This is a genomic window from Microbacterium sp. WHRI 7836 (assembly GCF_040223885.2).
Taxonomy (GTDB): domain Bacteria; phylum Actinomycetota; class Actinomycetes; order Actinomycetales; family Microbacteriaceae; genus Microbacterium; species Microbacterium oxydans.
Genome location: NZ_CP168171.1, coordinates 2,369,975 through 2,427,253, shown reverse-complemented (window position 1 = coordinate 2,427,253; position 57,279 = coordinate 2,369,975). Strand labels below are relative to the sequence as shown.

General features: G+C 68.9%; 50 protein-coding genes, 1 tRNA gene and 1 pseudogene (1 of these 52 running past the window's edge). 29 read left to right on the top strand and 23 right to left on the bottom strand.

Annotated features, from left to right (window positions below; translation table 11 throughout):
• Positions 1–67 precede the first annotated feature (67 nt).
• Complete coding sequence (locus ABRP18_RS11590) at positions 68–280, bottom strand: hypothetical protein (RefSeq protein WP_046749577.1); 213 nt, start codon at positions 278–280, stop codon at positions 68–70.
• 88 nt (positions 281–368) lie between these two features.
• On the bottom strand, positions 369–1,175 hold the full coding sequence (locus tag ABRP18_RS11585) for a type II CAAX endopeptidase family protein (protein ID WP_349884681.1): 807 nt from the start codon (positions 1,173–1,175) through the stop codon (positions 369–371).
• A 102-nt stretch (positions 1,176–1,277) separates the two neighbouring features.
• Between ABRP18_RS11585 and typA the strand changes: the two genes are divergently transcribed.
• From typA to ABRP18_RS11565, 4 genes are all read left to right on the top strand, one after another.
• Complete coding sequence (typA, locus tag ABRP18_RS11580; RefSeq protein WP_046749575.1) at positions 1,278–3,191, top strand: translational GTPase TypA; 1,914 nt, start codon at positions 1,278–1,280, stop codon at positions 3,189–3,191.
• A 268-nt stretch (positions 3,192–3,459) separates the two neighbouring features.
• Positions 3,460–4,284 carry a hypothetical protein gene (locus ABRP18_RS11575; protein ID WP_046749838.1) on the top strand — a complete coding sequence of 275 codons (825 nt, stop codon included), beginning with the start codon at positions 3,460–3,462 and terminating at the stop codon, positions 4,282–4,284.
• A gap of 98 nt (positions 4,285–4,382) precedes the next feature.
• The gene (glsA, locus tag ABRP18_RS11570) at positions 4,383–5,429 is read left to right on the top strand and encodes a glutaminase A (protein ID WP_193761647.1); all 1,047 of its coding nucleotides are present in this window, start codon (positions 4,383–4,385) and stop codon (positions 5,427–5,429) included.
• Positions 5,426–7,057: an MFS transporter gene (locus tag ABRP18_RS11565; protein ID WP_349884680.1), complete on the top strand. Its 1,632-nt coding sequence runs from the start codon at positions 5,426–5,428 to the stop codon at positions 7,055–7,057. Before glsA ends, ABRP18_RS11565 begins: the two co-directional genes overlap by 4 nt.
• 3 nt (positions 7,058–7,060) lie before the next feature.
• On the opposite strand, the gene ABRP18_RS11560 is transcribed toward ABRP18_RS11565, so the two are convergent.
• On the bottom strand, positions 7,061–7,609 hold the full coding sequence (locus tag ABRP18_RS11560) for a helix-turn-helix domain-containing protein (protein ID WP_058633176.1): 549 nt from the start codon (positions 7,607–7,609) through the stop codon (positions 7,061–7,063).
• Between the two features lie 104 nt (positions 7,610–7,713).
• Between ABRP18_RS11560 and ABRP18_RS11555 the strand changes: the two genes are divergently transcribed.
• From ABRP18_RS11555 to ABRP18_RS11530, 6 genes are all read left to right on the top strand, one after another.
• The gene (locus ABRP18_RS11555; RefSeq protein WP_349884679.1) at positions 7,714–8,436 is read left to right on the top strand and encodes an AzlC family ABC transporter permease; all 723 of its coding nucleotides are present in this window, start codon (positions 7,714–7,716) and stop codon (positions 8,434–8,436) included.
• The gene (locus tag ABRP18_RS11550; RefSeq protein ID WP_061018845.1) at positions 8,433–8,747 is read left to right on the top strand and encodes an AzlD domain-containing protein; all 315 of its coding nucleotides are present in this window, start codon (positions 8,433–8,435) and stop codon (positions 8,745–8,747) included. The genes ABRP18_RS11555 and ABRP18_RS11550 overlap by 4 nt, the downstream gene beginning before the upstream one ends.
• A gap of 49 nt (positions 8,748–8,796) precedes the next feature.
• Positions 8,797–9,207: a hypothetical protein gene (locus tag ABRP18_RS11545; RefSeq protein ID WP_046749569.1), complete on the top strand. Its 411-nt coding sequence runs from the start codon at positions 8,797–8,799 to the stop codon at positions 9,205–9,207.
• 9 nt (positions 9,208–9,216) lie between these two features.
• Positions 9,217–9,537 (top strand): ferredoxin, encoded by a 321-nt coding sequence (gene fdxA / locus ABRP18_RS11540; protein WP_045263079.1) that lies wholly within the window; start codon positions 9,217–9,219, stop codon positions 9,535–9,537.
• 11 nt (positions 9,538–9,548) lie between these two features.
• On the top strand, positions 9,549–10,661 hold the full coding sequence (gene dapC / locus ABRP18_RS11535) for a succinyldiaminopimelate transaminase (protein WP_349884678.1): 1,113 nt from the start codon (positions 9,549–9,551) through the stop codon (positions 10,659–10,661).
• Between the two features lie 191 nt (positions 10,662–10,852).
• Positions 10,853–12,142 carry a citrate synthase gene (locus ABRP18_RS11530; protein WP_179515913.1) on the top strand — a complete coding sequence of 430 codons (1,290 nt, stop codon included), beginning with the start codon at positions 10,853–10,855 and terminating at the stop codon, positions 12,140–12,142.
• 69 nt (positions 12,143–12,211) lie between these two features.
• On the opposite strand, the gene ABRP18_RS11525 is transcribed toward ABRP18_RS11530, so the two are convergent.
• On the bottom strand, positions 12,212–13,588 hold the full coding sequence (locus ABRP18_RS11525; RefSeq protein WP_349884677.1) for a DEAD/DEAH box helicase: 1,377 nt from the start codon (positions 13,586–13,588) through the stop codon (positions 12,212–12,214).
• Between the two features lie 289 nt (positions 13,589–13,877).
• On the bottom strand, positions 13,878–14,825 hold the full coding sequence (gene dapD, locus ABRP18_RS11520; protein ID WP_058633172.1) for a 2,3,4,5-tetrahydropyridine-2,6-dicarboxylate N-succinyltransferase: 948 nt from the start codon (positions 14,823–14,825) through the stop codon (positions 13,878–13,880).
• 64 nt (positions 14,826–14,889) lie between these two features.
• Between dapD and dapE the strand changes: the two genes are divergently transcribed.
• The 3 genes from dapE (at position 14,890) to ABRP18_RS11505 (ending at position 17,430) form a co-directional block, all read left to right on the top strand.
• Positions 14,890–15,963, top strand: a complete 1,074-nt coding sequence (gene dapE / locus ABRP18_RS11515) for a succinyl-diaminopimelate desuccinylase (RefSeq protein WP_046749565.1) — start codon at positions 14,890–14,892, stop codon at positions 15,961–15,963.
• Positions 15,945–17,162: a hypothetical protein gene (locus tag ABRP18_RS11510; RefSeq protein ID WP_349884676.1), complete on the top strand. Its 1,218-nt coding sequence runs from the start codon at positions 15,945–15,947 to the stop codon at positions 17,160–17,162. The genes dapE and ABRP18_RS11510 overlap by 19 nt, the downstream gene beginning before the upstream one ends.
• A 94-nt stretch (positions 17,163–17,256) precedes the next feature.
• Positions 17,257–17,430, top strand: a complete 174-nt coding sequence (locus ABRP18_RS11505) for a DUF3117 domain-containing protein (protein WP_071328210.1) — start codon at positions 17,257–17,259, stop codon at positions 17,428–17,430.
• A gap of 117 nt (positions 17,431–17,547) precedes the next feature.
• Here the strand turns inward: ABRP18_RS11505 and ABRP18_RS11500 are convergent, their stop codons facing one another.
• Positions 17,548–18,186, bottom strand: a complete 639-nt coding sequence (locus ABRP18_RS11500) for an O-methyltransferase (RefSeq protein ID WP_058633170.1) — start codon at positions 18,184–18,186, stop codon at positions 17,548–17,550.
• A gap of 89 nt (positions 18,187–18,275) precedes the next feature.
• Here ABRP18_RS11500 and ABRP18_RS11495 point away from each other — a divergent pair, with 89 nt between their 5' ends.
• The gene (locus ABRP18_RS11495) at positions 18,276–18,665 is read left to right on the top strand and encodes a twin-arginine translocase TatA/TatE family subunit (RefSeq protein ID WP_061018124.1); all 390 of its coding nucleotides are present in this window, start codon (positions 18,276–18,278) and stop codon (positions 18,663–18,665) included.
• A gap of 34 nt (positions 18,666–18,699) precedes the next feature.
• Here ABRP18_RS11495 and ABRP18_RS11490 read toward each other — a convergent pair whose 3' ends face one another.
• The 4 genes from ABRP18_RS11490 to ABRP18_RS11475 are packed head-to-tail and all read right to left on the bottom strand — an operon-like array spanning position 18,700 to position 22,112.
• Entirely contained in the window at positions 18,700–19,194 is a 495-nt protein-coding gene (locus tag ABRP18_RS11490; protein WP_046749561.1) for a YcxB family protein, read from the bottom strand.
• Between the two features lie 19 nt (positions 19,195–19,213).
• Entirely contained in the window at positions 19,214–20,335 is a 1,122-nt protein-coding gene (locus ABRP18_RS11485; RefSeq protein ID WP_349884675.1) for an Mrp/NBP35 family ATP-binding protein, read from the bottom strand.
• On the bottom strand, positions 20,332–20,844 hold the full coding sequence (locus ABRP18_RS11480) for a DUF1003 domain-containing protein (protein ID WP_045263089.1): 513 nt from the start codon (positions 20,842–20,844) through the stop codon (positions 20,332–20,334). Before ABRP18_RS11480 ends, ABRP18_RS11485 begins: the two co-directional genes overlap by 4 nt.
• On the bottom strand, positions 20,844–22,112 hold the full coding sequence (locus ABRP18_RS11475) for a magnesium transporter MgtE N-terminal domain-containing protein (protein ID WP_046749559.1): 1,269 nt from the start codon (positions 22,110–22,112) through the stop codon (positions 20,844–20,846). Before ABRP18_RS11475 ends, ABRP18_RS11480 begins: the two co-directional genes overlap by 1 nt.
• Before the next feature lie 85 nt (positions 22,113–22,197).
• On the opposite strand from ABRP18_RS11475, the gene ABRP18_RS11470 reads away from it, so the two are divergent.
• On the top strand, positions 22,198–22,905 hold the full coding sequence (locus ABRP18_RS11470) for a general stress protein (RefSeq protein ID WP_193761652.1): 708 nt from the start codon (positions 22,198–22,200) through the stop codon (positions 22,903–22,905).
• Positions 22,906–22,930: 25 nt separating this feature from the next.
• The gene (locus tag ABRP18_RS11465) at positions 22,931–23,593 is read left to right on the top strand and encodes an alpha/beta family hydrolase (protein ID WP_349884674.1); all 663 of its coding nucleotides are present in this window, start codon (positions 22,931–22,933) and stop codon (positions 23,591–23,593) included.
• A 6-nt stretch (positions 23,594–23,599) separates the two neighbouring features.
• On the opposite strand, the gene ABRP18_RS11460 is transcribed toward ABRP18_RS11465, so the two are convergent.
• From ABRP18_RS11460 to ABRP18_RS11450, 3 genes are read right to left on the bottom strand one after another with little or no spacing between them, the layout of a single operon-like run.
• A complete protein-coding gene (locus ABRP18_RS11460; protein ID WP_179515916.1) occupies positions 23,600–24,508 on the bottom strand; it encodes a phosphotransferase in 909 nt (302 codons plus the stop codon).
• 9 nt (positions 24,509–24,517) lie between these two features.
• Positions 24,518–25,939, bottom strand: coding sequence for an aminopeptidase P family protein (locus ABRP18_RS11455; RefSeq protein WP_058631832.1), 1,422 nt, complete (start codon positions 25,937–25,939; stop codon positions 24,518–24,520).
• A 36-nt stretch (positions 25,940–25,975) separates the two neighbouring features.
• Positions 25,976–26,998, bottom strand: a complete 1,023-nt coding sequence (locus tag ABRP18_RS11450) for an endonuclease/exonuclease/phosphatase family protein (RefSeq protein ID WP_349884673.1) — start codon at positions 26,996–26,998, stop codon at positions 25,976–25,978.
• A gap of 119 nt (positions 26,999–27,117) precedes the next feature.
• On the opposite strand from ABRP18_RS11450, the gene ABRP18_RS11445 reads away from it, so the two are divergent.
• Positions 27,118–27,990: a PHP domain-containing protein gene (locus tag ABRP18_RS11445; protein WP_058631834.1), complete on the top strand. Its 873-nt coding sequence runs from the start codon at positions 27,118–27,120 to the stop codon at positions 27,988–27,990.
• Between the two features lie 63 nt (positions 27,991–28,053).
• Complete coding sequence (locus tag ABRP18_RS11440) at positions 28,054–28,968, top strand: DUF817 domain-containing protein (protein WP_349884672.1); 915 nt, start codon at positions 28,054–28,056, stop codon at positions 28,966–28,968.
• Between the two features lie 76 nt (positions 28,969–29,044).
• On the opposite strand, the gene ABRP18_RS11435 is transcribed toward ABRP18_RS11440, so the two are convergent.
• Positions 29,045–30,565, bottom strand: a complete 1,521-nt coding sequence (locus ABRP18_RS11435; RefSeq protein WP_058631852.1) for a DEAD/DEAH box helicase — start codon at positions 30,563–30,565, stop codon at positions 29,045–29,047.
• A gap of 196 nt (positions 30,566–30,761) precedes the next feature.
• On the opposite strand from ABRP18_RS11435, the gene ABRP18_RS11430 reads away from it, so the two are divergent.
• Positions 30,762–31,475, top strand: coding sequence for a ferritin-like fold-containing protein (locus tag ABRP18_RS11430; RefSeq protein ID WP_058631835.1), 714 nt, complete (start codon positions 30,762–30,764; stop codon positions 31,473–31,475).
• Positions 31,476–31,528: 53 nt separating this feature from the next.
• On the opposite strand, the gene ABRP18_RS11425 is transcribed toward ABRP18_RS11430, so the two are convergent.
• Positions 31,529–31,816 (bottom strand): hypothetical protein, encoded by a 288-nt coding sequence (locus ABRP18_RS11425; protein WP_046749550.1) that lies wholly within the window; start codon positions 31,814–31,816, stop codon positions 31,529–31,531.
• A gap of 7 nt (positions 31,817–31,823) precedes the next feature.
• A complete protein-coding gene (locus ABRP18_RS11420) occupies positions 31,824–32,048 on the bottom strand; it encodes a DUF3107 domain-containing protein (RefSeq protein WP_045263100.1) in 225 nt (74 codons plus the stop codon).
• A gap of 172 nt (positions 32,049–32,220) precedes the next feature.
• Here ABRP18_RS11420 and ABRP18_RS11415 point away from each other — a divergent pair, with 172 nt between their 5' ends.
• Entirely contained in the window at positions 32,221–35,448 is a 3,228-nt protein-coding gene (locus ABRP18_RS11415; RefSeq protein WP_349884671.1) for an ATP-dependent DNA helicase, read from the top strand.
• Positions 35,445–38,969: an ATP-dependent DNA helicase gene (locus ABRP18_RS11410; RefSeq protein WP_349884670.1), complete on the top strand. Its 3,525-nt coding sequence runs from the start codon at positions 35,445–35,447 to the stop codon at positions 38,967–38,969. Before ABRP18_RS11415 ends, ABRP18_RS11410 begins: the two co-directional genes overlap by 4 nt.
• Here the strand turns inward: ABRP18_RS11410 and ABRP18_RS11405 are convergent.
• Positions 38,915–40,291, bottom strand: a complete 1,377-nt coding sequence (locus tag ABRP18_RS11405; protein ID WP_349884669.1) for a hypothetical protein — start codon at positions 40,289–40,291, stop codon at positions 38,915–38,917. The genes ABRP18_RS11410 and ABRP18_RS11405 overlap by 55 nt on opposite strands.
• A gap of 64 nt (positions 40,292–40,355) precedes the next feature.
• On the opposite strand from ABRP18_RS11405, the gene nudC reads away from it, so the two are divergent.
• Both nudC and ABRP18_RS11395 read left to right on the top strand, forming a co-directional pair.
• Positions 40,356–41,237, top strand: coding sequence for an NAD(+) diphosphatase (gene nudC / locus ABRP18_RS11400; protein ID WP_349884668.1), 882 nt, complete (start codon positions 40,356–40,358; stop codon positions 41,235–41,237).
• A complete protein-coding gene (locus tag ABRP18_RS11395) occupies positions 41,234–42,955 on the top strand; it encodes an ATP-dependent helicase (RefSeq protein ID WP_113681867.1) in 1,722 nt (573 codons plus the stop codon). The genes nudC and ABRP18_RS11395 overlap by 4 nt, the downstream gene beginning before the upstream one ends.
• Before the next feature lie 834 nt (positions 42,956–43,789).
• Here ABRP18_RS11395 and ABRP18_RS11390 read toward each other — a convergent pair.
• Positions 43,790–45,199 (bottom strand): zinc-dependent metalloprotease, encoded by a 1,410-nt coding sequence (locus ABRP18_RS11390; RefSeq protein WP_349884667.1) that lies wholly within the window; start codon positions 45,197–45,199, stop codon positions 43,790–43,792.
• Positions 45,200–45,317: 118 nt separating this feature from the next.
• Between ABRP18_RS11390 and ABRP18_RS11385 the strand changes: the two genes are divergently transcribed.
• The 3 genes and pseudogenes from ABRP18_RS11385 to ABRP18_RS11375 all read left to right on the top strand — a co-directional run bounded on the left by ABRP18_RS11385 (position 45,318) and on the right by ABRP18_RS11375 (position 49,747).
• On the top strand, positions 45,318–46,409 hold the full coding sequence (locus ABRP18_RS11385) for a PDZ domain-containing protein (RefSeq protein ID WP_349884666.1): 1,092 nt from the start codon (positions 45,318–45,320) through the stop codon (positions 46,407–46,409).
• A gap of 86 nt (positions 46,410–46,495) precedes the next feature.
• Positions 46,496–49,402, top strand: a complete 2,907-nt coding sequence (locus ABRP18_RS11380) for a UPF0182 family protein (protein WP_046749543.1) — start codon at positions 46,496–46,498, stop codon at positions 49,400–49,402.
• Position 49,403: 1 nt separating this feature from the next.
• A pseudogene (locus tag ABRP18_RS11375) lies at positions 49,404–49,747 on the top strand (heat-shock protein HtpX).
• Between the two features lie 252 nt (positions 49,748–49,999).
• Here ABRP18_RS11375 and ABRP18_RS11370 read toward each other — a convergent pair.
• From ABRP18_RS11370 to ABRP18_RS11355, 4 genes are all read right to left on the bottom strand, one after another.
• Complete coding sequence (locus ABRP18_RS11370) at positions 50,000–50,194, bottom strand: cupin domain-containing protein (protein ID WP_349885354.1); 195 nt, start codon at positions 50,192–50,194, stop codon at positions 50,000–50,002.
• 314 nt (positions 50,195–50,508) lie between these two features.
• On the bottom strand, positions 50,509–51,603 hold the full coding sequence (locus ABRP18_RS11365) for an acyl-CoA desaturase (protein ID WP_349884665.1): 1,095 nt from the start codon (positions 51,601–51,603) through the stop codon (positions 50,509–50,511).
• Positions 51,604–51,628: 25 nt separating this feature from the next.
• Entirely contained in the window at positions 51,629–52,060 is a 432-nt protein-coding gene (locus tag ABRP18_RS11360; RefSeq protein WP_227750925.1) for a hypothetical protein, read from the bottom strand.
• A 727-nt stretch (positions 52,061–52,787) separates the two neighbouring features.
• Positions 52,788–52,861: transfer RNA gene (locus ABRP18_RS11355), tRNA-Met, on the bottom strand.
• 95 nt (positions 52,862–52,956) lie between these two features.
• On the opposite strand from ABRP18_RS11355, the gene ABRP18_RS11350 reads away from it, so the two are divergent.
• Positions 52,957–53,772: a carbon-nitrogen hydrolase family protein gene (locus tag ABRP18_RS11350; RefSeq protein ID WP_349884664.1), complete on the top strand. Its 816-nt coding sequence runs from the start codon at positions 52,957–52,959 to the stop codon at positions 53,770–53,772.
• Here the strand turns inward: ABRP18_RS11350 and ABRP18_RS11345 are convergent.
• Positions 53,769–54,974, bottom strand: coding sequence for an aminotransferase class I/II-fold pyridoxal phosphate-dependent enzyme (locus tag ABRP18_RS11345; protein ID WP_061015801.1), 1,206 nt, complete (start codon positions 54,972–54,974; stop codon positions 53,769–53,771). The genes ABRP18_RS11350 and ABRP18_RS11345 overlap by 4 nt on opposite strands.
• Before the next feature lie 98 nt (positions 54,975–55,072).
• Between ABRP18_RS11345 and ABRP18_RS11340 the strand changes: the two genes are divergently transcribed.
• Both ABRP18_RS11340 and ABRP18_RS11335 read left to right on the top strand, forming a co-directional pair.
• A complete protein-coding gene (locus tag ABRP18_RS11340; protein ID WP_058631854.1) occupies positions 55,073–56,689 on the top strand; it encodes a S1C family serine protease in 1,617 nt (538 codons plus the stop codon).
• A gap of 49 nt (positions 56,690–56,738) precedes the next feature.
• On the top strand, positions 56,739–57,279 hold the beginning of the coding sequence (locus tag ABRP18_RS11335; RefSeq protein ID WP_349884663.1) for a CDP-glycerol glycerophosphotransferase family protein. It continues 713 nt past the right edge of the window; the window shows 541 of its 1,254 coding nt (coding positions 1–541); the start codon lies at positions 56,739–56,741; the stop codon falls past the right edge of the window.

Sequence of the window (57,279 nt, the reverse complement as noted above, 5' to 3'; positions counted from 1 at the left end):
AGGTCCGACGGGTGTCAACGGATCGAGGCGACGGGCTGATGCCCGCCTCCTCGATCCTCGATGATGCTCAGTACGTCTGGAAGTACCAGCCTCCGGTGCCGGGGATGCAGGGGGCGGCCTTCCCCCCGCCCCTGACATAGTCGGTGCGATCGGCGTTACACTGCGCCGCCGACGAGTAGGGCCCGAAAACACTTGCCGATGCGGGCGCGACGCTGAGCAGCGTGATCCCTGCTGCGATGGCGATCGCGGCCCCCGCCTTGGTCATCCTGTTCATCTTCATGAGACTTCCCTCCGTTTTCCGTCGTTGGAAGCCTTCAGGCTAGAGCACTCCGTCAGCGAAGGGGGAGAGCCATCCCACCCGTCGTCACTCAGCCGGGGAGACCGAACAGCTCAGGCCAGATCGCCGCGGCCCATGGATACCCGACGAACGCGGCCGCGTCGATCAGGAAGTGCGCGACGAGGAAGGGCATCAGCCGCCCGCTGCGGTGATACAGCCAGCCGAAGAGCAGCCCCATCGCGAGGTTGCCGACGAACGCCGGGTATCCCTGGTACAGGTGGTAGCTCGCCCGCAGGACCGACGTGGAGATGATGATCGTCCACGGGCTCCAGCCGAGTTGCCGGAGCCGTGTGAAGAGGTATCCGAGCACCACGAACTCCTCCTGCAGGGAAGCGCGGGCCGCCGCGAGCAGGAGAACCGGGACGGTCCACCAATACGCGTCTATCCCGGCAGGATCGATGGCCACGGTCAGTCCGAGCGCCCGTCCGGCGAGGTAGAGACCGAGGCCGGGGATGCCGATCCCGAGAACGAGCAGGATGCCGCGGCCCGCATCTTTCGCGACCCCGGTCCCGTCCAATCCCAGTCCTGCCAGATGCGGGCGTCGTGACTGCCACAGCAGGAAGCACACCAGCACGACGGGGATGAGCGAGAACCCGATCGCGAGCACCTGGTAGATGAGGTCGAAGATCTCCCTGTCGCTCCGAGACGGGTTGAGCTTCGCCACCTGATCGGCTATCGGCACGTCGTCCGTGAGGCGGTAGGCCAGTTGGACGATCGCGTAGACCGCCGACTGGCCGAGACCCAGCGCCAGGACGATCGCGATCTCCCACCACAGTCGAGCACGGGAGGGGGCGGGGGAGAGGTCGGGGAGTTCCCACGGAGCCTGCGGTCGGGTCACGATCTCGATGCTACGACCTGCTTTTCAGGAACCGGCCCCGAGCTTGCGTTATCCTGGAACGTCGGCTTCCCGGCGAAACCCCACATCTTTTAGGACACCTGCATGGCGCACGCCCTCCGTTCTGACCTCCGCAACGTCGCAATCGTGGCGCACGTCGACCACGGCAAGACCACTCTCGTCGACGCCATGCTGCGTCAGACGGGTTCCTTCGGCGAACACGCTCACGTCGATGAGCGCGCCATGGACTCGAACGACCTGGAACGTGAGAAGGGCATCACGATCCTCGCCAAGAACACGGCGATCACCTACAAGGGCAAGCACGCCGGCGGCAAGGAGATCACGATCAACGTGATCGACACCCCCGGCCACGCCGACTTCGGTGGCGAGGTCGAGCGCGGCCTGTCGATGGTCGACGGCGTCGTGCTGCTCGTCGACGCCAGCGAGGGTCCGCTGCCGCAGACCCGCTTCGTGCTGCGCAAGGCTCTCGAGGCCAAGCTGCCCGTCATCCTCCTGGTCAACAAGACCGACCGTCCTGACGCGCGCATCGCCGAGGTCGAGGAAGAGGCGCACGACCTGCTGCTGGGTCTCGCGTCCGACCTGGTCGACGACGTGCCCGACCTCGACGTCGACGCTCTTCTCGACGTGCCGGTGGTCTACGCCTCCGGTCGTGCCGGCGCCGCCTCGCAGAACCGTCCCGCCGACGGCACGCTTCCGGACAACGACGACCTCGAGCCGCTCTTCGAAGCCATCCTCGAGCACGTGCCGGCGCCGGAGTACGACGACGAGCACCCGCTGCAGGCCTGGGTCACGAACCTCGACTCCAGCCCGTTCCTCGGCCGTCTCGCCCTGCTCCGCATCTTCAACGGCACCCTCAAGAAGGGGCAGACCGTCGCCTGGGTGCGCGCTGACGGCACGCACCAGAATGCGCGTGTCACCGAGCTCCTGAAGACGCGTGCACTCGAGCGCTACCCTGCCGAGTCCGCGGGCCCCGGTGACATCGTCGCCATCGCCGGCTTCGAGAACATCACGATCGGCGAGACCATCGCCGACCCCGAGGACGTCCGTCCGCTTCCGGCCATCACGGTCGACGACCCCGCCATCTCCATGACGATCGGCACCAACACCTCGCCGCTCATGGGCAAGGTCAAGGGGCACAAGCTCACGGCTCGCATGGTCAAGGACCGTCTCGACAAGGAGCTCATCGGCAACGTCTCGCTCAAGGTCGTCGACATCGGCCGTCCGGACGCGTGGGAGGTGCAGGGCCGTGGCGAGCTCGCTCTCGCCATCCTCGTCGAGAACATGCGTCGCGAGGGCTTCGAACTCACCGTCGGCAAGCCGCAGGTGGTCACGAAGAAGATCGACGGCAAGACCTACGAGCCGTTCGAGCACCTCACGATCGACACTCCGGAAGAGCACCTCGGTGCGATCACGCAGCTCCTCGCGAACCGCAAGGGTCGCATGGAGAACATGACCAACCACGGCACCGGCTGGGTGCGCATGGAGTTCATCGTCCCGTCGCGCGGCCTCATCGGCTTCCGCAGCGAGTTCCTGACCACGACCCGCGGCACCGGTATCGCGAATGCGATCTCGCACGGCTACGAGCCGTGGGCCGGCTCCATCACGACGCGTCAGAACGGCTCGATCGTCGCTGACCGTCAGGGTGTCGTCACCCCGTTCGCGATGATCGCTCTGCAGGAGCGCATGTCGTTCTTCGTGCAGCCCACGCAGGAGGTCTACGAGGGCATGGTCATCGGCGAGAACTCGCGCGCCGACGACATGGACGTGAACATCACCAAGGAGAAGAAGCTCACCAACATGCGTGCAGCGAGCTCCGACACCTTCGAGTCGATGACGCCTCCACGCCAGCTGACGCTGGAGGAGAGCCTCGAGTTCGCCCGCGACGACGAGTGCGTCGAGGTGACCCCCGAGGTCGTGCGCATCCGCAAGGTGAACCTCGACGCGAACACGCGTGCACGCGAGACCGCACGCCTGAAGCGCCAGGACGCGAGCGTCTGAGAACAGCCTCGGACACGCTCCGAGTGAGAGGGCCCCGTGCCGCCGAAAGGCGTGCGCGGGGCCCTCTTCTCATGTAAATCCCAGGTGAGGGATTGTTTTCGTTCAGGTTCATCGTTCAGAGTGGTTCACTTGCGCCTGGGACGAGCTCCCGATGAGTCTCCTTAAAGGGCGTACGACAACCCGAAAGTCGAACCCAATGCTTCAGAAGACCCGTGCGCTTCGGCGCGCCTCCGCGGCGGCATCAGCCCGTAACGCGGCCCACCGTCCCATGACCATCCTCGGCGTCGCATCGGCGACGCTGGTCGGCATCACGCTGAGCGTCGGTCTGGCCTCCACCCCCGCGGTGGGAGCCATGAGCCCTGCTGCGGCCGTCACCGCACCCGCACTGGCGGGCGCTCAGCCGCTGGCAGAGATCGCGGAGGATGCCTCCGCCACTCTGGCACAGGCGAAGGACGCGGTCACCGCAGCCGAGACCCTGAGCGCTGAGGTCGCCGCCGCCGGCCTCGATGTGGGAGCAGTGACTTCCGTCGACACCTCCGATCTCGAAAGCGACATCGAGAAGCTCGATGACACCGAGGTGACGCCGGTGCTGCTCGTAGGCGTCCTCGCCGACAAGGCGCAGGATGAGACCGCGAGCGTGGTCGCCGACACCGCGGAGCTGCGCGGGGCGCTGACCGCCGCCCAGCAGAAGCAGGCCGAGGAGGAGGCAGCGCGGGTCGCAGCGGAGCAGGCGGCGGCCCAGGCCGCCGCGGAACAGCAGGCCGCAGCCGCGCTGGCTGCAGCGAACACTCCCGAGGGGGCGAAGGCGGCCGCACAGCAGATCATGTCGAGCACGTACGGATGGGGCGGTGACCAGTTCTCCTGCCTGAACTCCCTGTGGAACAAGGAGTCCGGCTGGAACTACAAGGCGTACAACCCCAGCGGTGCCACCGGCATCCCGCAGGCGCTCCCCGGAAGCAAGATGGCCTCCGCCGGCTCCGACTGGCAGACGAACGCGGCCACGCAGGTCGCGTGGGGTCTCGGGTACATCTCGTCGGTGTACGGCACTCCCTGCAGCGCATGGTCGCACTCCCAGGCGATGAACTGGTACTGATCCCCTCCGCAACGCTGCACATGCTCTAGGTGAAGGCGGTCGTCGAGCGCTACGGTGACTCTGACGGCTGGGGGACGTCACGGATCCGAGGAGGAGATGTGCTCGACCCCGCAGCATGGCACGGCGTCCCGCAGGAGGCGTCCACCGGCGCGCTGCCGGGGTGGGACCGCGTCGAGGAGGTGGTGCGCGATGCTCACGCCCGCTACGCCGACGAGCGCCGCGGGAGCGTCGCGGACTACATCCCGGTGCTCGCGGAGGTCGATCCGGAGCTGTTCGGTCTGGCGGTGATCGAGGTCGGCGGCGGGCTGCACGACGCCGGTGATGCGTTGCATCCGTTCTCGATCCAGTCGATCTCGAAGATGTTCGTGTACGCCCTGGCCATCCAGGAGCACGGCCATGAGCGCGTGCGCGAAGTCGTCGGGGTGAACAACACCGGCCTGGCCTTCAACTCCGTGATGGCGCTGGAGCTCAACGACGGCCACCCGATGAACCCCATGGTCAACGCGGGGGCGATCGCCACGACAGCGCTCATGCCCGGTGCGACACCCGTGGAGCAGTGGGAGCGGATGCGGGAGGGGCTCTCGGCGTTCGCCGGCCGGCCGCTGAGCCTCGACGGCGTCGTGTACGCCTCGGAGGCCGCGACCAACGACCGCAACCGTGCTCTCGGACGCCTACTGCGCAGCTACGGGCGACTCGCGGGTGATCCGGACGAGGTGGTCGATGTGTACACGCGCCAGTGCGCGCTCGGGGTCACGGCTCACGACCTCGCGGTCATGGGCGCCACACTCGCCGACGGGGGAGTGAACCCCGTCACGGGCGAGCGGATCGTCTCGGCGGACGTGTGCCGCGACACGCTCGCGGTCGTCGCATCGACGGGCCTCTACGAACGCTCCGGCGACTGGCTGTTCGAGATCGGACTCCCCGCGAAGTCCGGAGTCGCGGGAGGCATCGTCGCGATCGCGCCGGGAAAGGGCGCCGTCGCGGGGTTCTCTCCTCGACTTGACGAGGCGGGCAACTCCGTCCGCTCGCAGATGGCCATCGGCTACCTGTCGCGGGCGCTCGGGCTGAACCTGTTCGCCTCGTCGGCCGTCCCCCATCCTGCGTCTTCTCCCGCCTCGCCCTCCGCACCCCTGGAGCTGTCATGACCCAGATCCCCGCACCGCAGACCCCGATCAAGACCTCGTGGCTGCCGATGGTCAGCCTCTTCCTCGCGCAGGTGCTGATGTCGTTCAACGTCGCCGCGCTGCCGATCTCGCTCGGGGGCATGGTGAGCGAGTTCGGAGTGCCGCCGACGGTCGCGAGCACGACCATCGTCATGTACGGCCTCGCCGTCGCGGCGCTCGTGATGACCGGCGCGAAGCTCGGGCAGCGGATCGGCTGGGTCGTGATCTTCCGGATCGTGATCGCGTTGTTCGCCGGTTCGTCGATCATGATGATCCTCGCTCCCACCGTGTGGTGGGCCATCGCGGGGCAGGCCGTGGCCGGGGCGGCTGCCGCGATCATCGTGCCGTCGATCGTCGCTCTCATCGCCGAGAACTACCGGGGGCCTCAGCAGGCGACCGCCATCGGCGCCATCGGTTCGGCGCGCGCGATCTCGGGCGTCAGCGCCTTCCTGATCGGAGGGACGCTGGGCACGTTGGTGGGCTGGCGACCGATGTTCTTCATCGTGCTCGGCATAGCCGTGGTGGTGTTCGCCCTGAGCTTCACCCTGCGGGGGGATCGCGGCGACGCGTCGATCCGCATCGACCTCGTCGCCTCGCTGCTCATCGGCGCGGCGATCGTGCTGCTGACCCTCGGGTTCAACAACCTGAACTCGTGGGGTGCCGTGGCGGCGACGGCCGATGCCCCCTTCTCGGTGCTCGGCCTCTCGCCGGCCCCCGTGTTCATCGTGGTCGGCCTCGTGCTCGGCCAGGCGTTCTTCCTGTGGACGAGGAAGCGGATGGCGGAGGGAAAGGTGCCCCTGATCGACCTGAGCGTCCTCGGATCCTCTCGCGAGCGCGCCGCCGTGTACGCGATGTTCATCGTGGTGGCGCTGGAAGCGTGCGTGAACTTCACGATCCCGCTCTACATCCAGATCGTGCAGGGGAGGACGCCGTTCGACACCTCGATGGCCATGATGCCGTTCAACTTGACGGTCTTCGTCACCGCCACCCTCGTGGTGCGGCTGTACAAGCGGTTCCCACCGCGCACGATCGGCGTCGTCGGGTTCATCCTCACCACGGCGGCCCTGGTGTGGCTGTCGTTCGTGGTCAACAACAACTGGGAGACGCTCCCGACGATCCTGGGCCTGATCGTCTTCGGCATCGGGCAGGGGGCGCTGGTGACCCTGGTGTTCAACGTGTTGGTGACGGCGGCTCCGGCCGAGCTCGCGGGGGATGTGGGGTCGCTGCGAGGCACCACGCAGAACCTCGCTTCGGCGGTGGGCACCGCGCTGGCCGGAGCGCTGCTGGTGTCCCTCCTCGGCCTCAGCGTCGGTCGTGCGGTCGTCGAGCATCCCGAGCTGCCGCCGTCACTCGTCGCCCAGGTCGACATGGACAACATCAACTTCATCAGCAACGACGATCTGCGCGCCGCGCTCGAGGCGACGGACGCGACGCCCGAGCAGATCGACGCCGCGGTGGTGGTGAACGAGGAGTCGCGCCTGGGCACTCTCAAGCTCGGGCTCCTTCTGCTGGCGGGGATCAGCGCGCTCGCGATCCTTCCCGCTTCCCGGCTGCCGCAGTATCGGCCGCACGAGATCCCCGATCCGTCGCCGGTCTCGGGAGGGGAGTGAGGCTCAGCGCAGCTCCGAGATGAGCACGGCTCTGGTGCCCGCCGCGGTCGCCTCGAAGACGTGGGGCGCATCCCCGGCGTAGGTCAGGTAGTCGCCCGGGTCGAGGAGGACGGGATTCTCCGCCGGGCCGATCCGCGCCTGGCCGGCCATCAGGACCACGTGCTCGATCGTCCCGGGGTGATGGGGGTCCGATCGACGAGCGTCCCCCGGCTCCGCCTGGATCAGGTAGACGTCGCGGCGTGCGCCGGGCGGGCTCGCAGACAGCAGGGTCGCGCTGTAGGCGGCAGCGGAGGACGGCACCCCGGACAAATCGTCTGCGCGGATCAGCTTCGGTGCGTTGGACTGCTGGTCGACGAGCACGGCGAAGGGCACACCCAGTGCGACGCCGAGGGCCCACAGCGTCTCGACGCTGGGGTTGCCCGAGCCGCTCTCGAGCTGGGACACCGTCGCTTTGGAGACCCCGGCCCGTCGAGCGAGTTCGGACACCGACAGGCTCGCCGCCTCACGTTCCCGACGCAGGGTGCGGGCGATGCGCGTACGAAGTTCCTCCATACGTTCATCATGTCAAACGATCGTTCGCTTGACTATGCCGCAGAACGTGTTCAGAATTATGACCATGTGTTCACCGAAGCGAACGGCAGCTCTTGGGCGGCGCGATGACCGCGGAGCGTGAGGTCCGGCGTGAGGCACTCGGCGTGGTGCTGGCGACCAGTGCGTACGGGGTCTCTTTCGGCGCGCTCGCCGTGGCGTCGGGGCTCGACGTCTGGCAGACCTGTGTGCTGAGTCTGCTGATGTTCACCGGGGGGTCCCAGTTCGCCTTCGTCGGCGTCTTCACCGCTGGGGGATTGTCGGCACTGCCTTCCGCGATCGCCTCGGCTGCGCTCCTCGGCGTCCGCAACGTCGCCTACGCCATGCGGATGTCACCCATCATCGGGGGCGGACCGGCTCGCAAGGCCGCAGCTGCGCACTTCACGATCGACGAGTCGACGGCCGTGGCGATCTCGCAGGGTGATCCTCGGCTGCGGCAGGTCGGCTTCTGGGTGACCGGGATCGGCATCTTCGTCGGGTGGAACATCACCACCCTCGTCGGGGCGCTCGTGGGCGACGTGCTCGGCGACCCCAGGACGTGGGGACTGGATGCGGCCGCAGCCGCGGCGTTCCTCGCTCTCCTCTGGCCTCGGCTCCGGCAGCGGCAGGCCGTCGCGGTCGGCGTCGCCGCGGCTGTCGTCGCCGCGGCCTTCACGCCGTTCCTGATGCCGGGCCTTCCGGTTCTGGTGGCTGCGGTCGTCGCGATCGCCGTCGGCTGGTTCGACTGGTGGGGTCGTCCCGCGGCCTCGACCGACGGTGGAGCGGACCGGGGTGCGGGGGCGGCCTCGTGACCGTGTGGAGTGCGATCCTCCTCGCCGCCCTGATCTGCCTCGCCCTCAAGGCGGCCGGATACCTGGTGCCCCCTCGGGTGCTGGAGGCGCCGCGCACCGCCCGCATCTCCGATCTGCTGACAGTGGGTCTGCTCGCGGCTCTCGTGGCCGTGCAGACCCTCGGCGACGGTCAGGCGATCACGGTCGATGCTCGCGTGCCCGCGCTGCTGGTCGCCGGCGGCCTCCTGTGGCTGCGGCAGTCCTTCCTGGTGGTCGTCGTCGCGGCGGCGGCGGTCGCAGCCCTGTTGCGTCTGTTCGGGTTCGCCGCATGACCCACCTCCCCGATCCCGTCCGGTGGAGGCTCGTCGGTAAGATCGACAGGTGCGCGTGAGCTGGGTGTCGAGAGTGTTGTCGTGGATCGCTGCCGCCCTCGTCGGCGGTGTCTACGGCGTCGCCGGCACCATCAGTCACAGTGTGATGTGGGGCCCCATCCCCATCGGCATGATCATCGCGGCCATCGCGTGCGCTGCCATCCTCATCGCCGTCCGAACCCTCACGCATGACAGGGGCGCCGCTGTCGCGGCCGGACTCGGGATGATCGGCATGCTGGTGCTGATCTCCGGGGAGGGGCCGGGCGGATCCGTCGTCGTGCCCGCCTCGTTCCTCGGGCAGATCTGGACCTATCTGGTCGCCGGAATCGTCCTGCTCGTCGTCGCCTGGCCCTCCGTCCGACGCCTCCCGGTGCGCACGGAGGCGCCTGCCGCGCAGGAACCCGAGCCGCGCGAGTCGTAGACTGAGGGGGTGACGTATGTGATCGCCCTCCCGTGCGTCGATGTCAAGGATCGCGCCTGCATCGACGAGTGCCCCGTTGACTGCATCTACGAGGGCGAACGCTCGCTCTACATCCACCCGGACGAATGCGTGGACTGCGGCGCCTGCGAGCCCGTGTGTCCCGTCGAGGCGATCTACTACGAAGACGACCTGCCCGATGAGTGGCAGGACTACTACAAGGCCAACGTCGAGTTCTTCGACGAGATCGGGTCGCCCGGTGGCGCCGCCAAGGTGGGTGTCTACTCGTTCGATCACCCGATCGTCGCGGCTCTGCCGCCTCAGGGCGAGTAGGCGCTGGCTCCGTGAGCGTCCGCGATCTCGCCGACTATCCGTGGGATGCCGTCGTCCCGTTCCGTGAGCGCGCGCAGCAGCACCCGGACGGACTGATCGACCTCTCGGTCGGTTCTCCGGTCGACCCCACCCCCGACATCATCCGCCGCGCCCTGGCCGAGGCCACGGATGCGCATGCCTATCCGCAGACGGTGGGCACGCCCACCCTGCGGGAGGCGATCGTCGAGTGGTACGCCCGGCGCAGGGGAGTGCCCGACCTCCGGGTCGACAACGTGCTCCCGACGATCGGATCCAAGGAACTCGTCGCGCTGCTGCCCACACTGCTCGGCCTGGGGGCCGGAGACATCGTCGTCCACCCGCGCGTGGCCTACCCGACCTATGAGGTCGGCGCCCGCGTCGCTGGAGCGACGCCCCTTCCCGCGGACGATCCCGCCGACTGGCCGGAGGGCACCAAGCTCATCTGGATCAACACCCCGGGCAACCCGGACGGACGCACCTGGACCGTCGATGAGCTCGCCGCTGCCGTGCGTCGTGCTCGTGAGCTCGGTGCCGTGCTCGCGAGCGACGAGTGCTATGCCGAGCTGGGCTGGGACGGCGTCTGGGCGACCGAGTCGATCCCGTCGGTCCTCGACCCGCGGGTGACGGGCGGAAGTCGTGCGAACCTGCTCAGTGTCTACTCGCTGAGCAAGCAGTCGAACCTCGCCGGCTACCGTGCGGCGTTCGTGGCCGGGTGCGCTCGTGTCGTCGGCGAGCTTCTCACTGGCCGCAAGCATCTCGGGCTGATGCCCCCGGCACCGGTGCAGCACGCGATGGCGGTGGCGCTCGCGGACGACGCGCACGTCGCCGTCCAGAAGGCTCTCTACCGCACCCGCCGCGATGCCCTGCGTCCCGCGCTGGAGGCCGCAGGCTTCCGCATCGACGGTTCGGAGGCCGGGCTGTACCTCTGGGCGACCGAGGGGCGGGACTCCTGGGAATCGATGGGACGGCTGGCCGATCTGGGCATCCTCGCCGGTCCGGGTCCGTTCTACGGCGGTGAATCCGGGCAGCATGTCCGCCTGGCCCTCACCGCATCGACGGCTCATGTGGCCGAGGCCGCGCGCCGTCTCACTGTGGCCGATATGTAGATTCCCTCCTCGGAGGGGGCGTCCCTTTGGCGGATGTCACAGTAGGCCTGTGCGACTACTAGGCTGTAAAGGCGATTCGGTCGTGACCCGACCTGGCGCCTGAGCGCCGTGAGATCGCCAGTTCAGGCTTGATCAAGATCTTGTTCGAACCCACCGCGACGAGCGGGGGCGGACACTACGAGGAGGTCCGCGTGAGTGCAGCGGCAGACCAGACGGCGAAGCTGACGATCGGCGACACGACCGCTGAATTCCCGGTGCTGCGCGGCACGGCGGGGCACGACAGCATCGATTTCTCGACGTTGACGCGGCAGACGGGCTACACCGGCCTGGACTACGGTTTCGTCAACACGGCGTCGACGAAGTCGGAGATCACGTACATCGACGGCGACAAGGGCATCCTGCGGTACCGCGGATATCCGATCGAGCAGCTCGCGGGTTCGACGAGCTACCTCGAGGTCGCGTGGCTCCTCATCTACGGCGACCTGCCCTCCGCCTCCGAGCTGGCGGAGTTCGACGAGAAGATCCGCCGGCACACCCTCCTGCACGAAGACCTCAAGCGCTTCTTCTCGGCGCTTCCGCACACGGCGCACCCGATGTCGGTGCTGTCCTCGGCGGTCGCGGCGCTCTCGACCTACTACGAGGGTCAGACCGACCCGCACAACCCGGAGCACGTCGAGCTGAACATGGTGCGCATGCTCGCGAAGCTCCCCGTGATCGCGGCCTACGCGCACAAGAAGAGCGTCGGCCAGGCCTTCCTGTACCCCGACAACTCCCTGAGCTTCGTGGACAACTTCCTGAAGCTCAACTTCGGCGTTCACAGCGAGGAGTACGAGGTCAACCCGGTGATGTCGAAGGCTCTCGAGCTGCTCCTCATCCTGCACGAAGACCACGAGCAGAACGCGTCGACGTCCACGGTCCGCCTGGTCGGTTCGACCGGAGCCAACCAGTTCGCATCCGTGTCCGCCGGTATCCAGGCTCTCTCCGGTCCGCTCCACGGCGGGGCGAACGAGGCCGTGCTGACCATGCTCGGTCAGATCCGCGACTCCGGGCAGAGCGTCTCGCGCTTCGTCGAGCGGGTGAAGAACAAGGAAGAGGGCGTGAAGCTGATGGGCTTCGGGCACCGGGTCTACAAGAACTACGACCCCCGTGCCAAGCTCGTCAAGGACGCGGCCGACGAGGTGCTCTCGTCGCTGGGCGTCACCGATCCGCTCCTCGACCTCGCCAAGGAGCTCGAAGAGCTGGCGCTGGCCGACGACTACTTCCGGGAGCGTCGCCTGTACCCGAACGTCGACTTCTACACCGGCGTCATCTACAAGGCGATGGGCTTCCCCACGCGCATGTTCACCGTTCTGTTCGCGATCGGTCGTCTGCCCGGTTGGCTGGCCCAGTGGCGCGAGCTGCAGCTCGACCCCCAGACGAAGATCGGTCGTCCGCAGCAGCTGTACACGGGATCGCCGGAACGTCAGTTCCCCACGCGCTGAGCGCGTGACGAGAAAGCGCCCCTCCCGCCGTAGCGGAAAGGGCGCTTTCTTCTTCGCCGTGCAGCGGGGTCAGCGACCCTGCGAGCCGCGACCGCCCTGGCGGGACTGACCGCTCTGCGTGGAGTACCCGCCACCCTGGCCTGCGCCGGGACGGGGGCGACGACGGCGACGCGACGGCGGGTTGGCCGCGCTGTTCCTCTCGCCGCCGGCCGGACGCTGCTTCGAGGACTGACGCTGCTGCTGCTGCGGTGCCTGCACCGGTGCCGGGCGCACGTGCGGCGCGCGCTCGGGGACGAGCTCGGCGACCGCAGCGGCGGTGACGTCCTCGAGCGGCGCCGTGATGGCGGCCTTGCGCAGAAGATCCTTGACGTCGCGGCGCTGCTCAGGGAGCACGACCGTGACGACGGTTCCGGCAGCACCGGCGCGGGCTGTGCGGCCGGAACGGTGCAGGTATGCCTTGTGCTCGACCGGCGGGTCGACGTGGACGACGAGGTCGACGTTGTCGACGTGGACGCCGCGCGCGGCGACGTCGGTCGCGACGAGCACCCGCACGCCGCCGTCCTCAGGGGCGGTCGAGAACGCACCGAGGTTGCGCTCGCGCGCGTTCTGCGAGAGGTTGCCGTGCAGGTCGACGGCGGGGATCCCCGCGGCGGTGAGCTGCTTCGCCAGCTTCTTCGCCTGGTGCTTGGTGCGCGTGAAGAGGATGCGCCGACCGGTGCCGGAGGCGAGCTCGCGCACGAGAACGGTCTTGTTGTCGGTGGAGTCGACGACCAGCACGCGGTGCGTCATCTCGCCGACGGGAACGCTCTCCTCATCGACCTCGTGGCTGACCGCGTTCGAGAGGAAGCGGCGCGCCAGGGTGTCGATACCGCGGTCCAGCGTCGCGCTGAACAGCAGGCGCTGTCCGCCGGCAGGCGTGGCCGTGAGGATGCGGGTGACGCCGGGGAGGAAGCCGAGGTCGGCCATGTGGTCGGCTTCGTCGAGCACGGTGACCTCGATCGCGCTGAGACGGAGGACCTGCTGCTTCATGAGGTCTTCCAGGCGGCCGGGGCAGGCCACGACGATGTCGACACCGCCGCGCAGTGCCTGCTCCTGCGGGCGCTGGCTGACGCCGCCGAAGACGGTCGTGACGCGAAGGCCGGCGGCCTCGGCGAGAGGAGTGATCGTCGCGGCGATCTGAGTCGCGAGCTCACGGGTGGGGGCGAGGACGAGACCACGCGGCAGGCCGGCGCGGCGCTGACCGCCGGAGGCGGCGAGGCGGGCGACGAGGGGGAGCGCGAAGGCGATGGTCTTGCCGCTGCCGGTGCGTCCGCGACCCAGGAGGTCGCGTCCGGCGAGAGAGTCGGGCAGCGTGTCGCGCTGGATGGCGAACGCCTCGGTCTTACCCGAGTCGGCGAGAACGGCGGCGAGCTCGGCGGGAACGCCGAGTTCAAGGAAAGCAGACATGCAGAAACTCCGTCAGCGCACGAATGAACGGCGCGAGATAGGGGGTGAGGTGGGCGACGGCGCGGAATCGCGCATCGGTTCGCCGTTCGAAAGGCCAGCTCGTGCTGGTGGTGGGAGCGGTTCCGCTCGCTTCGGTCCTCGGAGACCCCGTGACGACGACGATGTTGGGTACCGGCGGTACACGCAACGGAGTCAGTCTACCAGTGCATGCATGAGCTCGGCTGCATGTCGGCTCCTGCGCGGGTCGCCGAGGCCACCTGCGTGCACTGACACCCGCCGCCCGGGGTTCTCAGGCGTGCAGGGCCTCGTTCAGCGTCACCCCGACGCCGGCGCGGCGGACGGCCTCGACGGCACCGCTGAGCGAGTTGCGGCGGAACAGCAGTCCGTCCTGACCGGAGAGCTCTCCGCCCTTCACCGTCCTCCGCCCGCCATCGGCGGTCACGGGGCCGTCGACCAGGACGATCTTCGTGCCGGCCGTCACATAGAGGCCTGCTTCGACGACGCAGTCGTCACCGAGGGAGATGCCGATGCCGGCGTTGGCGCCCAGCAGCGTGCGCGCGCCGATCGCGACGCGGTGCGTCCCTCCGCCCGAGAGCGTGCCCATGATGGAGGCGCCCCCGCCGATGTCGCTGCCGTCGCCGACGACGACCCCCTGGGAGATGCGGCCCTCCACCATCGACGCGCCGAGCGTCCCGGCGTTGAAGTTGACGAAACCCTCGTGCATGACAGTGGTGCCGGGGGAGAGGTATGCGCCGAGGCGCACGCGGGAAGCATCCGCGATGCGGACACCGGTCGGCTGCACGTAGTCCGTGAGACGGGGGAACTTGTCCAGACCCTGGACCTGGATCCCCGACCGCTGGAGGAGCGGACGCAGGCGGGCGGCGTCCGAGGGCAGGACGGGTCCCGCGTTGGTCCAGGCGACGTTCGGGAGATGAGCGAAGACGCCGTCGAGGTTCACATCGTTGGGGCGCACCACCAGGTGGGAGAGCGCGTGCAGACGAAGATAGGCGTCCGCGGTCGAAGCCGGTGCGGCGTCGAGGTCGATCTGCAGCTGCACGACTTCCACCGTGACGTTGCGTCGCTGGTCGGCTCCGGTGAGATCCGCGAGCGCGGTGACGGCGGCCTCATCCGCCTCCGCGGTTCCGGTCCGCACCTCGGGGTACCACGCATCCAGGACGGTGCCGTCTCCGGCGATCGTGGTCAGTCCGATACCCCATACCGTGCGCGCGTCGCTCATCCCTCCACGCTATCGCGCCCGCAGCGCGGTGACTGCACGCATGACGGGTAAGTAGTCTTGACCCATGGTGCTCGATCTGACCGCGTCCTCCGTCGACCTCACCCGTGCGATCTGCGATATCCCCAGCGTCTCCGGAGACGAGAAGACGCTCGCCGACGCCATCGAGGCGGCCGTCACGCCGCTGGGGCACCTGCAGGTCTTCCGCCACGGCAACACCGTCATCGCGCGCACGGATCTCGGTCGCGCGCAGCGCGTCGCGATCGCCGGGCACATCGACACGGTGCCCATCAATGCGAACCTCCCCACCCGCGACATCGAGATCGACGGTGTGCCGTACCTCTGGGGTCGTGGGACCGTCGACATGAAGGCAGGGACCGCGGTGCAGCTGAAGCTCGCTGCGGAGCTGGTCGAACCCGCGATCGACATCACCTGGATGTGGTACGACAACGAGGAGGTCGAGGCGTCGAAGAACGGCCTCGGGCTGCTCGCCGCCGTCCGCCCCGACCTGTTCGAGGCCGACTTCGCGATCCTCGGTGAGCCCTCCAACGGCGAGGTCGAGGGCGGATGCAACGGCACGATGCGGGCGATCGTGCGCACGTCGGGCGTCCGGGCGCACAGCGCGAGGGCATGGATCGGGGAGAACGCGATCCATCGTGCCGCGCCGATCCTCACCCGGCTCGCCGAGTACCGGGCCAGGGAGGTGCCGGTCGAGGGGCTGCTGTACCGCGAGAGTCTGAGCGCCGTGCGCATCGCAGGTGGCGTCGCGGGGAACGTCATCCCCGATGCCTGCGAGGTCGAGGTCAACTACCGCTTCGCGCCGAGCAAGTCCGCGGCGGAGGCCGAGACACATCTGCGCGGAGTCCTCGCGGGGTTCGACGTCGAGATCACCGACGCCGCCGAGGGTGCGCGTCCCGGCCTCGACGCGGAGATCGCGAAGCAGTTCGTCGCCGCCGTCGGTGCGGAGCCGCGGCCGAAGTACGGCTGGACGGATGTCGCCCGCTTCTCCGCTCTGGGGATCCCCGCCGTCAACTACGGCCCCGGCGACCCGCACCTGGCCCACCACGATGAGGAGCGCGTGCCGCTCGCGCAGATCGACGCCGTGGAGCGGGGCCTGCGCGCATGGCTCACCTCGCACTGAGCGCAGCGCGCCGTTGGGCGAAGGCGCCGATCGCGCTGCGCGTCGCGCTGATCTACCTCGGGGCGCGGGTCGTGACGACGGTGTTCCTCATCATCGCCGCATCGCTGTCGACCTCCTCCTCGCGCTTCGGCGCCGGGGCAGGCCTGATCGATTTCGTGCTCGGCTGGGACGCGCAGTGGTACTGGCTCGTCGCCGAGGACGGGTACCCGACAGAGCTGCCGCTCACGGATGCGGGCGACGTCGCCGAGAATGCCTGGGCCTTCATGCCGGTGTTCGCATATGCGGCCAAGGGGATCGGTCTCGTGCTCGGTTCCTGGGGAGCAGGCGCCCTCCTCCTCTCTCTCGGGGCCGGATACCTGGCGTGCCTCGTGCTGCACCGGCTGCTGCGCGAGCGCATCGGTGATTCCGCTGCGCTGTGGGCAGTGGTCTTCTTCGCGGCCGGCCCGATCGCGGCGATGTTCCAGGTGGGATACGCCGAGACGCTGTTCCTCCTGCTGCTCTTCCTCGCCCTCGACATGACGGCGCGGCGGAAGTACGCCTGGCTGTATCTGCTCATCCCGGCGATGGCCTTCACCCGCCCCGGCGTCCTCGCCTTCGCGCTCTATCTGGGATTACACGGGGTGGTGCGCTGGGTCCGTCGCCGCGACGATCCGTTGGCGGGGAGGGAGATCGCACACATCCTCGCGCTCGGGACGCTCGCGACCGTCTGCGGATTCGCCTGGCAGGTGATCGCCGGCATCGCGACAGGGGATGCGGGGGCGTATCTCGCGACCGAGCTCGCCTGGCGTCAGCACTGGATCACCGGCGGCGTCGAAGGGTTCATCCCTTTCGAGGGGTGGATCCAGGCGTCGCAGTTCTGGTTCGATCTCTGGGGCGTGCCGCAGTGGTGGGGGCCCATCGCCCTGGTGCTCATCGTGGCAGGTGCCGCCGCAGTGCTCCTGCTCTCACCGCAGGTACGGGCGCTCGGCGTCGATCTTCGCCTCTGGAGCGCGAGCTATCTGCTCTACCTGCTCGCCGTCTTCTTCCCCCAGTCGAGCACCTTCCGCCTGCTGCTCCCGCTCAGTCCGTTGTGGGGCGCGGTCGCCGTGCCGCGGTCTCGGCTCTGGCGTCTCGGCGTCCTGGCGGCATGTCTGGTCGGTCAATGGGTCTGGATATATCACGTGTATGGGCTCGGGAACACGTTCTGGCAGGTCCCGTGACCGTGGAGCTCGACCCAATTGTTGCTCCGTGACCTCCAGGTCCCGGTGACACCCGATAAACTCATCCCATACCACCGGAGGAAAGGGAGCCACGATGGCAGCGATGAAGCCGAGGACCGGAGACGGGCCTATGGAAGCCGTGAAGGAAGGACGACTCATCATCGTGCGCGTTCCACTCGAAGGCGGCGGCCGCCTGGTCGTCTCCGTGAACGACGCCGAGGCCAAGGAGCTTCACGACGTGCTTGGCGCCGTCGTGGCACCGGCCTGATCGACCAGGGATCCGCGTCAGCGGATCCGAAAGGGCGGTGGTTCCTCGGAACCACCGCCCTTCTTCCTGGGTCGGCACCTGCGTGGTCGGCGCCGCCTCCATCGGGAATCCGTGCGATCAGCCGCGCTCTGCGAGGCTGATCAGCTGCAGCAGGCCTTCGCCCGCGGGGGAGAGCGTCGCGAGCACGGCCGAAGACTCCTGCGTCTCCTGCACGAGGGATCGGTAGGCGGCCGTGATCTCGTCGCGCTGCACCGGGTCGGCGACGCGGCCGCCCGCCAGGACACGCGGCACGAGCACGAGGCCACCGGTGCGTGCGAGACGCAGACCGTGCTCGACGTACTCGATGACGTGCTCGGGGTCGGCGTCGACCAGCACGATGTCGTAGGAGTTCTCGTTCATGCGCGGGAGCACGTCGATCGCACGCCCCGTGATGAAACGTGCTCTCGTGGAGGGGATCTTCGCGTCGGAGAAGGCCTGCCGCGCGGCGGCGAGGTGCTCCGGTTCGTTGTCGATCGAGGTGAGCACGGCCTGGGGCGCGCCGCGGAGCAGCCAGAGTCCGGAGACACCGGCACCCGTGCCGATCTCGACGATCGACCTGGCGCCGGTCGCGGCGGCGAGCACAGCGATCTGAGAGCCGACGGACGCGCTGACGGGCATGGCCCCGAGCTCGAGCGCGTGCGCACGGGCGCGAGCGATGGCGTCGGGTTCCACGATGGACTCGCGCAGAAAACGCGCGTTCGCGTCATGCTCGCTCATGGCCTGTATCTCCCTGCCTGCCTGTGATCTTCTCCAGCGTATTCGGTCCGCGAGTGCGGGGACCGCAGGCGCGGCGGTAGCCTGTAGAGATGACGTTCGGGCTCACCTTCGAGAAGCTGTTGCTGATCGGCCTCATCGCGGTTCTGATCATCGGCCCCGAGCGTCTCCCGCGCGCAGCGGAGAGCTTCTCCCGCATGGTCCGCAAGGCCGGCGAGTACCTTCGTGCGACCAAGTCGAGGGTGCGCGAGGAGATGGGCCCCGAGATCGACGACGTCGACTGGCGCAAGCTCGATCCCCGCCAGTACGACCCGCGTCGGATCATCCGCGATGCCCTCATGGAAGAGCCGCAGCCGGCGACCCCGATGCAGGCCACAGCGACGATCGCGGAGCCGGTCGCAGGCTCCATCGCCCCCACGCGCGCGGTCCCGCAGGAGTTCAGCGCGACCAACCGCCCGCCGTTCGATCCCGAGGCGACCTGATCAGGTTGCGACGTCAGGGGTCCGCGGGAGAGGGCTAGGAGATCCGGGAGCGGAGAGCGGCGATGTCGTCGTCCGTCAGCAGCTCGCGGGGTATCGCGGTCGCGGCCGAGGTGTCGCGCAGCTTCAACAGCACCGCGTCCCTTCCCACGTGCATCCTCTGGAACGTGCGGTACGCGATGTCGGAGCGACGTCGCCCGCTTCCCATCTGCAGACCCTCGTCTTCCAGTGACACCCACACGCGTGTCCCGACGGGCATCGCGATCCGCACGGCGGTGCGCGCCCCCGACACCGACATGAACACGGCGAAACCTGCGAGCGCGACGATGAGCACGGGCATCCAGCCTGCCCCGTAAGGTCCCTCTTCCCCCGGAGCCACCGGCGCGGTGAGGTTGACGACGCTGAAGACGAGCGCCGCCGCGAGTGCGACCCACATGACGATGGCCGCAGGACGGGTCAGCGAGTAGATCGCGGCGTCGCGTGCCATCCGTCGCAGCAGGCTCTCGTCGACGGTCAGGGAACGTGCAGGCATCCGAGCATCCTCCCAATCCCTAGCGGATCGACATGGGCAGGGATCGGCCGGAGAGACCCCTGCCCCGGTGCGCGAGCGCGCTCGCGAGGCCGCGGATGGTCACGGCTGCGGCATCGTCCGTGTCGTCGGAGACGATCGGCCGTCCGGTGTCTCCGCCTTCGCGCAGGGCGGGGCTCAGCGGGATGGATGCCAGCAGCGGGACCGCGGCTTCCGGTTCGGAGAGTGCTTCGGCGACGGCCGCGCCGCCTCCGGAGCCGAACAGGTCGACGACAGTGCCGTCGGGGAGGGTGTACGCCGCCATGTTCTCGATGACGCCGATGACGCGCTGGCCCGTCTGCCGGGCGACGAGTCCGCTGCGGATGGCGACGTCGGCGGCGGCGGTCTGCGGCGTCGTGACCACGAGCACCTCCGCATGGGGGAGGAGCTGGCCGATCGAGATAGCGATGTCGCCCGTTCCCGGTGGCATGTCGATCAGCAGCACATCGAGGTCGCCGAAGAACACGTCGGTGAGGAACTGCGACACCGTGCGGTGCAGCATCGGACCGCGCCACGCGACGACGGATTCGCCGTCGCGGAGGAACATCCCGATGGAGATCGTCTTCACGCCGTGTGCGACAGGGGGGAGCATGAGGTCGTCGATGCGCGTCGGCTGCGTGCCTGCCGGGATGCCGAGCAGTCCAGGGATCGAGAAGCCGTGCACATCGGCGTCGACGAGCCCGACGGAGAGACCCTGCGCGGCGAGGGCGACCGCGAGGTTGGCCGTGACCGTCGACTTGCCCACGCCGCCCTTGCCGCTGGATACGAGGATCACGCGGGTGAGGGAGTCGGGGCCGAACGGCATGTGCCGTGCCGGCCTGCCCGCGCGGAGCTTCTCCGTGAGCGCCTTCCGCTCGGTCGGAGTCATCACGCCGACCTCGACCTCGACCTCGGCGATACCGGGAACGGACGCTGCAGCCTCGCGCACATCCGTCTCGATCCTGGAAGCGGCGGGGCAGCCCACGATCGTCAGGACGATGCCGACGTGTGCGCGATCACCCTCCACCGAGATGTCGCGGACCATGTCGAGATCGCCGATGGGACGACGCAGCTCGGGATCCGTCACAGCGGCGACGGCGGATCGGACGCGCTCCACCGCCGTCACGATGCGGAGCCGGATCGGGTCTTCTCAGGAGACTCTTCGAGCTCGGCGAGAAGAGCCTTGAGCTCCTGACGGAGCACGTCGCGCGTCACGACCTGCGAATTGCGCTCCTCGAGCGACATCCGCAGCGCCACGATCTCGCGGGCGAGGTACTCGGTGTCGGCGAGGTTGCGCTCTGCACGCTGGCGGTCCTGTTCGATCTGCACCCTGTCGCGGTCGTCCTGACGGTTCTGCGCGAGCAGGATGAGGGGTGCCGCATAGGAGGCCTGCAGCGAGAGCATGAGCGTCAGAGCCGTGAACCCGAGCGCGGCGTCGTCGAAGCGCAACTCGTCCGGCATCAGGGTGTTCCACACGATCCACAGCACGCAGAACAGGGTGAGGATCAGGAGGAACGCCGGCGTCCCCATCGCCCGCGCGACCCACTCCGTGAAACGGCCGAAGCGGTCGCGTGAGGTCGCCCTGGGGCGAGTGGTCGTGCGCCCTGGCGCGTCGAGGCGGGGGGAGCGGGGCATCAGCGCACCTCCTTCGCCGGAGCGGCGGCGTCGTCATTGTCGTGCGAGCGCCAGTCGTCGGGCAGCAGGTAGTCGAGCACGTCGTCGATGCTGATCGCTCCGACCAGGCGGTGCGCCGCGTCGATCACCGGGAGCGACACCAGGTCGTAGCTGGCCAGGAGGCGTGCCACCTCGGCGGCGGAGGCGGTGACGGGCACGGGTTCGAGACTGTCGTCGAGGATCGCGCCGAGCCGTTCATGCGGCGGGTAGCGCAGCATCCGCTGGAAGTGCACGAGCCCCAGCAGGCGCCCCGTCGGCGTCTCGAACGGGGGGAGCGTCACGAACACCGCGGCGGCCAGGGCCGGATGCAGCTCGTGGCGGCGGATCAGCGCGAGCGCTTCGGCCACGGTGGCATCGGCGGACAGGATGATCGGTTCCGGGGTCATCAGACCGCCGGCCGTGTCCGGGCCGTAGCGCAGCAGCATCCTGACGTCTTCGGCCTCCTCCGGCTCCATGAGCTCGAGGAGCTGCTCCAGACGGTCCGGTGCCAGCTGCGCGAGGAGGTCGGCCGCGTCGTCCGGCTCCATCTGGTCGAGGATGTCGGCCGCGCGCTCGTCTCCCAGGCGATCGAGGATGTGCACCTGCTCGTCTTCGGGCATCTCCTCGAGGGCATCCGCGAGGCGGTCGTCGGAGAGCTCCTCCGCGACCTCGATCATGCGCTGCTGCGGGAGATCGAGGAGGGTGTTGGCGAGGTCGGCCGCATGCAGCTCGGAGTACGAGGCGACGAGCTGCTCCGCCGACTGCGACTCGCCGGGAGCGCGCTGCTCCGTCACCTCGCTCCAGGCGGCGAAGGTCGTCGGGCCCTTCGCGAAGGGAGAGGCGCTGGTCTTGGGTCGGCGGAGGAACAGCTGGCTGATCGCCCACTCGCCGAGCCGGTTGGGCTCGATCGCGATGTCCTCGATCACGGCGGTGCCGCTGCCGTCGACGAAGCTCACCCGTCGCCCGAGCATCTCCGCCAGCACGCGGACCTCACCGGCGCGGGGGGAGAAGCGGCGCACGTTGATCAGGCCCGTGGTGATCACCTGGCCGGAGCGGATCGAGGTGACGCGTCCGATCGAGAGGAACACGTGTCGTCGCCCCGGGATCTCCACGACCAGGCCGATGACGCGGGGTGCCGCGGTACTTCGATACACGACGACGACATCCCGGACCTTGCCGAGCCGGTCGCCGACGGGATCGAAGACGGCGCACCCGGCGAGGCGCGCGGCGAATACCCGTTGTGTGCTCACCTCTCCAGAGTAGTCGGCGGCTCAGGTCTCCGGCGGGATGGCCGCGCCTCGGGCCGTCCATCGGTGCGCGTGGAAGAATAGCCGGATGAGCATGCTGAACCGGCCCGCGAGCGGCACAGACACCGGCGAGATCGTCGCGTCGATGCGCGACTACGAGAGCGCGCAGAAGACGGTCTCGAAGCTGATCGCGGGGGAGGTGCCCGCGCGCGACATCGCCATCGTCGGACAGAGCGTGCGCACGGTCGAGCGGGTGACCGGCAAGCTCGGCTATGCCGCCGCAGCGCGCTCCGGCGCGATCAACGGCGTGCTGATCGGTCTCTTCCTCGCCGCGATCCTCGTGCTGGGCAACCCCGAGGTGCCGATCCAGCTCTTCCTGGGCTTCGTGCTCATCGGCGTCGCGGTCGGAATGCTCCTGAGCCTCATCACCTATGCGATCGTGCGTCGTCGCCGAGACTTCGCCAGTGTCACGCAGTTCGCCGCCGATCACTACGAGGTCACGGTGCTCTCCTCCTCGCTGGGCAAGGCCCGTCAGGTGCTCGGGGCCAACAAGGTCGCACCGGTGCGTCCCCCCGTCAACCTCGATGAACCGCCCCGCTACGGCGAGCGGATCACTCCTGGGGCGACGGTGCCGGAAGCCACGCCGGCGCCCGAGCCCGCCCCTGCGCCCGAGGAACCCGTCATCCCGCCGCGCCCGGCAGATCCGGTGGCGGAGCCGGTGGAGCCGGAGCACACTCCCGATCCCGCTCCTGATCCCCGCCCGGACTCCGACGGAGTCCAGGGCGAGCGGGCATGACGTCGGTGCCGGTTTCCGCCGCCTGATGGTCGAGATCCAGGTCGAGTTGCCGACCGGACCCGCGGCGGTGTCCGCCGACTGGGCCCCCGGCGACAACGGCGCGACGGTGATCGTCGCGCACGGCGCCGGGACGGGCAAGGACCATCCGTTCTTGACGGGCTACGTCGATGCGCTGAGCGAGAGCGGCTTCTCGACTCTGCGGTTCAACTTCCCCTACGTCGAGCAGGGACGACGCATGCCCGGTCCCGCCCCGCATACGATCGCCACCTGGAACGCCGTCGTGGCCTTCGCCCGCTCGGCCGACCCCGCGGCGACCGTCTGGGCGACGGGGAAGTCGTACGGCGGGCGGATGGCGTCGATGGCGGTCGCAGAAGGGCTGCGTGTCGACGGGCTCGCCTACCTCGGCTACCCGCTTCATCCGCCGGGGCGGCCCGAGAAGCCGCGCATCGAGCATCTGCCGGACATCACGGTGCCGCAGCTCTTCGTCGAGGGGACCAACGATCCGTTCATCCAGCCCCTCTCGCAGTTCGAGGAAGCGGTCGCGAGCTGTCGGGATGCGCGCGTCGTCTGGGTCGATGGCGGCGGGCACACCTTCGAGGTCAAGGGGCGGAAGCGCCCGGCGGAGCAGATCGGAGCGTCACTCGCGCCGATCGTCGCGGAGTTCGTCCGCGCTCGCCGGTCCGGCTGAGAGCGGTCAGTCGATGAGCGCGGAGAGACCTGCATCGGCCAGCAGACGTCGCACCGTCGAGATGCCCAGTGCGCTCATGATCGGGTTCGAGGCCTCGTAGTACCAGCCGAGCCCGAGCGCCTGCTGGAGCGCCCATGCCGCGCCCCGGTGCCATTCGACGTCGTCCGCGCCGACGTCGTCACGGAGGATGCGCCGTGTCGGTGCGTCGAAGAGATGCCAGGCCGCGACGAGGTCGAGGGCAGGATCGGCGGGTCCGAAGCTTCCGCCGTCGAGCACGCCGGCCAGTCGCGTCTCATCCGCACGCTCGGCGACCAGGAGATTGAACGGGGTGAGGTCTCTGTGGCTCATCACCTCCGCGATGGGAGACGGGAGCTCCCGCAGCGCGCCCCAGAGCCTCTCGGCGCGTGGCGCATCGAACAGGTGCGCGCTCCTGGCGAGGCAGTGCGCGACCCACTCGTCGTGATCGCCGAGGCGACCGCCGCGACCGTTGCCGTCGAAGGTGCGTCCGCGGAGGTCGACGGCGCGCAGTGCCAGGATCAGCGAGGCCAGGTCGCGCGCCAACGCCGGGGCGGCGGCGGAGCGCGCAGGGTCCGCCGTCTCGCCCTCGACCCAGGTCTGCATCGCCCAGGCCGAGGGGAACTCCGGCGACGGCGCGGCGATCCCGTACGGTCGCGGCGCGGGGTAGGGACTGGCGGCGGCGAACTCGTCGAGAGCGGCGGCCTCGCCCGCGAGCTCGGTCTCCGTCGCCCCGAGTAGCGGGAACCGGGCGACGTGTTCCCCGCCCACGCGGATGATCCTGTTCACGGTCCCCGTGAGAGGCACGGCTCGCACCGGCTCTCCGCGCAGTTCGGGGAACCGCCGGGCGATCAGGCGTGCCGCCGCCGCCGTGTCGAGCGCGAGTTCCCCTTCATGCATCCGACGAGGTCAGCTCTGCAGGCGTGCGATCCACGCCTCGACCTCGTCGGCCGTGCGCGGGATGCCGGCCGAGAGGTTCACCGGACCGTCCTCGGTCATCACGATGTCGTCCTCGATGCGCACGCCGATGCCGCGGAGCTCGGCGGGCACGGTGAGATCGTCGATCTGGAAGTACAGCCCCGGCTCGATCGTGAACACCATGCCCGGTGCGAGGATGCCGTCGTAGTACATCTCGCGGCGGGCCTGCGCGCAATCGTGCACGTCGATTCCGAGGTGGTGCGAGGTGCCGTGCACCATGTAGCGCCGGTGCTGACCGCCCTTGTCGGCGTCCAGAGCCTCTTCCGCTGTGACGGGGAGCAGACCCCACTCGGCCGTGCGCTCGGCGATGACCTTCATCGCGGCACCGTGCACATCGCGGAAGCGCACCCCGACCTTGGCAGCGGCGAACGCGGCATCCGCTGCTTCGCGGACCGTCTCGTAGACGCGGCGCTGCACCTCGGTGAACGTGCCGGAGACCGGCAGGGTGCGGGTGATGTCGGCGGTATACAGGCTGTCCGCCTCGACGCCGGCGTCCACCAGGATCAGATCACCGGGAACCACGGTCCCGTCGTTGCGGGTCCAGTGGAGGTAGCAGGCGTGCGGCCCCGATGCGGCGATCGTGTCGTACCCCTCGCCGTTCCCGTCCTCGCGTGCGCGGCGGTGGAAGACACCCTCCACGACGCGTTCGCCGCGGGCGTGCGCCGTCGCAGCGGGGAGCTCACGGATGATGTCGTCGAAGCCGTTCGCCGTGATCTCGACCGCGCGGCGCATCTCTGCGATCTCGAACTCGTCCTTGATGAGACGCAGCTCGGAGACGAAACGGGTGAGCGCCTCGTCCTCGTCGAGCACGAGCTCGCCCTCGACCGCCTCGAGCTCGTCGAGGTGCGCCGTCGTGATCTGGAGGTCGGCGGCGACGCCGGCGAGGGAGGGTCGCGGTCCGATCCAGAACTCGCCGACCGTCGCGTCGGCGTAGAACTCCGTGGTGGTGCGGTCGGCACGCTCGCGGAAGAAGAGCGTGATGTCGTGACCGTTCTCGGTCGGCGCGAAGACGAGGACGGAGTCGGGCTCGGCGTCGGAAGCCCACCCCGTCAGGTGCGCGAAGGCGGAATGCGCCCGGAAGACGTAGTCGGTGTCGTTGCTGCGCTGCTTGAGCGAGCCTGCCGGGATCACCAGACGCTTGCCGGGGAACGCGGCGGAGACGGCGGCGCGGCGGATGGCTGCGTATGAGGCCTGCGCACGCGGGGCAGGGAGCGTCTCCGGACGCTCGGCCCAGCCGGTGGAGATGGTGTCGAGGAAGCCCTGCGGGAACGGCTGCTTGCGGTTCGTCGTGCCGTTCTCGGCAGACGCTTCGACGGTGGGCTCTGCGATCGTGTCGCGCTCTCCTGTGCTCATCCCTCCAGTCTGTCACCTGGTGGGCCGGCGTGGGACTCAGCCGGCGGGCTCGAGCTGCACGACGAGGGCGCGGTGGTCGCTTCCGCCGGCATCGTCGAGCACGACGGAACCGCTCGGCGACCAGTTCTGCGACGCCATCACATGATCGATGGGTGCACCGGCGAGGGCGGGCAGCGAGCTCGGCCACGTGCCCGTGAGTCCGTTCCCGGCGCGGGCGGCCACATCGCGGCAGTATCCGATGTCGCCGCCCTCAACTCCGAGCGGAGCCATGTGATCGACGGTGGCGTTGAAGTCGCCGGCGAGGATGAAGTCACCCTGCGGGCACTGATCGGCGATCCACTGCAGATCGCTCCGCCACTGCTGCATCTCCTCCATACGCGGGGCCACCGCGTGCACCGCGACGATCGTGGGGCCGGTCCCATCGGTCGGCATGAGCACGACGCTGGGAACGGAGCCGGTGTTGCTCGTGCCGTCCTTGGCCGATTCGATCACAGAATACTCGCCGAGGTCCGGAGCGACGAGCACGGTGGTGTGCCAGGACTGCGGGCCGTCCTGCACATCCGGTCGGAACTGCACGTGATGCACCCACATCGGATGTCCCTGCTCGCGCAGCATGATGGCGATGCGCTCGCCGACGGCCTCGGTCGTCTCAGGGAGCGCGACGATGTCGGCTCCCTGATCGAGGATCCGCTGCGCGATCACCTCCGCGGAGACGGCCTCGCCCGCGGTGTTCCAGGTGAGCACGCGCACACTGCCGTCGGTCTTCTCCGGGAGCGCGGATGATCCGAAGCCGCGCACGGCTCCGATGGCCGCGGTCGCACCCGCGCCGAGCAGCGCCACGATGAGGATCGATGCGGCGAACCCCCTCAGTGGGCGGGCGAACAGGAGGAGGAGCGCCAGGGCCGCGACGACGAGGAATCCGCCGAGTACGAGACCGCGCGCCGATACCAGCTGCGCGAACGGGTACGTCTGTTCCAGACGGAAGAACTGCGGCCACACCACGATCGCCGTCGCGATCGCGAGAAGCACGGTGAAGAGGATCCCCAGGAGACGAAACATCCCCTCCAGCCTAGGAGCGCCGCCTGGGAAGTCCCTGCCTCGACATCCGTGCCGAGCCTGAGCGGGATGGGGCGCGCCTGAGCGGGCCTGGGGCCGCGGATGCTCGGTACGCTCGGAGGATGGCCACTTCGTCCCCCGGGTTCGCCGGTCCCGCCGACCTGCACCTGCACTCCAACCATTCCGATGGCACGGAGTCGCCGGCCCAGGTGGTGGCCCAGGCGCATGCGCACGGGGTGCGTACTCTGGCGCTGACCGATCACGACCGCACCACGGGGTGGAGCGAGGCCGGAGATGCGGCTGTCGAGCTCGGTATGACGTTCATCCCGGGGATGGAGCTCTCCGCGAAGCACGAGTGGCGGAGCGTCCACGTGCTCGGGTACCTCTTCGACCCGGAGGACGAGGCGCTGCGTGCGGAGACCGATCGCATCCGCGGCGATCGGATCGGCCGGGCCGAGCGCATCGTGCGCAACATCGGGCGGGACTACGACCTGCAGTGGGACGACGTGGTCGCGCAGACAACGCGGGATGCCACCGTGGGGCGCCCGCACATCGCCGACGCCCTCATCGCGCGCGGCATCGTGCGGGACCGGACGGAGGCCTTCGACGGCATCCTGCACCCTCGCGAGGGCTACTACGAGCCGCACTACGCGCCCGATCCGCTGACGGCGGTGCGTCTGATCACGGACGCGGGGGGAGTGGCGATCATCGCCCACCCCGTGACGGCGGGTCGCGACCGCATGATGCCCGTGCCGTTCATCGAGCGACTCATCGCCGCGGGGCTCGGCGGATTCGAGGTCGAGCATCGGGAGAACACGGAGTCGGGCAAGCGGGTGCTGCGTGAGATCGCCGCGAAGCACGACCTCATCGTCACCGGATCGAGCGACTATCACGGCACCGGCAAACCGAACCGCCCTGGCGAGAACACGACCTCCGAGGAGATGGTGTCCAGGCTCATAGCACGAGGCACCGGCATCACCCCGCGTTTTCCCTGACCCTCGGCGTTCTGTCGGCGACTTCCCTGCGGGCTGTCGAACCGGACCGATACCGTCCGAGGCATGCAGCGAGCGACTTCCCTGGAGCGGCGCGTCGACGCGTGGGCTCACCGGCTCCTCCGTGACGCCCCGTCGAACGGTGTCCGCGCCGGCCTCATCGAGTTCTCGGTGTTCGTGGTCAAGCAGGCGTGGGCGTGCATCTTCGGTGGAGCGCTCCTGGTCCTCATCGTCGCCGCGCGCCTGTGGTATCCCGACGACGCGGCGCTGGCCCGCAACGACGCGCTGACGATCGCTGCGGTGCTGATCCAGATCGCGATGCTCGTCTTCCGCTTGGAGAGCGGCCGTGAGCTGTGGGTCATCGTCCTGTTCCACATCACCGGCACCGTGATGGAGCTGTTCAAGACCGATGTGGGTTCGTGGGCGTATGCCGCAGACGGGATCCTCCGAATAGGCGGGGTCCCGCTGTTCAGCGGCTTCATGTACGCGGCGGTCGGGTCGTACATGGTCCGCGTCTACCGGCTGTTCGATCTCGGGTTCACGCGGTATCCGCGACGCTGGATGACGGCGATCCTCGCCGGGGCGATCTACGTCAACTTCTTCACGCACCACTGGTGGTGGGATGCGCGGTGGGTGCTGCTCGTCGGAGTGGTGCTGCTGTGGCTGCCGACCGTGATGCACGCGCGCGTCTGGCGGCGTACGATCCGCCTTCCCCTGCTGGCCGTCTTCGCGGGTGTGGCGGTGTTCATCTATCTCGCCGAGAACATCGGCACCTGGGCGGGCGCGTGGGCCTATCCGGATCAGGCCGGAGGGTGGCAACCGGTCTCGCTGAGCAAGCTGAGCTCGTGGTTCCTGCTGATGATCATCTCGGTCGTCCTGGTGGCCTGGGTGTATCCGCCGCAGGTTCCCGGAGCGCTGTTGCGTACGACGGGGAGCGGAACCGCCAGGAGAGTGCAAGGGGGCGGCGAGGATCGCGCCTGACGTCGTCGCCCGTGCATGCGAGAGGGCGCATGGTTCGGGGGAGTTCCCGACCCATGCGCCCTCTCGGTGTGACGACTCAGGCTCCCGCGACGGGAGCGGCCCCTGCTCCGGAACCCCCGCGGCGACGGCGGCGACGGCGTGCGGGAGCCGGCTTGCCGTCGTGGTGCTCCTTACCAGCGCCGTCGTGGGTCCCTGCGCCCTCGGCTCCGCGATCGGACGATGGCGCGGTCTCTCCCTCGCCGCTGGATGACGACGCGGCGCCCTCGGCGAACGTCGAGCCCACGGGCGTCGAGCTGTTGCGGCGACGCCGGCGACGACGGGTACCGCTCTCGTCGGTGCCCTCCGCCGCGGCGTCGGTCGCCCGCTCGGGGCGACGGCTGCGCTCGGTCTTGACGGACTCCGTCTTGGGCGCCGACACCAGGCGGCCCTTCGTGCCCTGGGGGATGTCGAGGTCCTCGTACAGGTGCGGGCTCGACGAGTAGGTCTCGATGGGCTCGGGCTGACCGAACTCGAGGGCCCGGTTGATGAGGGCCCACTTGTGCAGGTCTTCCCAGTCGACGAAGGTGACCGCGATCCCGGTCTTGCCCGCGCGGCCGGTACGGCCGGCGCGGTGCAGGTACGTCTTGTCCTCGTCCGGAATGGTGTGGTTGATCACATGGGTGACGTCGTCGACGTCGATGCCTCGAGCGGCGACATCGGTCGCGACGAGCACGTCCTTCTTCCCCGCCTTGAAGGCGGCCATCGAACGCTCACGCTGGTCCTGGCCCATGTCTCCGTGCACGCCGCCGACGTTGAAACCGCGGTCGCTCAGCTCATCGACGAGCCGCTGCGCCGCACGCTTGGTGCGGGTGAAGATCACGGTCTTGCCGCGCCCCTCCGCCTGCAGGATGCGGGCGATGACCTCGTCCTTGTCCATGGAGTGAGCGCGGTACACGAGGTGCTTGATGTTGGCCTGCGTGAGGCCCTCATCGGGGTCGTTGGCGCGGATGTGGATCGGGTTCGACATGAAGCGACGCGCGAGGGCGACGATCGGACCGGGCATGGTCGCGGAGAACAGCTGCGTGTGGCGGACGGCCGGCACCTTCTGGAAGATCTTCTCGATGTCGGCGAGGAAGCCGAGGTCGAGCATCTTGTCGGCCTCATCGAGCACGACCTCGGTCGCGTTCGAGAGGTCGAGCAGGCGCTGGCCGGCGAGGTCGATCAGTCGGCCGGGGGTGCCGACCACGATCTGCGCTCCCGCCTTCAGCTGGTCGATCTGGCCCTCATAGGCCTTTCCGCCGTAGATGGCGACGACGCTGGTGGAGCGGTTGCTGGTGAGCAGGTCGATGTCCTCGTACACCTGCACCGCGAGCTCACGGGTCGGCACCACGATGAGCGCCTTGACGCCGTGCTCCGGGTCCTTGCCGAGACGCTGGACGACCGGGATGCCGAAACCGAAGGTCTTGCCGGTTCCCGTCTTGGCCTGACCGATGATGTCCTGGCCGGGAAGGCCGAGGGGGATGGTCTGCTCCTGGATGGGGAACGCGTCCACGATGCCCTTGGCGGCGAGTGCGTCGACGATGTCCTGATCGATGCCGAGATCGGCGAAAGTTGTCACTTTGTTCAGATTGCCTGTCCGGCGACCCTGCGGGATCGCCACGTTCACGGATCCACGCCGTCTCTTGTGCCACAGGCGCGGGGCCCCGCTCCGACGGCGGGGACACGCCCAGCCTACCCGAGGGGTGCCGCAGGCCGGGAAGAGGGCTTCCGCACGAGTATTGTGAACGTCGTGGTGGACTCGGGAGGACGACCTCGTGGTTAAGTGGTTCTGGCAGCGCGATGCGGCGCCGCGACGCACCCTCGCCTTGCGCGGCAGGGGAGAGCAGGGAGATGCGACGCGCATCGACTTCGCCGAGCTCGCCCCCGAGCTGAACCGCTTCCTCGGACAGGCCGCCTATCTGCAGCTGGGCTACTTCGAGACGCTGACGCGTCTCATCCGTGCCACACCCGAGCTCTCCGAGAAGGAGTCGCTCTCGCGCGCAGCCGGAGCCGCGCTCACCAAGCACCGCGGGATCGTGGAGCTCATCGCGGAGCGGGGGGACGACCCGACGCAGCTGATGCTGCCGTTCCGGGAGAACCTCGATGCGTTCCGTCGGAAGACCATCGGCGCCCGCCCTCGCGAGACGCTGCTCGCCGTCTACATCACCGCAGGGATGTTGGACGACTTCTACCTCGCGCTGGCCTCCAGCTACGGGGAGACCGGGCACCGCGTGGCGCAGATCCTGCGCGAGGACGATGCCAGGCACGAGATCGTCGCCATCGTGCAGGAGACCATCGAGAGCGATGAGGAGTGGCGGTCGCTGCTGTCGATGTGGGCCCGCCGTCTCGTCGGCGACACCATCCTCGTCTGTCGCTCGGCGCTACGGCCGGAGCGTCTCGACGTCGACGAGGAGCGGATCGAGCCGGTGTACACCGAGCTCATGGGCGCTCACGCACGGCGCATGGACGCCATGGGACTCGCGTCCTGACCCGACATCGCCACACGCGCGGTCGGTTCGAGGCGGTCAGATTCCGACGGCGGTCAGATTCCCAGCGCGACTCGCTTCTGGGCGTCGGCGCGCTTGCGCATCCCGGTGATCGCCACGGTCGCCAGTGCGGCGACGATGGGGGCTCCGAGGACGCTCGCGAGCCACAGCCAGATGCTGTCCTCGCCCACGCCCGCCCACTGCAGGGCGGTGTACAGGACCGCAGCCACCGCGGTCGCGATGGCGGGGGTCAGAGCGACACCGCGCAGCTCACGACCGCCGATCAGGAAATGTGCGGCGATCCCGAGAGCGCACGCGCCGATGAGTGCGAGGAGGATGTACATCGTCGGGTCAGGCGACGAAGCCGACGCGGCGGGATTCCTCGGTGCCCAGCTCGATGTACGCGAGGTTCGCGGTCGGGACGATGTAGGAGTTGCCCTTCACGTCGGCGAAGCTCACGTGCGACGCGCTCTGCTCGAGGGCGGTGGCGACCTGGGTGCGCACCTCTTCGGCGCTTGCGCCGGTGTCGAAGCTCAGTTCACGGCCGGTGTTGATGATGCCGATGCGGATTTCCACGCGTGCTCCTTGAAGTTCGGGGACTGCGCCAACTCTACCCCGGGAGTACAGGCCGGGATCGGCCGTCGCGGCCTGTTTCGCCGTGAGCGCACAGGGGGAAGGCACCATGGCTGCGGGCGGCCTCAGGCGGGTGGGGACGGTGATGTCCGCGCGTCCGGATAGCGTTGATGTCATGACACCGGATTCCGCTCAGCGTGCTGTGATCGCCGCGGAGTCGCACGCGTCCGGTGTCATCATCGGCGCACCGGGAACGGGGAAGACCCGCACCCTCATCGACCGCGTCGTCCACCTTCTCGATGCAGACGCCCTGCGCCCCGAAGAGGTGCTCGCCCTCACCCCGAACCGTCAGGCGGCGACGGCGCTGCGCGACCGGATCGGAGTCAGGATCGGGCAGGCCACGCCGGGTCCGCTCGCGAGATCGCTCGGCTCGTTCGCCTTCCAGCTCGTGCGGGGGGCGATGGTGAAGGAAGGGTCCGAGCCGCCGGCGCTGTTGACGGGCGCGGATCAGGACCGCATCATCGCCGAGCTCCTCGCCGGTGACGCGGAGGACATGCGCATCCCGTGGCCGGAGAGCCTGAGCGCGTCGGTTCGGGCGTCGAAGGGATTCCGCTCCGAGCTGCGCGCTTTCCTCGCCGAGTGCACCGAGCTCGGGGTGGACGCTGCGGAGCTTCGTGCATCGGGCAACGCCGTGTGGGCGGCGACGGCGGAGTTCCTCGTGGAGTACCGAGCCGTGCTCGACGCCCTCAGATCCGCACATCGCGATGCCGCCGACCTGCTCAGCGAGGCGAGCGCCATCCTGCACACGGCCGATCCGGCGACTCTCGGCCCGTTGGCACCGCTGCGCGTGGTGCTCATCGACGACGCTCAGGAGCTCACCCGCGGCGGCATATCGGTCGTGAAGGCCCTGCGGAGTCGGGGGATCGCCGTGCTGGCGTTCGGCGATCCGGATATCTCTTCCGGCTCCTTCCGCGGAGCCAGCCCCGAGCTGTTCGCGCAGCTCGCCGGGGTGCTGGGGGATGTGCACGTGCTCGATGGCCCCCATCGTCAACGTCCGGCGCTCACGGCGCTCACCCGCACTGTGACGCAGGCGATCGGCGTGTCGGGGCGGGTCGAGCATCGGCGGGCGCCTGTGCCGGCGACCGCCGATGACGTCGACGCCGGAGTCTCCACGTTCATCGCCCCGTCTCCCTACGAAGAGCTCGATCGCATCGCCGGTGTCATGCGCGAATGGCACCTCTCCGAAGGGATCCGGTGGGATCGGATGGCGGTCATCGCCCACGACACCCGGCAGGTGACCACGCTCGAGACCGAGCTCGCCGCCAGGGAGATCCCGACGCGCGCAGCCGGTGTGCAGCGCCCGCTCGGCAGCGAGGGGATCGTGCGCGACATCGTCGGCATCGTTCGTCTGGCTCTCACGCCCGTCGAAGAGCGCACCTCGACCGCGCTCGAGGAGGCGCTGCGCACCCCGTTCGGGGGGATGGACGCCATCGGGCTGCGGCGCCTGCGCGCCCGGCTCCGACACGTCGAGCTCGAGCAGGGCGGCTCCACCCCCGCGCGGGAGCTGCTGCGGCAGGCGATGGCGAATCCTGCCCACCTCACTCTCATCGACGCTCCGGAGTCGCGCACTGCGGAGAGGTTCGCCGAGACCATCCAGGCTCTCGCCAGCGGTGCGGATGCCGGCGAGACGATCCACGACCTGCTCTGGCGGGTGTGGGACCAGGCCCGAGCCGTCGACGGGCGTCGACTTCAGGTCGCCTGGCGCGAGATCTCGCTGCTGCCGACGGGGGCGGAGACCGCGCGTTCGCTCGACGCGCTCGTGTCGCTGTTCGACGCGGCCAAGCGCTTCGTCGAACGCACCCCCAACGAGAGGCCGGAGGTGTTCGTACGGGACATCCTCGACAGCGAAGTTCCCGAGGACTCGCTGTCGACTCCCGATCGGCCGGGAAAGGTCACGCTGCTGACCCCTGCGACGGCGCTCGGCACCGAGTTCGATGCGGTCGTCGTCGCCGGCGTGCAGGACGGCATCTGGCCGAATGTGCGCCTTCGCGGTGGACTGCTGCAGACGTGGCGTCTGCCCGACGCGATCCAGGCCGTCCGCACGGGGATGGCGATCGAGCCGCCGGGCGTCCTCGACCGGCGACGAGCTGCGCTCCACGACGAGTTGCGTCTGTTCGTCCGTGCCGTGTCACGTGCGCGCGATCGGCTCCTGATCACTGCGGTGGACGACGACGATCTGACTCCCAGTCCGTTCTTCGGCTTCCTGCCCGCTCCCGAGCCGCCTGAGCGGCATGCCTCGGCGGAGCATCCGCTCACCCTGCGAGGCCTGGTCGCACGGCACCGACGCGCCCTCACCACGACATCCGCCGAACCCGTGCGGCGAGTCGCCGCTGCGCAGCTCGCCGTCCTCGCCCGCGGCGGGGTCCCGGGTGCGGACCCCGCCGAATGGTACGGAGTGACGCCCGTCTCCACCGATGCGCCGCTGCGCGACCTCGCGGTCACGGGTGCGCGGGTCTCGCCCTCGAAGATGGAGTCCTACGAGGAGTGCGGTCTCAACTGGGTCGTCTCGGCACTCGGCGGCGACACCGTGATGCCGCCGACGGCGGGCATAGGCACGATCGTGCACGAGGCGATGGAGCGGGTTCCCGACGGAGACCTGGAGCAGATGCGGGCGATCGTGGCCGAGCAGTGGCCGGAGCTCGACTTCGAGACCGAATGGATCGGACGCAAGGAGCGACGCCGTGCCGATCTGCTCGTCGACAGGCTGCACGCCTACCTGGGCGACGTCCGTCGGGAAGGCGGAAGGGTGATCGGCAGCGAGGTCGAGTTCCGCTTCGCCGTCGACGTGGCGGGGGCGAGCGGCGAGGACGAGGATGTCGTGCCGACCGTGCATGCGGTGGGGGAGAGCAGGGCGAATCAGGCGATCATCCACGGCTACATCGACCGGGTGGAGGCCTACCCCGCCGGCGCGGGTGAGCATGCGGCGGCGCGAGGCCGCGGATGGCAGCCCATGTCGGGCGGTCCGGAGGGCCCGACGGTCGTCGTCGATCTGAAGACGGGCAAGAACGATCCGGAATCCGACTCCGGCGTGCTCGAGCATGCGCAGCTGGCCGCCTATCAGATCGCGGTGCAGCAGGGACTCGTCGAGGGGGCGCCGCCGGCTTCACTCGCCGGAGCGCGGCTCGTGATCGTCTCGAAGACCCTCGCGAAGAGCGACTACCGCATCGCCCATCAGCACACGCTCGACGACGAGTCGCGCTCGGCCTTCCTGATGCGCGTATCGGATGCGGCGCGTGGCATGTCGGCTTCGAGCTTCACAGCGCAGGTCGAATCGCACTGTGCCGACACCCAGCGTCGGGTGCATCCCTGCCGTATTCACACGGTGCCGGCGGTGAGCTCGTGACGGGGGAGAACGGCGCATGGTGGAGCGCCGGCGCCTCGATCTCCGCTACCGACATCGCCGCGGCGCTGGGCCAGCCTTCGCCGACCCCCGCCCAACAACGTGTGATCGAGGCGCCCCCGGAACCTGCGCTCGTGGTCGCGGGTGCCGGCAGCGGGAAGACCGAGACGATGTCGGGGCGCGTCGTGTGGCTCGTCGCCAACGGGCACGTGCGCCGCGACGAGATCCTCGGCCTCACCTTCACGCGCAAGGCTGCGGGTGAGCTCGCGGAGCGGATCGGCCATCGGCTCGCGGTCATCGACGAGTACGGTCGTCGTGGACTCCTGCCCCATCTCCCGGCGATCGTGGCGGACGGATCACTGCGCAGGGTGGAGGAGGCGGCGCCCGGCCGCCAGCGCGAGGTGGTCCGTGCACACGTGCTCGACGAGCTCGCCGACCAGTGCGGGACCGGGTGGGACCCGGTGATCCCTCGGGCGGCGGAGGACCTGATGATCCGGCCTCGGGTCTCGACCTACAACGCCTTCGCGGACGGCATCGTCCGCGAGCACGCTGCACGCATCGGGCGAGACCCCGACGTGGCGATGCTCAGCCAGGCGGCCTCCTGGATGCTCGCGCGCGAGGTCGTGCTGCGTAGCGATCTCCCTGAGCTGGAGAACATCGACTTCGCGCTCGGCACGGTCATCGATGCGGTGCAGCGGCTCGCCGGAGACGCCCTCGACCACCGTGTGGACCTGGATCTCGCCGAGCGCATCGCCCGGGAGCAGGCCCTCGCCTTCGAGCCCTACCGGAGCAACGGCGATGTCGAGAAGGCGGCCGTGAACCTGCTCAGTCTTCCGACGCTGTCGAGCCTGGTGCGCGACTACATCGCGGAGAAGCATCGTCGCGGCGTGCTCGACTTCGCCGATCAGGTCGGCGGCGCGTACGACATCGTCGAGTCGGCGCCCGATGTGCGCGCCGAGCTCCGCGAGCAGCATCGCGTGGTGCTGCTCGACGAGTATCAGGACACGTCGGTCATCCAGACCCGCTTCCTCGCGGAGCTCTTCCGTGACTCGGCGGTGATGGCCGTGGGCGACCCGCACCAGTCGATCTACGGCTGGCGCGGGGCGAGCGCCGACAATCTCTACGCGTTCTCCGGCACGTTCTCGAGCACGGGCGCGGCGCATACCTACAGCCTCATGACCAGCTGGCGCAACGACCGCCGTATCCTCGGGATCGCGAACCGGGTGCTCGAGCCGCTCCAGCGGCCCGGGCTCGACGTGCCCCCGCTCGAACCCCGTCCTGGGGCGGGAGAGGGCACCGTGACCGTGGAGTACCCCTTCACGGTCGACGAGGAGGCAGCAGCCGTGGCGGAGTGGTTCTCCGAGCGTCGAGCGGCACACGATGCTCGCGACACGGCAGCGGCACACGCGACGAAGCCGCACACCGGCGCGATCCTGTTCCGCTCGAAGCGGCACATGCAGACGTTCGCGGCTGCGCTTGCAGCCCGGGGGATCCCGCATCGGATCCTCGGTCTCGGCGGACTGCTGGCGACGCCGGAGGTCGTCGACGTCGTCTCGACGCTCCGCGTGGTGCACGACCCCACGGCGGGATCGGCGCTCATCCGACTGCTCACCGGGCCGCGATTCGGCGTGGGGGTGGCCGACATGGCGGCGCTCTACGACCTCGGGCGCACGCTCTCGGAGCGTGACCCCGCGATGGCTCCGCTGCCTGAGGAGATCCGTTCGCGGCTGCGCGGGTCGCGGGGCGCCGACGAGGCGGTGTCGATCATCGACGCCGTCGACGTGGTCAGGGCCGTGCGCGACGACTACAGACTGCTCGAAGCGATCACCCCGGACGGGCGGGCACGCGTGCGCGCCGCGGGCGAGATGCTGGAGCGTCTGCGACGAGCGTCCTCGCAGCCGATCCCGGAGCTGATCCGCCTGATCGAGCTCGAACTACGGCTGGACATCGAGTTGGCGGCGAACGAGACCAGAGGGCCTGCCCGGATCGCCGCGACGCAGCTGCGCGCGTTCTCCGACGAGGTCAGGGCCTTCCTCGCCGCCGACGACCGGGGGAGCATCGGCAGTCTGCTGGCCTGGCTCGACAAGGCGGAGAGCACGGACGAGCTCATGCCTCGGCCGGAGCCGCCGGAACCCGGCGTCGTGCAGCTGCTGACGATCCACGGCTCGAAGGGCCTGGAGTGGGATGCCGTCGCCGTCGTCCGACTCGTGGTCGACGAGCTTCCGAGCCGTGTCTCCGACACCTCAGGGTGGTTCGGGTTCGGCGTCGTTCCCTTCGCTCTGCGCGGCGACCGAGATGCGCTACCCCGCTTCGAGTGGGACCCCGTCGGGGCGATGGGCGACGAGACCGACCCCGTCAAGCGTCAGAAGCTCGCGCAGGCATCGCTCTCCGGCGGCGCGACCAAGGCGAATCCGCAGGGGGGCGCGATCAAGCGCTTCAAAGACGCGTACCGGGCGTATCAGCAGCAGGAAGAGCGACGTCTGGCGTATGTCGCGGTCACCCGTGCGCGGACCGATCTGCTCTTGAGCGGCTCCCACTGGGCGGGGCAGAAGTCCCCGCGCACGCCGAGTCCCTATCTGCTCGAAGCCATCGAGGCGCAGGGGTTCGAGGAAATCGATCAGGTCGATCCGGACGACAATCCGTACGAGGGCCCCGGTTCCACGCTCCGCTGGCCCCTCGACCCGCTGGGCGCTCGGCGGGGTGTCGTGTCCGCGGCGGCAGCGGCTGTCGAAGAGGCCACGCTCCGGGGAACGGCAGAACCCTCGATCGAGCTCGCTCGTCTGCTCGCCGAGCGTGCGGCCAGACAGCGCGGTGCCGATGCGGAAGCGCCGACGCGCGTGCCGGCCTCGAGGTTCAAGGACTACGTCACCGACTTCTCCGGAACCCTCTCGTCGATCGTCAGGCCGATGCCGGAGCGGCCCTACCGGCAGACCCGCCTCGGCACGCTGTTCCACGCCTGGGTGGAGCAGCGGTCCGAGCTCGTGGGCGTCGGCAGCCGTGTGGATGAGGCGCTCTGGGAGCTCGATGAGGAGGAGGCGCCGATCGAGGCCGAGCACCTGACGAGGGCGTCGGGGGAGGGGCGCGGAACGACCGCCGACGCCGCCGACCTCGCCGTGCTGCAGGCGACGTTCGAGCGCAGTGAGTGGGGCGGGTTGCAGCCCATCGCCGTCGAGATCGAGATCGACTTCGCGCTCGGCGCAGGCCTCTCCTCGGACGAGGCGGCGGGCGGTCACATCGTCATCTGCAAGCTCGATGCCGTGTACCGGCGCGCCGACCGCGGCGGCCGCGTCGAGATCGTCGACTGGAAGACCGGCAAGGCCCCGCGCACCGCCGCCGAGCGGGAGGAGCGCATGCTGCAGCTCGCGCTCTACCGTCTCGCGTACCACCGCAGATTCGACGTACCGCTGGAGGAGATCGATGTCGCGCTGTACTACGTGGCCGACGACCTGATCATCCGCGGCGATCGGATCTACTCGGAGGAGGAGCTCTTCCAGCGCTGGAGTGCCGCTCGCGCGGCGCGCTGAGCCTCCTCGGAGTCGTCCTCGTCGTACGCGGTCTCCGCGTGCGACACGGAAGCGCCGTGCCTGTCCGCGGCATCGGTGCTGTGGCTGCCGGCGAAGATGCTCCGAGCCTCGGAGAGGTCCTCGGTCTCGAGATCGAGCATCCCGGCGCGGTGGGAGCTGTCGTCCCGCTCCTGTCCTTGGCCGTCGGCACCGCTGCGAAGCGGTTCGACGACATCGGTGGACGTCGCGTCGGTCGCGCCCTCCTCCGATTCGGCCGGAACGTCGATCCACAGCTCCTCAGGGTTGTAGGCGTCGGTCTGCATCGACGTGTCGACCTCGGTCACGGCGTCTCGGGGCACGCGGTCGAGTGCGTCCATGGCAGAGTCGACTCCGGCGCTGCGGGCATCGATCACGCTCAGGTCATCGGTACGCAGACCCTCGGCGAGAGCCTCGAGCAGCGCGGCCGCGTCGTCGACGATATCCGGTCGATGCATGGCGTCGCCGTGCACGAGCCACCGTGCGAACTCGAGCTCGGCGAGCAGACGAGCACGCACTTCGAGGCCGGCGTCCGGTGCGCGGTCGAGTGCGCCGGCGTACGCGGCGTGGACATCGTCGGACGCCTCGGGTGCCGCGGAGAGCCACGACAGATCGACCGCAGGATCACCGATCGACAGTCCATGCCAGCCCAGGAGCCCGATGACTTCGGGGCCGCGTTCGGGGTCGTCCTCGAACAGGAAGGACGTCGACTGCAAGCCGCCGAGCACGACGGTGGACTCGAAGCGCCACAGGTCGTCGTCGGCGACGGCGTCGCGCCATCGCACGGTGAGACGCGCGGGAACCCTCCCCGTCGATGCGGCCGTGTCGATCAGGCGATCCAGCTCGGCGCGGCTTTCCTCGGCCGTGCGTGTGGCCAGTCCCGCCCCGCGGACCACCGAGGTGGGCATGCTGTGCACCGCGGCGATCGCTGACCCCATCGACGGGGCAGCCCCGCGCCCCGCCGGCACGTGGGCCGCGTCGATCTGGAACCCGGGCAGCAGCTCGGTGACGAGCGCGCGTCCCTCGCCGAGTCGGGTCTCCCCGATGTAGGCCGGCACCCGGAACGGCAGCATCGCTCGAGCGCCGTCGGTGAGAGCGCGAAGCGCGATCGCCTCGGCGGCGAGTTCGCGCGCCGTCTCGTCGTCGTCTGCGACGCGGATCGCGAGCTCACGGCCATCGGCCAGGGTGGCGATGGCCGAGTCGAACCGGCCCTCGCCGTCCGCGCTCAGACCACGGGCACCCGTGACCTCCGCCCCGGGCAGTGCGGCGGTCACTGCCGCGGCTAGAGTGAAAGGAGAGCGTCCCATGCCCCCAGGTTAGGTCGGCTCAGGGGCGGTCCCGCCTCCGCCACGCCCGTGAAAGAGGGAGTCGATGACCATTCAGCGCCCGTCCCTCGACCGTGCGGCCGAACTCCGCGAAGAACCGGATGCGCTCGCCCGTCTCCGCGACGACCCGGCGACGCGCGTCATCGTGGTCCGTGAAGGTCGTGTCAGAGTCGTCGACTCCGCACTCGTGCGCGTCGCACCCGATGCCGTCGTGGAGGCGAGCTGGGCGCTTCTGGGGCGCGATCTCGACGGCACCCTGCTGCTCCTCGCGGCCGCCCCGCCGGAGAACGATGCTCTCGACACGGCGCCGGACGAGATCTGGCTGGGACTGCGCGATCTGGGTGGTCGCATCGACGGCCAGGAATCCGAGCTGCTCATCAGCGCGATCGCGCTTGCCGGCTGGCTTCAGGACGCGGCGTTCTGCCCCACGTGCGGAGGGGAGACCGAGCTCCGACAGGCGGGCTGGTCCCGGCGCTGTCTCGTTTGCGGACGGCAGCACTTCCCCCGCACCGACCCCGCCGTGATCGTCGCCGTCGAGAGCAGGGACGGCCAGCGCCTGCTGCTGGGCGCCAACGCGAACTGGGGCGGGCGGATGTTCTCCTGTTTCGCGGGGTTCACGGAAGCGGGGGAGTCCCTCGAATCCACCGCCTACCGTGAGATCGAGGAGGAGTCGGGTGTGCGTCTGTCCGCCCTCCGATACGGCTCCTCGCAGCCCTGGCCGTTCCCGCGGTCGCTCATGGTCGGCTTCCGCGCCGTCGTCGACGACGAGACGACCGCGCGCGCCGACGGCGAGGAGATCATCGAGGTCCGCTGGTTCACACGTGCCGAGATCGGATCCGCGCTCGCCGGAGACGGACCGGTCGGGCTTCCAGGACCGGCATCGATCGCTCGGGCGCTGATCGTCGACTGGTACGAGGACAAGGCGTGAGCGCACTCGATGCCCTCGATGAGCGGCAGCGGGCGGCGGCATCCGTGCTGCGAGGTCCCGTCGTCGTGCTCGCGGGAGCCGGAACAGGCAAGACCAGGGTGATCACCCACCGCATCGCCCACGGTGTCGACACGGGGGCCTACTCGCCGTCGCGTGTGATGGCCGTGACCTTCACGGCGAAGGCTGCGGGGGAGCTCCGCGGACGGCTGCGCGCGCTCGGCGTCGAGGGCGTCGCCGCTCGCACCTTCCACGCGACGGCACTCGCGCAGCTGAACTTCTTCTGGCCCACTCTGGCCGGCTCGCCCGCGCCGTCGATCATCGACAACAAGGTGCGGATGCTCGGGCAGGCTGCCGATGCGATCCGCCTCCGGCCCAGCACCGCGACGCTGCGGGACATCGCCTCGGAGATCGAGTGGCGCAAGGTCTCGATGCTCTCGATCGACCAGTACGCCGCGCTGGGTCGGCCGGTCTCCGGGGTCGACGCGACGCAGCTGGTCGAGCTGATGCGCGGGTACGAGGCGCTCAAGGACGACCGCCGTCAGCTCGACTTCGAAGACGTGCTCCTGGCCTGTGCCGGCATGCTCGAGGCCGAGCCGCGCGTGGCCGCGTCCGTCCATGAGCAGTACCGTCACTTCACGGTCGACGAGTTCCAGGACGTGTCTCCGTTGCAGAACCGTCTGCTCGAGCTGTGGCTCGGGGACCGGCACGACATCTGCGTCGTGGGTGACGCCAGCCAGACGATCTACTCGTTCGCCGGGGCCGAGCAGCGGTTCCTCCTCGAGTTCGAGCGCCGTTACCCCGACGCCACGGTGGTGCGACTGGAGACCAACTACCGCTCGCAGCCGCCGATCCTCACCGCGGCGAATGCGCTGATGCGGGGTCGTCCCGGCGCGCTCGAACTCGTACCCGCGCGCGAGCAGTTCACTGCGGACGCGCCCACGATCACCGCGTACGACACCGAGGGCGAGGAGGCTGCGGGGATCGCCGCCGGCATCTCCGCCCGTATCGAAGCCGGCACCTCTCCCGACGAGATCGCAGTGCTCTATCGCGCTCATGCCCAGTCCGCCGTGCTGCAGCAGGCGCTCGCCGCCGAGGGCATCGCGACCACGGTCCTCGGGGGGACGAGGTTCTTCTCGATGCCGGAGGTCCGCCAGGCGATCCTCGCCCTTCGCGCTGCGGCCGTCGCCCCGACTGAGCAGGGTTTCCTCGCCGGAGTGGAGCGCGTGCTCCGCGAGCTCGGACTCACGGAACAGCCGCCCGCTGCCGGAGGAGCGCAACGGGACGGGTGGGAGGCCCGGCGAGCGATTCTGCGGCTCGCGGAAGAAGCCGGTCCCGACTCGGACCTGCGCAGTTTCAGCGACGCCCTGATGGCGCGGGCGAAGGATCAGCACGAGCCGACGATGCGCACGGTCACCCTGTCGACTCTGCACGCGGCCAAGGGCCTGGAGTGGCCGCACGTCTACCTGGCCGGGTGGGCGGAGGGGTCGCTGCCCATCTCCTACGCGACGACGTTCGAGGCGGTCGACGAGGAGCGCCGCCTGGCGTACGTCGGTGTCACGCGCGCCGCGCGGACGCTGGCGCTGTCATGGTCGAGATCGGCGGGTCGGGGAGAGCGCGCACCGTCTCGGTTCCTCGCCGAGATGGGAACCACGGGCCGCGGCACCGGCATTCTTCGTGAAACGTCACCGAACGCCACGCGAGCGAGCCGTCAGCGCTGACCCGCACCGTGCGTCCGATGGCCGTGGCGTCGTCGGCGAGAAGCACAGCCGCGAGTCGCCCGGCCTCGGCGACCTGCGCAGCCCTGATCGGACCGGAGTCTCGGCCGATCATCTGTGCGTGCAGCAGCGGCCAGGCCGGCTCGAGGTCTCGGGCATGGGCGTCGCGACATGCGAGGCACGCCGATGCGCCGGGAACCACGAGCGGCCCGACGGTGACCCTGCCCGGCTCGAACGACACGGGCAGGTGCGCGGTGTCCTCGCGCAGAAAGCGGGCGAACTGCAGCGCGGCGGTCGCTCCGTTCACGAGCACGACACCGACACCGGGTCGCCGACCGATCTCGACCAGGGTGATTCCTTCGTCCGTCAGCGCTTCCCGCATGCGATATTCGCCGCGGCCGTCCGAGAGACCGATGCTCTCCACCCAGGCCGATCGGGCGGGCGCGGGGTCGTCGACCAGGAGCGCGTCGAGTCGAGCGAGGAGCATCCGTGCCGCCTCCCGCGGTGCGCCGGCCGCATGGGCGATCACGTCGAAGGAGCCGCGGCGGAACCCGGAGCGCAGCCGGCTGAGCAACCGCTCCACCCAGGGCTCCGCGGCGTCGAAGCGGGGACCGTCATCGTCGCCGAGCTGGAGCGTGCGCTCATCTCGCCAGAGCAGCGGAGAGCCCGGGTCCAGGCGGGTGAGGAGCGGAGGAGTCAACGGCATCTCTCCGATTGTGGAGAGGAACCGGGCGGTGCGGGGCCGTCTGCGGGCATCGGTGGAGAACTCCTCCGTATCCGTCAGACGGGGGAGGGCGGGTGCGGTCGAGGGAGCTCCCACGACCGCACCCGTCGTGCTCAGACCGGTCGGTCGCCCTCCGGCGCTGCGTCGTCGTCTCCGTCCGAATCCGCGGAGTTCTGGTCCGCGGGCCTGCCCTGCGAGAAGTCGTCGCCGTCGAGCAGGCGGGCCAGTGCTTCATCGAACTCGTCGGCGACGGGCTGCTCGCCGCGCTCTGCGGCCTGGAGGCGAGCCACGAGCCCGCTCGGGTCGTCGATGTCCTCGGCGGTCGGCATGAGGTCCGGGTAGTCCCACAGCGAGTCGCGGCCGCTGATGCCGACAGCATCCGTCACCGCCTGCCACATCGCGGATGCCTCGCGCATCCGACGGGGGCGGAGCTTGAGTCCGACCAACGCGCCGAGCGCGTCCTCGGCCGGTCCGCCCACGGCACGACGGCGTCGAGCGGCCTCCGCGATACGGGCGCCGTCCGGCAGACGGGAGGTCGCCTCGGCGGTCACCACGTCCACCCAGCCGTCGATCGTCGCGATGAGGTTCTCGAGACGGGTCAGGGCTTCGCGCTGCGCCTCGCTCTGCACGGGGAGGAGCGCGCCGCCCTCGATGGCCGCGCGAAGCTCTTCGGGATCGGAGGGGTCGAGGCGACTGGCCACGTCTTCCAGAGCGTCGACGTCCACGGTGACTCCCCGTGCGAAGTCGGTGATCTGCGCCATCACGTGCAGGTGCAGCCACTTCGCGTGCCGGTAGAGCCGCGCGTAGGCGAGTTCGCGGGTGGCGAGGTACAGCGCGATCTGGTCTTCCGGGATCTCGAGCCCCTCCCCGAACGCCGTGAGGTTCTGCGGGATGATGGCCGCGGTCCCCGCAGGGAGCACGGGGATTCCCACGTCGCCACCGGAGACGACCTCGAGCGAGAGGTTTCCCAGAACCTGCCCGAACTGCGCGGCGAACACCGAGCCGCCCAGGCCCCGCATGAGCTTCCCCGCTCCCTGCACGACGCCGCGCATGTCCTCGGGCACCTGCGTGTCCAACGCCGAGGTCAGGGCGTCGGCGATGCTCGTCGACACCGGGTCGGCGATCTCCTTCCACACCGGGAGCGTCTTCTCGACCCACTCGCCCCTGGTCATCGCCGTCGGAGCCTCGGAGAGCTCGGAGATCGTCGTCGCCTCGCCGAGCCACAGGTTCGCGAGCGCGAAGGAATCGGCGAGCGAGGTGCGGGAACCGTCGGTCACTCCCTGCCCGTCGCGGTTGGCGATGAACAGGGCCTGGCGCAGGGCGTTCTCCCACGGATCACCGCCGAAGGCGCCCTGGAGCTGCGACATGATGGTCTGCATCATCGCCGGGTCGAGGGTGAATCCGTCCATCCCCTCGAACGCGCCTCGAAGCGCTTCGGGGTCGATGTCCCCGCCGCCCTGGTTCGAGAGCATCTTCCGCAGGAACTCCTGGAAGTCCTCGGGTGTCGGGTCGTTGTCTGCCATGTCACTCGCCCTCTCAGCAGTTCTGTTGCCGTGGCATCTACGCTAGTCACAGGTTTCTGCGCGCGAACCCGATGCGGGCAGATCGGTGTACGCCGCTCGCGAACGACGGAGGAATGCAGTGGATCGAACGCGGTCTGGGAAGCTCGGACTCGGAGTCTGGGCGCTGATCGTCGCGCTCCTCGCGCTGGTCCTGCTCACCTTCCTTCCGTCGCCCTATGTGATCCAGCGGCCGGGGCCGGTGTACGACACGCTCGGCACCGCGAAGGGCGCGGACGGCGAGCAGGTGCCGCTCATCAGCGTCGAAGGCGCGGAGACGTTCGAGACCGCCGGCACCCTCGATCTGACCACGGTGCAGGTCGTCGGCAACCGTGAGCGGACTCCGAGCTGGTTCGAGCTCGCTCTGGCCTGGATGGACTCGTCGAAGGCGGTCGTCCCGCTCGATTCCGTGTTCCCCCAGGGCGTGACCACCGAACAGCGCGATGAGCGCAACGCCACGCTGATGGTCGACTCCCAGCACGAGGCGACGGCGGCAGCGCTGAACGAGCTCGGCTATGACACCGGCGCGCAGGTCGTGGTCGTCGATGCCGTCGCGGACTCGCCGGCCGACGGCGTCCTGGAAGCCGACGACGTGATCACCGCGATCGACGGCACGGCCCTCACCTCGGCCACCCAGCTGAGAGAGGCGATCCAGTCGGCGGGAGGAGCCCCGGTGCAGCTCACCGTGGTGCGCGACGGCGCCGAGCAGACCGTCGAGGTCACCCCGGAGGAGCACACCGAGGGGGACAAGACCGCCTGGCTCATCGGCATCACCCTCCGCACCGACTACGACTTCGAGATCGACGTGACGATCCAGCTCGACAACGTCGGCGGGCCGAGCGCAGGGATGATGTTCGCACTCGGCATCATCGACACGCTCACCGAGGGCGAGCTCAACGGCGGCAAGGACATCGCCGGTACCGGAACGATCGACGCGGCCGGCACCGTCGGCCCGATCGGCGGCATCCGGCAGAAGCTCTACGGCGCCAGAGATGCCGGAGCGGAGTACTTCCTCGCGCCGGCCGACAACTGCGACGAGGTCGTGGGTCATGTGCCCGACGGGCTTCGGGTGATCCGCACGGCGACCCTCGACGAGTCGCTGGCCGCCCTGCAGGTGATCGCCGACGACGGAGACGTCGCTGCGCTCCCGACGTGCGACGTCGCCGACCGGTGAGCGCGGAAGCTGCTGCGACCACGCCGTGACCGCCCCGTGACCGGGATGACAGCCTGCGCACAATGAGCGATGCCTAGGATGGAGGGGTGACCTCCTCGCCCTCAGCTCCGAATCCGGCCACGCCTCGAACGTCCCGACGTATCCTCGGCATCTCACTGGTGATCATCGCCGCACTGATCGCGGTCTTCTTCGTGTTCGCCTCCCTCTACACGGAATTCCTCTGGTTCGACCAGGTGGGCTTCACCGGCGTCCTCACGACGCAGTGGATCGCCACGGCGGTGATGTTCGTGGTCGGCTTCCTCGGGATGGCCGTGCCGCTGTTCGTCGTCATCCAGCTCGCCTACCGGCTCCGTCCCGTGTACGTCCGGCTCAGTTCGCAGCTGGACCGCTACCAGGAGGTCATCGAACCGCTCCGTCGCCTGGCGATGTGGGGCATGCCGATCTTCTTCGGTCTCTTCGCCGGTTTCGCTGCCGCCGGGCAGTGGAAGACGGTCTGGCTCTGGGCCAACGGTGTGGCGACGTCCGACGTCGACCCCCAGTTCGGCATCGACACCGGCTTCTACATGTTCGCGATGCCGTTCTACTCGATCCTGCTCGCGTTCGTCTCCGCGGTGCTCCTGCTCTCGCTGCTGGTGACCGCGCTGGTGTCGTACCTGTACGGCTCGGTACGCATCGGTCAGGGCGAACTGCGCATCTCGAAGCCCGCCCGCATCCAGCTCGCGGTGATCGCCGGCCTCTACCTGCTCGTGCAGGCCGCCAGCCTCTGGCTCGACCAGTACAAGACCCTCGTCGAGCCCGATGACCGCATCACCGGTGCGGCCTACACGGGCGTCAACGCGACGATCCCCGGCCTCGCGATCCTCGCCATCATCGCCGCCGTCGTGGCGATCCTCTTCTTCGTCACCGCCGTCATCGGGCGCTGGCGCTTCCCGCTGGCGGCGACCGCCCTGCTGATCGTGGCATCGCTCGTCGTGGGCATCGGTTACCCCTGGGTCGTCACCACGTTCCAGGTGAAGCCGAACCAGAACGCCTACCAGGCCGAGTACTACCAGCGGAACATCGACGGCACCAAGGAGGCGTACGGGGTCGCAGACCTCGAGACCACGCCGTTCGCCGCCAAGACGGACGCCGAGGCCGGCCAGCTGCGCGCAGACGCCGAGACCACCGCTTCGACGCGCATCATGGACCCGAAGGTGATCCCGCCGACGGTGCGTCAGCTCGAGCAGTACCGCGGCTATTACCAGTTCCAGACCACGATGGACGTGGACCGCTACGAGATCGACGGCAAGATGCAGGACACCGTGGTGTCTGTGCGCGACCTCGACATGTCGGGCCTCGGCGACGGCGACAACTGGAACAACCGTGTCGCGGTGTACACGCACGGCTACGGTCTCGTGGCCGCCGCGGGCAACCAGCGCACCACCGACGGCGAGCCCGTGTTCCTCGAGCGCGGCATCCCGACCTCGGGCTTCCTGTCCGACCGCGAGAACTTCGAACCGCGTGTGTACTTCGGCGAGAACTCGCCCGAGTACTCGATCGTCGGCGCTCCCAAGGGCTCCGAGCCCGCGGAGATCGACTACCCGCGCGGGAAGGACGGCTCGAGCGAGACGAAGACCACGTTCGAGGGCGACGGCGGTCCGAAGATCGGCGACACCTTCACGAAGCTGCTCTACGCGCTGAAGTTCCAGTCCGAGCAGATCCTGTTCTCGAACCTCGTCAACGAGGACTCGCAGATCCTCTACGACCGCGACCCCAAGACGCGCGTCCAGAAGGTCGCGCCGTACCTCGAGCTCGACAGCGACCCGTACCCGAGCGTGGTGGACGGCCGTATCGTCTGGATCGTCGACGGCTACACGACCAGCCAGACCTACCCGTACTCGACGAGCGTGAGCCTGTCGGACGCGATCGCCGACTCCAACATCCCGTCGCCGACGCTCGCCATCGACGACATCAACTACATCCGCAACTCGGTCAAGGCGACCGTGGACGCGTATGACGGTTCGGTGACGCTGTACGCGTGGGACGACGAGGACCCGGTGCTGAAGACCTGGCAGAAGGTCTACCCGTCGACGCTGAAGCCGATCAGCGAGATGTCCGGTGAGCTCATGAGCCACGTGCGCTACCCGACCGACCTGTTCAAGGTGCAGCGCGACATCCTCGGCGTCTACCACGTCGACAAGGCCGGATCGTTCGCTCAGCAGGACAACCGCTGGCAGACGCCGAACGATCCGCGCAGCGAGTCGATGTTGCAGCCGCCGTACTACCTGACCATGCAGATGCCGGGTCAGGACGCCCCGAGATTCTCGATGTTCTCCACGTTCATCCCGAACTCGCAGGGCGCGGGAGGAAGCCGTGACGTGCTCATGGGCTACCTCGCGGTGGATTCCGATGCGGGGTCGGAGAAGGGCGTGAAAGCGGACGGCTACGGCCAGCTGCGCATGCTCGAGATCGACACCGACACCACGGTCCCCGGTCCCGGCCAGGTGCAGAACACGTACAACTCCGACACCTCGGTGGTTCCCCAGCTCAACCTGCTCCAGCAGGGGGAGTCGGAGGTCATCTACGGAAACCTGTTGACCCTGCCCGTCGGTGGCGGTCTGCTCTACGTGCAGCCCGTCTATGTACAGTCGTCCGAGGGAACCCAGCTGCCGCGACTGCAGAAGGTGCTCGTGGCGTTCGGTGATCGCGTCGCGTTCGAGAACACGCTCACGGAAGCGCTCGACACGCTGTTCGGCGGTGATTCCGGTGCGACCGGCGGTGATGACACGGTGGAGCCGGATCCGAACGCCGAGGTCCCGGACACCGGAGAGGTCCCCACGGAGCCCTCGCAGCCCACGGACGCCCAGGCGGACGCACTGGCGGCCGCTCAGGCGGCCCTGGTCGACCGGGAGACCGCGCTCAAGGCGGGTGACCTCGCGAAGTTCGCCGAGGCCGACGAGCGCCTCACTGCCGCGGTCCAGAAGCTGATCGAGCTGGACTCCGCGGGCAACTGACCTGCGGCAACGATTCGAATGGGCGTCCCTCGGGGCGCCCATTCGTGTCTCGACCCCCGCCGGGTCCATGCCGGCCGGTCAGATCAATCCGATCGCGGTGGGCGCCATGGCCGAGCTCGGTATCGACATCACGGCGGAGGCGCCGAAGGTGCTCACGACCGAAGCCGTCCAGGCGTCGGACGTCGTGATCACGATGGGATGCGGAGATGCCTGCCCCTCTTCCCAGGGAAGCGCTACGAGGACTGGAAGCTCGATGACCCCGCAGGGCAGGGCATCGAAGCAGTCCGTCCCATCCGCGACGACATCCGCACCCGGATCGAGCGCCTGGGGGCCGAACTCCTCTGACTCGCTGCCCGCTGCCCGCTGCGGCTGAACCTGCGACCTCCGGGAGCCAGGCGCCCCTACTACAAAGCTTGTGCTGGTTTGCGCAATCTTTGGCTGACCGGGTCTCTCCGTGGGGTCATCCAATCAGCGCAAATCACCGCGAATCAGGCATAGCGTCCGATTTCTGTCGAGCGAATGTGTCGAGCTTTCGCCCTCGCGCGTCAGCGGCGTCCCCTGGGCCCTCTGAGGCACCCCTCATATTCGGAGTGATGATCACCAGGAATCGAGTTTCTGCCTCGGCAGCGTTGAAGAGCCTGTGGGCAAGTCCGGACGGGACCTCAACGCTCGTCTGGCGGCGAGGTCGACAGTACGCTCGGCAGCCTGCATCCGAGCGGTGCCCTCGAGCACGTAGAAAAACTGCGTTGCCGAGTCGTGCACATGCCACTCTTCGCCGGCCCCCGCCGGCACTCGCGCCTCGATCACGGAGAACTGCGGGCTATCGAGCAGCCGCCACCCATCAGACACCTCGCCCCAGACATGGCGCTCAGCGTTGGTGATGTCGACAGGCTCCGCATCCGTCGATCTTCTGAGACGCGCGGAACGCGCTTGGCTAGGACCTTACTCGCACCGGCGCACGATTCGACTGGAGCTGAACACATCTTCAGTTGTCCGGTGTTCCGGGGATGGCTGGAGCGCACGCACGGCCTGATATCGATACTTCGCCATTCAAAACCTCCCCGGGAGCGCGAGGTCGCTGTTGTCGATGGCGTCGATGATGTGGTCTACGCGCCGATGGCAGTCCGCGTCTGGATGAGCGGGCAGGTGAAGACGTCGCGTTCTCCTAGTCCGACACGGTTGATGTAGCGGACCACGATTCTGTAGGACGTGAGCAGTCCGACCTGAGCGTACGGCACCCCGTTGTCGTGACAGTACGCGGCGACGATGGGGGCCGCGCGACGCAGATGCGGGCGCGGCATCGAGGGAAAGAGGTGGTGTTCGATCTGATAGTTCAGGCCCCCCATGAGCACGTCTAGGGCACGGCTTCCGTGAACGTTGCGGCTCATCATCACTTGGCGGCGGAGGAAGTCCAGTTTCATGTCGCGCGGCACGATGGGCATGCCCTTGTGGTTCGGCGCGAACGAGATGCCCATGTAGAACCCGAACAACCCCAGCTGGACAGCAAGGAACACGAACGCTATCCCTGGGGAGAGCACCACGAACACCAGCAGCAAGTACCCTCCGATCCGGACTGTCAGGAAGAGGATCTCCGCCCACCGCCGCGGAAGCTTGCCAGCCGAGAGAACGCGCCGAACGCCCGACGCATGCAACGACAGCCCCTCAAGCAGCAGGATCGGAAAGAAGAGCAGGCCTTGATGCCCGCGCAACCATCGCACCACGGGACTGCGGTGCCTCGCCGTAGTCTCCGGCGTGACGGCGATCACGGGCAGTTCGATATCCGGATCAGCATCGATCTTGTTCGGGTTGGCGTGGTGGCGAGTGTGTTTGTGCTGCCACCACCCGTAGCTCATGCCCACGAGCAGGTCCCCGAGGACGATGCTCACCCAATCGTTCCACTTCCCTGAAGAGAAGATCTGCCGGTGCGCGGCATCATGCCCCAAGAACGCGATCTGAGTGAACACGACCGCCAGTGCCGCCGCGGTGACCAGCTGCCACCACGACTCACCGATCCACACAAACGCTGCGAGGCACGCCGCGACGACCACCGGAGCTGCGATCAGCTTCGTCCAGTAGTACCCATAGCGGCGTCGTAGGAGACCTCGGTCCCGGACTTGCTGTGCGAGATCTGTAAACGGGCTCGCGACCCGTTGTCCCGCGTCCGAACGGCCGCGGGGATACGTGCTGCGGACGGTAGTCATGATGACCTCCAGGCGGATGTGTCCGCTAGCTGCGGGCGGCGCCGCCCTCGCTGATCCAATCATCTGCACGCGCTGAGGTATCGCCATCCGCGTTCGGGGTGCTGGAGGAGAAAGTGACCGACTCCGCCAACGCCGCAACGGCGGCAGCGCGTGCCTGCTCCCGCTCGGATGCATCGTTGAGCCTCGCGGACGCGACCTCGCGCTCGGCGCGAATCGCTGCAGTCATCTCCGACAGGTGTTCGGCGATGACCTGTGCGAGGCCGTCACGGAGCTCTTCCAGGTTCGTGTTGTAAATCTCGAGGCGTCGATCCGAGACGTGCAACTCGACGGTGGGATACCCCTTCGTCGACAAGTAATCGCGGGTGGTGCCGTCATGGATCGCGGTGACTTCGTCGCGATCTGCCTGGCGGGTGAACACCGCTTCCACGGTGTAACGGTCGGGCGCTTCGTCGGTCATCAGCTTCGCCGGCAGAGATCCGACGAGCACCGTCCCCAGCCCGAGTGGGGAATCGTTCTTCAGTTGTGTACTCATTTGCCGACGGTACGCTCTCAAGCTGTACGCGCTCACAGGTACGTTTCTCCGGCCACCCCGAGGTGCCACCTCGAAGGGTCTCGCACTGCAGGCACACGCTACGGTGCCACCCAAGTCCCCTGCAGTAGTTGGAAGGCGTTGATCACGGGGGTGTAGCGGGGGTATCGCGGGTGTACGGTTCGGACTAGAGCGCGGCCCGAACTTCTGGGGAGTTTGGAGGCGTCGTTCTGGTCGGCGGGGCTCTTACTAGCAGTGCGATGGAGCTCTCCTCGTGAGGGCCCTTCCGCTGTTCGCAAACCCTGTTCTCGCAAGGTGCGTCCGCCGCTCAGGGGACCCCAGACCCGCGACGGGCGCACCGCCTGAGGTCGGCCAGCAGCTATACAACGTTCCGTCGAGTCGCCGTGTCGCGCGTTCACGGAAGCATGTGACTATCTCAGCCAGAATCGTTTGAAGATGACTCTCGCCCGGCACGATGCGTTGGATCGGGAACATCACGGAGTGGAGGAGCCTGCTGATCTCGCTGTGCTGCGCTTCGCTGCTGTCCACCCGGACCGTGAGCCGATGGCTGCATATTCTCGACCGAATCTGTCGAGTCGTGCGCGATTCAAAAGGTGAAGGCCCCGAGATCGTAGTGATCTCGGGGCCTATCTTGTTGCGGGGACAGGATTTGAACCTGCGACCTCCGGGTTATGAGCCCGGCGAGCTACCGAACTGCTCCACCCCGCGGCACAAGAAGAAACTTATCACGGATTCCGGGGTCGGTCTAATCGAGGGGCCCTCCGGACGGGGCCCCGGGCGTGTCGATGCGCGAGGATGGAGACATGTCCGAGACCGCAGCCGTCCCCGTCGCCGCGTGCCAGTTCGCGCCGACCGCATCCCGAGCCGACAATCGTGAACGGATAGCCGAGCTGACATCAGCTGCGGCTGCGCGCGGCGCGAAGCTGATCGTGTTCCCGGAGTACTCCAGCTACTTCGTGGACCCGATGGACGAGAGCCTGGTGGCGAACGCGGAAGAACTCGACGGGGAGTTCGTCTCGACGCTGACGGCGCTGGCGGGGGAGTACGCGGTCGTGATCGTCGCCGGCCTCGCCGAACGGGCATCCGACGAGCGGCGGGTCCGGAACACGGTCGTGGCGGTGCGAGGCGACGGCGTGCTCGCGGTGTACCGCAAGCAGCACCTCTACGACGCGTTCGGGCAGACGGAGTCCGATTGGGTCGAGCCCGGCGAGGTGGGAGTCGCGGCCACCTTCGACCTGGGCGGTCTGCGGTTCGGGCTCATGACCTGCTACGACCTCCGATTCCCGGAGGTCGCCCGCTCTCTCGTCGACGCGGAGGCCGACGTCCTGGTCGTGCCGGCGGAGTGGGTGAGAGGTCCGCTCAAGGAGCACCACTGGACGACACTGCTCGCCGCGCGCGCGATCGAGAACACCGTGTACGTGCTCGCGGCCGACCATCCGACGCCTATCGGTGTCGGGCACTCGCAGATCGTCGACCCCCAGGGCGTCGTGCTCGCCGGAGTGGGCACCGGCCCGGGGATCGCGGTCGCCGCCGTGGAGCGGGACATGATCGAGCGCGTCCGCGTGACCAACCCCTCGCTGCGGGCACGACGGTATGTCGTCGAGCCCGTGCGGGCCTAGCGGCCGGACAGAGCGGCGAGGCGGGTCGCCGCCTCCTCGAGCACCTCGACGCGCTTGCAGGCGGCGAATCGCACCAGACCCGAGTACTCGCTCCTGTGTGCAGCGGAGACGAACGCCGTGAGCGGGATCGCCACGACACCGGCGCGCTCCGGCAGGGCCCGGCAGAATGCAGCGGCGTCTCCTCCGCCCAGGCCGGTCGCGTCGGCGACGGTGAAGTAGCCGCCCTGCGGGGCGTGCACGGTGAAGCCCGCCGCGCGCAGACCATCGCCGAGGATCCCGTGTTTGCGTGCAAGCAACGCTGCGGAGTCGGCGAAGTACGCGTCGTCCATCCGCAACCCCACCGCGACGGCGGGCTGGAAGGGCGAGCCGTTCACATACGTCAGATACTGCTTCACGGTCAGTACTGCGGTGATCAGGGCGGAAGGCCCGTGCACCCACCCGATCTTCCATCCCGTCGCGGAGAAGGTCTTCCCGGCGGACGAGATCGTGAGCGTGCGGTCGGCGGCTCCGGGAAGGGTGGCGATCGGCGTGTGCGGGGCATGGAACGCCAGATGCTCGTACACCTCGTCTGTGACGATGATCGCATCGTGCTTCTCCGCCAGGCGCACCACCTCCTCGAGCACATCGCGCCCGAAGACCGCGCCCGTCGGGTTGTGCGGGTCGTTGACGAGGATGATCCTGGTGCGGTCGTTCACGGTCGCGGCGAGGCGCTCGAGGTCGGGCTGGAAGTCCGGAGCCCGCAACGGCACCGTGCGAAGGGCTGCCCCTGCGAGGGCCACAGCGGCCGCGTATGAGTCGTAGTAGGGCTCGAACACGACCACCTCGTCCTCGGGGCCGTCGATGAGCGCCAGGAGGGTCGCGGTGAGAGCCTCGGTCGCCCCTGCGGTCACGATCACCTCGGTGGCCGGATCGACCGAGAGCCCGTAGAAGCGCTGCTGATGCGCGCTGATGGCTTCGAGGAGATCAGGGATGCCGCGACCGGGCGGATACTGATTCGCTCCGCTCGCGATGGCCGCTCGTGCGGCCTCCAGAACCTCGGCGGGACCGTCCTCGTCGGGGAAGCCCTGCCCGAGATTGATGGCACCGGTTCTGGCCGCTGCCGCCGACATCTCTGCGAAGATGGTGGGCGCGACGGTTCCGTCCGCAGCGAGCAGACCTGCACCCGCTGCCGTGCGCCGCCATGCGCCGGGAATGACACTCATGAAGAACAGGCTAAGGCCATAGCTGAAACTCATCCTCGACATAAGGAACGCACAGATACAGGCGTCATTCTGAAATGGTCGTCGAAGGAGCACACACCATGAACGAAGACAACCCCCAGGACCAGTCGGTACCCGCGTCGAACGACGCCGTGCCGTCCACCGAGGCCGCAGAGGTCGCCGCACAGCCGGCGACGAACGCCGCCGCTGACTCGACCGCGCCTTCTGCCGCGTCGCCATCCGTGCCGTCGGCGCCTGTCGCTCCGGCCGCTGCCGCGCCGACACAGGGCCACGAGATGCCGTCGTCCTTCACTTCGCAGGCCCCGGCCGCGCCCGTGATCGCCCCGGTTCCGCACGGCTACGCGGCACCGGCCGCCGGCGCACCGGGAACGGCCACTGCGCAGGGAGCCGCGTTCGGCATCCCCACCGCGACCGCGCACACGCAGCCCACCCAGCCTCTCGGCGACGGCGCTCCGTACGGCGCCCACGGCGACGGGACGAAGACCAAGGAGCAGAAGCCTCGTGGCGGCGCGAAGTTCGCCGCCTTCATCGTGGCCGCAGCCCTGGTCGGCGGAGTCGCCGGATTCGGCGGAGGGGCGCTGCTCAACGGCATCCAGGACCGCCCGTCGTCGGGCACGGCCACAGGGCCGCAGACCGTGACGGTGAACAACCCCGGATCCGTCAACGAGACGACCGCCGTCGCCACGGCAGCCCTTCCCTCCGTCGTGACCATCGAGGTCGCCGGCTCCGACCAGGCAGGCAGCGGGTCCGGCGTCATCATCAGCGACGACGGATACGTGCTCACCAACACGCACGTCGTCACGCTGGGCGGCGCGGTCGCCGATCCGACGATCCGCGTGACGACGTCGGACGGGCGCATCTTCGAGGCGACCGTGGTCGGCACCGACCCGATCTACGACCTCGCCGTGATCAAGCTGAAGGATGCCAAGGGGCTCACCCCGATGGAGTTCGCCGACTCCTCGAAGCTCAACGTCGGAGACACGGCCGTCGCGCTGGGCGCGCCGCTGGGACTGGCGAACTCCGTCACGACCGGCATCGTGAGCGCCCTGAACCGGAGCATCCAGATCGCCTCCTCCGCGCTGCCCGACTCCTCGTCGCAGGATGCGCCGGATCAGCAGCAGACGCCCGATCAGGGGCAGGGACAGGGACCGTTCCAGTTCGACATCCCGGGCAGCGGCACGCCGCAGACTTCCGACTCCATCTCGATCGCGGTGATCCAGACGGACGCGGCGATCAACCACGGCAACTCCGGTGGTGCTCTGGTGAACAGCAAGGGCGAGCTGATCGGCATCAACGTGGCGATCGCGAGTTCGGGAAGCTCCGAGGAGTCGGGCTCGATCGGCATCGGCTTCGCCATCCCGTCGAACATCGCCAAGCGCGTCTCGGACGAGATCATCGCCGACGGGGTCGCGACGCACGGTCTGCTGGGCGCCTCCGTGCAGGACGCCTCGAGCGTGCAGGGAGCGACCGTCTCCGGGGCCTACATCGCCAAGGCGAACGAGGGCGGCGCAGCGGCGGCCGCCGGCATCAAGGAGGGTGACGTGGTCACCGAGTTCAACGGTGTCCCCATCACCAGTGCGAGCGATCTCACCGCCCAGGTCCGTGCGGCTGCGGCCGGCAGCGATGCCAAGGTCACGTACGTGCGCGGAGGTAAGGACTACGACGTCGACGTGACGCTCGGCGAACTCGCCGGCTGAGTACGCCTCACACGCAGAGAAGGACGCCACCCCGCGATAGGCTCGCGGAGTGGCGTCCTTCTCTTTCGGCACCGGCAATGCGGCCAAGCTGCTCCGGATCCCGCTGTATGCCGTCGGACGCATCGGCACGCTCGTGCTGCCGCGTGGACGGCGCTGGGTCTTCGGTTGTGGAGCCGGGGTCGGTGACGGCGCTCTCGCGCTGCAGCGCCACGCAGCGCGGCTCGGCCACGACACGGTATGGCTCACGTCGTCGGAGCGCGAGGACCACGACGCTGCCGCACTCGGCATCCGCTTCGTCCGCAAGAGCGGGTTGCGAGGCTGGTGGGCGACAGCGCGGGCGGGCGTGCTCGTCGTGACCCACGGACTGGGCGACGTGAACCGCTACGCGAACGGGGGCGGGTTCGTCGTCCAGCTCTGGCACGGGATCCCGTTGAAGCGGATCGGGCTGGACTCCCGGGCGACGACGGAGGTCCCCGCCGTCCCCGGAGCGGCGCTGCTGAGTCGCGCGGTCGGTGTCCTGTACCGTGCGGCCGCCCAGCGCATCCGCGTGCTCCCTGCGGCCTCGCATCGCGCGAGAGGGCGCCTGGAGT

What these genes read in the sequence shown, in the direction of transcription:
- ABRP18_RS11590 (WP_046749577.1), bottom strand. Translation starts at nt 280, where the DNA reads ATGAAGATGAACAGGATGACCAAGGCGGGGGCCGCGATCGCCATCGCA.
- typA (WP_046749575.1), top strand. Translation starts at nt 1,278, where the DNA reads ATGGCGCACGCCCTCCGTTCTGACCTCCGCAACGTCGCAATCGTGGCG.
- ABRP18_RS11575 (WP_046749838.1), top strand. Translation starts at nt 3,460, where the DNA reads ATGACCATCCTCGGCGTCGCATCGGCGACGCTGGTCGGCATCACGCTG.
- ABRP18_RS11565 (WP_349884680.1), top strand. Translation starts at nt 5,426, where the DNA reads ATGACCCAGATCCCCGCACCGCAGACCCCGATCAAGACCTCGTGGCTG.
- ABRP18_RS11560 (WP_058633176.1), bottom strand. Translation starts at nt 7,609, where the DNA reads ATGGAGGAACTTCGTACGCGCATCGCCCGCACCCTGCGTCGGGAACGT.
- ABRP18_RS11555 (WP_349884679.1), top strand. Translation starts at nt 7,714, where the DNA reads ATGACCGCGGAGCGTGAGGTCCGGCGTGAGGCACTCGGCGTGGTGCTG.
- ABRP18_RS11525 (WP_349884677.1), bottom strand. Translation starts at nt 13,588, where the DNA reads ATGTCTGCTTTCCTTGAACTCGGCGTTCCCGCCGAGCTCGCCGCCGTT.
- dapD (WP_058633172.1), bottom strand. Translation starts at nt 14,825, where the DNA reads ATGAGCGACGCGCGCACGGTATGGGGTATCGGACTGACCACGATCGCC.
- dapE (WP_046749565.1), top strand. Translation starts at nt 14,890, where the DNA reads ATGGTGCTCGATCTGACCGCGTCCTCCGTCGACCTCACCCGTGCGATC.
- ABRP18_RS11510 (WP_349884676.1), top strand. Translation starts at nt 15,945, where the DNA reads ATGGCTCACCTCGCACTGAGCGCAGCGCGCCGTTGGGCGAAGGCGCCG.
- ABRP18_RS11505 (WP_071328210.1), top strand. Translation starts at nt 17,257, where the DNA reads ATGGCAGCGATGAAGCCGAGGACCGGAGACGGGCCTATGGAAGCCGTG.
- ABRP18_RS11500 (WP_058633170.1), bottom strand. Translation starts at nt 18,186, where the DNA reads ATGAGCGAGCATGACGCGAACGCGCGTTTTCTGCGCGAGTCCATCGTG.
- ABRP18_RS11495 (WP_061018124.1), top strand. Translation starts at nt 18,276, where the DNA reads ATGACGTTCGGGCTCACCTTCGAGAAGCTGTTGCTGATCGGCCTCATC.
- ABRP18_RS11490 (WP_046749561.1), bottom strand. Translation starts at nt 19,194, where the DNA reads ATGCCTGCACGTTCCCTGACCGTCGACGAGAGCCTGCTGCGACGGATG.
- ABRP18_RS11480 (WP_045263089.1), bottom strand. Translation starts at nt 20,844, where the DNA reads ATGCCCCGCTCCCCCCGCCTCGACGCGCCAGGGCGCACGACCACTCGC.
- ABRP18_RS11470 (WP_193761652.1), top strand. Translation starts at nt 22,198, where the DNA reads ATGAGCATGCTGAACCGGCCCGCGAGCGGCACAGACACCGGCGAGATC.
- ABRP18_RS11465 (WP_349884674.1), top strand. Translation starts at nt 22,931, where the DNA reads ATGGTCGAGATCCAGGTCGAGTTGCCGACCGGACCCGCGGCGGTGTCC.
- ABRP18_RS11460 (WP_179515916.1), bottom strand. Translation starts at nt 24,508, where the DNA reads ATGCATGAAGGGGAACTCGCGCTCGACACGGCGGCGGCGGCACGCCTG.
- ABRP18_RS11455 (WP_058631832.1), bottom strand. Translation starts at nt 25,939, where the DNA reads ATGAGCACAGGAGAGCGCGACACGATCGCAGAGCCCACCGTCGAAGCG.
- ABRP18_RS11450 (WP_349884673.1), bottom strand. Translation starts at nt 26,998, where the DNA reads ATGTTTCGTCTCCTGGGGATCCTCTTCACCGTGCTTCTCGCGATCGCG.
- ABRP18_RS11445 (WP_058631834.1), top strand. Translation starts at nt 27,118, where the DNA reads ATGGCCACTTCGTCCCCCGGGTTCGCCGGTCCCGCCGACCTGCACCTG.
- ABRP18_RS11440 (WP_349884672.1), top strand. Translation starts at nt 28,054, where the DNA reads ATGCAGCGAGCGACTTCCCTGGAGCGGCGCGTCGACGCGTGGGCTCAC.
- ABRP18_RS11425 (WP_046749550.1), bottom strand. Translation starts at nt 31,816, where the DNA reads ATGTACATCCTCCTCGCACTCATCGGCGCGTGCGCTCTCGGGATCGCC.
- ABRP18_RS11415 (WP_349884671.1), top strand. Translation starts at nt 32,221, where the DNA reads ATGACACCGGATTCCGCTCAGCGTGCTGTGATCGCCGCGGAGTCGCAC.
- ABRP18_RS11405 (WP_349884669.1), bottom strand. Translation starts at nt 40,291, where the DNA reads ATGGGACGCTCTCCTTTCACTCTAGCCGCGGCAGTGACCGCCGCACTG.
- nudC (WP_349884668.1), top strand. Translation starts at nt 40,356, where the DNA reads ATGACCATTCAGCGCCCGTCCCTCGACCGTGCGGCCGAACTCCGCGAA.
- ABRP18_RS11390 (WP_349884667.1), bottom strand. Translation starts at nt 45,199, where the DNA reads ATGGCAGACAACGACCCGACACCCGAGGACTTCCAGGAGTTCCTGCGG.
- ABRP18_RS11365 (WP_349884665.1), bottom strand. Translation starts at nt 51,603, where the DNA reads ATGACTACCGTCCGCAGCACGTATCCCCGCGGCCGTTCGGACGCGGGA.
- ABRP18_RS11360 (WP_227750925.1), bottom strand. Translation starts at nt 52,060, where the DNA reads ATGACCGACGAAGCGCCCGACCGTTACACCGTGGAAGCGGTGTTCACC.
- ABRP18_RS11350 (WP_349884664.1), top strand. Translation starts at nt 52,957, where the DNA reads ATGTCCGAGACCGCAGCCGTCCCCGTCGCCGCGTGCCAGTTCGCGCCG.
- ABRP18_RS11345 (WP_061015801.1), bottom strand. Translation starts at nt 54,974, where the DNA reads ATGAGTGTCATTCCCGGCGCATGGCGGCGCACGGCAGCGGGTGCAGGT.
- ABRP18_RS11340 (WP_058631854.1), top strand. Translation starts at nt 55,073, where the DNA reads ATGAACGAAGACAACCCCCAGGACCAGTCGGTACCCGCGTCGAACGAC.